The following is a 57,052-nucleotide window of genomic DNA, read 5'->3' on the forward strand; positions in this document are numbered from 1 at the left end:
GTACACGGACCCGGTCACGGAGGGGTCGAGGACCAGCCGGTACTGGTCGTCGATACAGGGGCGTTGGGAATTGTCGAGCCGCATGTACGGGTCGAGTCCGGCCACGAGTTGGCCGAGCGGGCGCTCGCGGTAGCCGGTGGCGAGGACGACGGCGTCGGTGATGAGGCGGGAGCGGCCGGACTGCTGGGTGTGTTCCAGGTGCAGTTCGAGCCGGGTGGCGCCGACCCGGCCGGCCGTGCGGACGAGGACGCCGGGGGCGAGGACGGCGTCGGGCCAGCCACTGTGCAGTGTTCGGCGGTACAGCTCGTCGTGGATGGCGGCGATGGTGTCGGAGTCGATGCCTTTGTGGAGCTGCCACTGGCGCGGGACGAGTTCGTCGCGCAGCTGTTCGGGCAGTGCGTGGAAGTAGTGGGTGTAGTCGGGGGTGAACTGCTCCAGGCCGAGCTTGGAGTACTCCATGGGCGCGAAGGCTTCGGTGCGGGCCAGCCAGTGGAGCTTCTCGGCGCCGGCGGGGCGGGCGCGCAACAGGTCGAGGAAGACCTCGGCGCCGGACTGTCCGGACCCGACGACGGTGATGTGCTCGGCGTCCAGGATCCGCTCACGGTGGGCGAGGTAGTCGGCCGAGTGGACCACCGGGACCGTGGGTGCCTCGGCGAGAAGCCTGAGCGGTTCGGGGACGTAGGGCTCGGTGCCGATACCGAGCACGACGTTGCGGGCGTGGGCGCGGCCGAGGGCCTCGATCTCGCCGTCCTGGTCGAGCTGGGTGAAGTCGACCTCGAACAAGGCGCGTTCGGTGTTCCAGCGGACTGCGTCGACCTGATGGCCGAAGTGGAGGCCGGGGAGTTGTTCGCTGACCCAGCGGCAGTAGGCGTCGTACTCGGCGCGCTGGATGTGGAAGCGCTCGGCGATGTAGAACGGGTACAGCCGCTCACACGCCCTGAGGTAGTTCAGGAAGGACCAGGGGCTCGCCGGGTCGACGAGGGTCACCAGGTCCGCCAGGAAGGGCACTTGGAGGGTGGCGCCGTCCAGGAGCAGGCCGGGGTGCCAGTGGAAGGCGGGGCGCTGTTCGAAGAAGGTGGTGGCGAGGCCCCCGTGAACGCCGTCGGCGAGCGCGGCGAGGGAGAGGTTGAACGGTCCGATGCCGATGCCGACCAGATCGTGCGGCCGGTCGTAATCGTCTGCTGACAGGTCGGTCATGGAAGGTCCTTCAGGGCGTGGGCCGGATGCACCTGGGCGCCCGGGGGTCGGGGCGGGTGAGCCCATGGTGCACAACGATCCGGACCCCGAAGAGGTATCGGGGTGTGCGGTGAAGGAGAGTGCGGGGTTCGTGTGTCTCCGTGCGGAGGACGGGTCGGGCGTGGTGTACGCGGTGCCCGACCCGTCCTCTGTAAGGAGGCGGCGGTAGGGGTCAGCCGGCGCGGACGCGCAACGCGCGGCGGAGGTCGTCCAGTTGGTCGACGAGTTTGCGGCGGAGGGCGGGCAGGAGGTCCGGGCCGGTCAGGCATTCTTCGCCCAGGCGCAGTGATTCCGCGTCCACGGCGTGCAGCGGGAAGGCGTGGCGTCCGGCGAAGTCGGCGATGGCGGGGCCGCGGCGGTTGGCGAGGTCGACGGCGTCGGTGTAGTAGCGCGGGACGTATTTGCGTACGAGGTCGGTCTGTTCGGGCTGCCAGAAGCCCTGGGCGGTGGCGGTGAAGAGGTGGTTGGACAGGTCGTCGGTGAGGAACAGCCGTTCCCAGGCGGCGGCTTTGGCGTCGCCGTCGGGGAGGGCGGCGCGGCAGCGGGCGGCGCCTTCCTGGCCGGTGGCGCTCGGGTCGCGGGCGAGTTCGTCGGCGATGGCGGTGTCGTCGGCGGCGCCGAGGACGGCGAGGCGGTAGAGGATGCGCCAGCGCAGTTCGGGGTCGAGTTCGGGGCCGCCGGGGACGCTGCCGGAGTTCAGCCAGTCCTGGATGCCGTCGGGCTGGGTGGCGGCGGAGATGAAGTGGCGTACGGCGGTGAGGCGCAGGCCGGGTGCGTTGCCGTCCTCGGTGCGGCGGATGAGGGCGCGGCAGATGCGGGTGAGGGTGGCGAGGGCGGCGGGCCGGTCGTCGGGGCCGAGGTAGCGGTCGGCGATCTGGGTGGCGGCGAAGCCGAGTACGCCTTGGACGACGGCGAGGTCGGTTTCGTGCGGGAGGTGGGTGCGGGCGGCGTCCAGGTAGGCGGTGGGGGGCAGTTCGCCGTCGCGGACCATGTCGCGGGCGGTGTTCCACACGACGGTGCGGGTCAGCGGGTCGGGGATGCCGGAGAGGCAGTCGAGGGCGGTGGCCCAGGAGCGGGCGTCGAGGCGGACCTTGGCGTAGGTGAGGTCGCCGTCGTTGAGCACGACCAGGTCGGGGCGGCGGCCGGGGCGGACGGTGGGGCCGTCCTGCTGCGGGATGTCGATCTCGAAGCGGTCGCGGGGGGTGAGGTGGCCGGGGTCGACGAGGTCGCGGTCGTAGGCGCCGACGGCGATACGGTGCGGGCGGTTGCCCTGCTGGGCGATGTCGAGGGTCCAGCCGGCTTCGGAGCCGTTGCCTCCGACGGTGGGGGTGAGGGTGTCGACGCCGGACGTGCGGAGCCACTTCTCGGCCCAGCGGTGGACGTCGCGGTCGGTGGAGGCGGCGAGGGAGTCGATGAAGTCGGCGAGGGTGGCGTTGCCGAACTTGTGCCGGGCGAAGTGGGTGTTGATGCCGGCGAGGAAGTCCTTCTCGCCGAGCCAGGCGACGAGTTGGCGCAGCGCGGAGGCGCCCTTGGCGTAGGAGATGCCGTCGAAGTTGAGCATCGCGGACGCGGTGTCGGGCACGGCGTCGGGGTCGGGCGCGACGGGGTGGGTGGAGGGCCGCTGGTCGGCGTCGTAGCCCCAGGACTTGCGGTCGATGCCGAAGGCGACCCAGGTGTCGGCGTAGCGGGTGGCCTCGGTGAGGGTCTGGTAGCCCATGTACTCGGCGAAGGACTCGTTCAGCCAGATGTCGTCCCACCAGGTGAGGGTGACGAGGTCGCCGAACCACATGTGGGCCATCTCGTGGGCGATGACCATGGCGCGGGTCTGCCGCTCGGTGTCGGTGACGGCGGAGCGGTAGACGAATTCGTCGCGGAAGGTGACGAGGCCGGGGTTCTCCATGGCGCCCGCGTTGAACTCGGGGACGAATGCCTGGTCGTAGGAGTCGAAGGGGTACGGCTCCTTGAACTTCTCGTGGTAGCGGTCGTAGCAGGCGCGGGTGATGGTGAGGATCTCGTCGGCGTCGATGTCGAGATGGGGTGCGAGGGAGCGGCGGCAGTGGATGCCGAAGGGCAGGCCCGCGTGTTCGGTGCGTACGGAGTGCCAGGGGCCGGCGGCGACGGCGACGAGGTAGGTGGAGATGGGCGGGGTCGGCGCGATGCTCCAGCGGCCGTCGCCCACGTCGGTGGCGATGCCGTTGCCGAGGACGGTCCAGCCTTCGGGGGCGGTGACGGAGAGTTCGAAGACGGCTTTGAGGTCGGGCTGGTCGAAGACGGCGAAGACCCGCTGGACGTCTTCGAGGAACATCTGGGTGTAGACGTAGGTCTCGCCGTCGGTGGGGTCGGTGAAGCGGTGCATGCCTTCGCCGGTGCGGGAGTAGCGCATGGTGGCGTCGACGCGCAGTTCGTGCTCGCCCGCGGCGAGGCCGGTGAGCGCGAGCCGGTTCTCGGTGAGGGCGTCGGGGTCCAGGGGCTGTCCGTCGAGGGTGACGGAGCGCAGCAGTGCGGGCTTCAGCTCGACGAAGGTGTCTCCGGCCGCGAGGGCGGTGAAGTGGATGGCGGCGCGGGATTCGAAGGTCTCGTCGCCGGTGGTGAGGTCGAGGGCGACCGTGTACCGGTGGACGTCGATGAGCTGGGCACGGGTCTGCGCTTCGTCGCGCGTCAGTACGGACATGCAGACATGCTGCCCGATGGGTGTCGGGGCGCGCAGCGGGTGGGGGTTGCGCTGTGAGCGCACGGGGCGGGTCACGGAAGCGTGGTGCCCGCGCGAGCTGCCGGGCGGGGGTGGCTCAGCTTTCTGTGCGCCCCGCGTTGTCGGCGTTGTCGGCGATCGTCTCGTGGTGGCGGATCACCTCGGCGATGACGAAGTTGAGGAGCTTCTCGGCGAACGCGGGGTCGAGCCGGGCGCTCTCGGCGAGTTGGCGGAGCCGGGTGATCTGCCGGGACTCGCGAGCCGGGTCGGCGGGCGGCAGGTGGTGGGCGGCCTTGAGGTGGCCGACCTGCTGGGTGCATTTGAACCGTTCGGCCAGCATGTGGACGACGGCAGCGTCGATGTTGTCGATACTGCCGCGGAGCCGGTCCAGCTCGGCCTGGACGGACGCGTCGCTGGCGCCGCTGTCGCCGCTGTCGCTGTTGCCGCTGTTGCCGCTGTTGCCGCTGTTGCCGCCGGAATTGTCGCCGTTGTCACTCGTGGTCATGCTGCGGAAGCTTAGGCCCTGCGCCCCGCCGTGGCGGAGGCGTCTCACGGAGAGGACGTGCTGATCGTCGGCGGGTGGTCGGGGTCCGGGACGCGGTTGCTCCAGCCGCCGGGGACGGTTCGGCCCTGGCGCTGTCTGAAGCGGATCGGCGCGGTGCCCACGCGGCGTGTGAACAGCCGGGAGAAGTACGCCGGATCGTCGTAGCCGACGCGGCGGGCGACGGCCGCGACAGGCAGTTCGGTGGCGGCGAGGAGTTCTTTGGCGTGGCCGAGTCTGATGCCCAGCAGATAGTCCTTGGGGCTGCAACCGGCGCCCCTGCGTACGGCGTTGCGCAGTTCGGCGGGCGTCATGCCGTGCCGGGCGGCGTGTTCGGCGACGGAGAGCGGCAGGAACGCGTCGCGGGCGAGCGATTCGAGGACCAGGTCGCCCTCGGCGTTGGTGTCGGCGCGGGCGCGGCGCAGCGCGACGAGGAGTTCGTGGACGGCGGCGCCGGTCTCGACCTCCAGGAGCGGGTTGCCGCGCCGCGCGGCGCGGACGATGCGGCCGACGGCGGTGCGTGCGGTGGCCGCGTCGGAGAGGGGGACGACGGGTCGGGTCGTCTCGATGTAGCCGAGGTCGGTGTAGGTGGCGGTGGCGGGGCCGGTGAAGTCGACGAAGCTCTCGTCCCAGCCGGTCTCGGAGTCGGCGCCGTAGTGGTGCGGTACGCCGGGGAGCAGCCAGAGCAGCGCGGGCGCGGTGACGGTGGTGCGGCGGCCGTCGGGGTCGCGGTACCAGCCACTGCCCGCGCCGATGACGACGGCGACGTGGTGGTCGAGGACGCGGGGGCCGACGGTCGGCAGCCGGCCGTGCTGGAGGCCGACGCCGAGGCAGACGAGGCCGAGGCGGTGGTGGACGGGGCTGGGGGTGAAGTACCGCATCCAGGTGTGGTACATCGGCTGCCGCTCCCTTCAGGCCGGTACCGCAAGTCCAACATCCTGCCGATCTTTGTCCATGGACCCGTTCCTGACCAGGGGGTGAGGGTGTCCCTGGGACATGATCGAACCGAAGGGCGGCGGCCGTGGCCGAGTTCACTGTAGGTGACAGGGATTTCCTGCTCGACGGCCGGCCGGTACGGCTCCTCTCCGGGGCGCTGCACTACTTCCGGGTCCACGAGGAGCTGTGGCCGCACCGGCTGCGGATGCTGCGCGCGATGGGCCTGAACTGTGTGGAGACGTACGTCCCGTGGAATCTGCACGAGCCCGCGCCCGGCCGCTTCGCGGACGTGGAGGCGCTGGGCCGGTTCCTGGACGCGGCCGGTGAGGCGGGGCTGTGGGCGATCGTGCGGCCGGGCCCGTACATCTGCGCGGAGTGGGACAACGGCGGGCTGCCGCACTGGCTGACGGTGGCGGTGGGCGCGCGCGTGCGGACCGGCGATCCGGAGTATCTGGCCGCGGTCCGGCGGTGGTTCCGCCGCCTCCTGCCGCAGGTCGTCTCCCGCCAGATCGACCGCGGCGGCCCGGTGATCATGGTGCAGGTCGAGAACGAGTACGGGAGTTACGGCTCCGACCTGCCGTACCTCTCCACTCTGGCCGCGCTGCTCCGTAACCGCGGGATCGACGTGCCGCTGTTCACCTCCGACGGGCCGGAGGACCACATGCTGACGGGTGGCTCGGTGCCGGGTGTCCTGGCGACGGTGAACTTCGGTTCGGGGGCGCGCGCGGCGTTCGCGGCGCTGCGCGAGCACCGGCCGGAGGGTCCGCTGATGTGCACGGAGTTCTGGTGCGGCTGGTTCGACCACTGGGGCGGCGGGCACGCGGTGCGTGATCCGGCGGACGCGGCGGGGGTGCTGCGGGAGATCCTTGAGTGCGGTGCCTCGGTCAACATCTACATGGCGCACGGCGGCACGAGCTTCGCGGGCCGGGCGGGCGCCAATCGCGCGGGCGCGCTGCACGAGGGCGCGCTGGAGCCGGACGTGACGTCGTACGACTACGACGCGCCGGTGGACGAGGCGGGGCGGCCCACGGAGAAGTTCCGGCTGTTCCGGGAGGTCCTGGCGGGTTACCAGGAGGGGCCGTTGCCCGACGTGCCGCCCGCTCCCTCGGTGCTGGGCGGCGGGCCGGTGCGCGCGGAGCTGGACGCGTGGGCGCCGCTGGACGAGGTGGTCGACGCGCTCGGCGGGCCGGAGACGCGGACGCCGATGCCGCCGTCCTTCGAGGAACTGGGCGTGGACCGGGGGCTGGTGCGCTACCGCGTGGCGGTGCCGGGTCCCCGTCGGCCGTATCCGCTCACGCTGTCCGGACTGCGTGATCTGGCGGTGGTGCACGTCGACGGGGTGCGGGCCGGGGTGCTGCGTGAGGAGGACCCGGTGCTGGCGGAGCCGGTGGCCGGTCCCGCGGTGGTGGAGGCGTGGGTGGAGTCCCTGGGGCGGGTCAACTACGGGCCGCGTACGGGGGAGCCGAAGGGCATCACGGGCGGTTTCCTGCATGAGCGGCAGTATCTGCACGGGGTGCGGGCGCGGGGGTTGCGGCTGGACGCCTTCGACGACGCGGCGGCGGTCGCGGCGCTGCCGTTCCGCGCCCCGTCCTGGCCGGGAGCGCGGGGCCTGTACCGGGGGTCGTTCGACGTCGCGTCCCCCGGTGACGCCCGGCTCGGGCTGCCGGGCTGGACGCGGGGCTTCGTCTGGGTCAACGGCTTCTGCCTGGGCAGGTACTGGGCGGTTGGCCCGCAGGAGTCGCTGTACGTGCCGGGGCCGGTGCTGCGCGCGGGGCACAACGAGGTGTGGGTGCTGGAGCTGGAGGGCGCGGGCGAGGGGCATGTACGGCTGGTGTGAGGCACCCCGCCACGACTCGCGTCAAGTGCCCCACCGGACGGGCCCACGCCTCCCCGTCGTCCGGGGCGGTGCCAGGGATGCCCGTTGTCCCAGGTGGTGCCGGGGGGTGACCCGGACGAGGGTGTCGCCGCTCCTGGCCTTGTCGATCTCGACGCGGGCGGCGAGCAGTGTCGCGCGCCGCTCTGGTCGATCCGTGTACGACACGACGGATTTGCGGCGGGAGCCTCGGTCGCTTGCGTCGGCGTACGCGTCGCTCCTCCTCGTCCACGGTGTTCCGTGCACGTCGGTCTGCGTCGCGAGGAGCGGGTGCGCCCATGGACAGGGGCGGGACAGGTCTTGGACCAACGCGCCGACGGCGTGTCCGTGACCTGTCCCGCCCCAGGGGACGTCCCCTAGTGGGTCACACGTTCACGTTCAGAGTGTGGCAGCGGCCGACGCGATGGCGGAGGCGAAGGTGGAGACCTCGGTGTAGACACCGGGGTAGTTGGGCCGGGCGCAGCCGTTGCCCCAGCTCACGATGCCGACCTGGATGAAGGCACCCGCGCTGTCCTTGCGGAACATCGGGCCGCCGGAGTCACCCTGGCAGGTGTCCACGCCGCCCGCGGCGTATCCCGCGCAGATCTCTTCGCTGGCGATGATCTGGCCGCCGTAGTTCGCGTTGCAGGTGGCGTCGGAGACGAACGGGACGGTGGCCTTGAGGAGGTAGCGCTGCTGGGCGCCGCCCTCGGTGGCCGCACCCCAGCCGGCGACGGTGAAGTTGCCGTTGTTGTACGCCGTGGTGGTGGCGATCTTCAGCGTCGGCAGGTTGATGGGCTGGGCGAGCTTGATCAGCGCCCAGTCCTTGCCCGTGCCGTTGTAGCCGGGGGCCTGGAGGACCTTGGTGGACCGGACCTTGATGGCGCTGGTGCTCTGGAGGTCGACGACGCCCGCGGTGGCGGTGATGCTGGTGTTGTTGCCCGATCCGCTCACACAGTGGGCCGCGGTCAGGACGACGGTGGACGAGTACAGCGAGCCACCACAGCCCATCGAGAGGCGGACCATGAAGGGGAACTCGCCCTGGGCGGCACGGGTGCCGCCGACGACGGGCGGGGCGAGGGGGGCCGCGGCCTGAGTCTTGGGCGCGTCCGACACGGGCGCGGCGGAGGCGGTAGCGGTCTGGAGGCTGATGGCGGCGAGCATGACAGCGCCGGCCGCGATGCATCTCTTGAGGACACCCTGAATGCTCAACGGTCTGCCTTTCGTGGGGGCTTGAGGGATTTGTTCCTGTAGGGCACACGAGTCGACGCGCGTTGCGCGACGTTGGCATGAGCCCGACAGGAACGCGATCCGGATTATCCGGAGGGCAGGAGCGGCCCCACAAGATACGAATCTCAGCCAACCGAACGGTCGGCCTCCGGTCGCCGTCCGGTTACCGAACACCGGAACACCCCCATACCCCCCGTCGCCGCGCGAGCGTCCTCGGACATGGCGCCCACACGGGCGTAAGTCGTGCGACCCCCGGCACGGAAACCCCGCACAGAAAACCGGTACGGAACCAGGCACGGAAAAGAGGGGCGGGCCCCGGACCAAACGGTCCGGAACCCACCCCTCCGTGTCATCTCACGCGCCCGGCGCGCCGCGCGTCGCCGCGCCGGGCACCGGCGGACTCTTCGTCAGAGCCCTGCCGCTGCCGACTGGATGTCGGCGGCGAAGGTGGACACCTCGGTGTAGACGCCCGGGAAGCCGGGCTGCGCGCAGCCCTGGCCCCAGCTGACGACGCCGACCTGGACCCAGCCGCCCGCTCCGTTGTCACGGAACATCGGGCCGCCGGAGTCGCCCTGGCAGGTGTCGACCCCGCCCTCGTCGATGAAGCCGGCGCAGATCTCCTCGGACGGGACGAGGCTGCTGCCGTACGCGCCCTCGCAGTCCGCGTCGGAGACGAACGGCACGTTCGCCTTGAGCATGTACCGCTCCTGGGCACCGCCCTCGGTGGCCGCGCCCCAGCCGGCGACGGTGAACTCGCCGTTGTTGAACGAGTCGTCGGTGGCTATGTCGAGCGTGGGCAGGTCGATCGGCTGGGCGAGCTTGATCAGCGCCCAGTCCTTGCCCGTGCCGTTGTAGCCGGGAGCCTGGAGGACCTCGGTGGAGTTGACCTCGATCGCGTCCGGGCTCTCCAGGTCCACGACACCCGCCGTGGCGGTGATGCCGGTGTTGGGGCCGGAGCCGTCCACGCAGTGGGCGGCCGTCAGGACGATGTCCTGCTCGTAGAGCGCGCCGCCGCAGCCCATGGAGAGCCGGACCATGAAGGGGAATTCACCCTGCGCGGCGGGGGTGCCGCCGACGACCCGCGGGTCCGGGGTGGGGGCGGCCGACGCGGTGGTGGGCTGGAGGCTCACACCGGCGAGGACGACCGCGCCGACGACGGCACATCTTTTGATGGCACGCAAAAAGCTCAACTGACTGCCTTTCGTGGGGGGAAACAGTGCATGTGCTGGTCTTGCGTGGGGCTGTCGTGCGTGAAGCTGTGACACATGACGCTCAGCACGTGGGGGTGCCGTACGCATGGCGAAGCCGACCGAACGACCAATGAAACGAAGCCTGCCCGTGTCCGCCCGCCACAGCGTGATCCGGATTATGCGGAAGAAATCAGCCGTGGCACAAGATGTAGGTTTCGGCCAACCGAACGGTCGAGCCTCGCCCCGCGTCCGGCGATTGGTGTACGGGAGCACGCCGGGCGGTCCGCGACGTGCCCTGCCACACCCCCGCCGACCGCGCCCGTGCGGAGCCGGCCCCCGTACAGTTGACAGCGGTCGACCGTCCTACGAAGGGGTAGTGGCGTGACGGACAGAGGCGCGACGAACGGCAGCCAGGTCGTACACGGCTACCCGCATCTCGACACCGTGCGGGCCGCCATCACGGCGCTGTACCGGCGGATGCCGGGCGACGGCATCCTGCGGTACGACTCCAGCGTCGCGCCCGCCGACGTCGCCTTCGCCGATCACGACGACCTCCATCTCGGGGTGCAGCGGGTGGCCCGCGCGCTGGTCCAGCAGCTGCATCTGCCGGACGCCCGGGTGATCGTCAGCTTCCACGAGATGGAACACGCGGCGAGCGTCGAGCTGACGGCGGGGCCGGAGTACTTCATCGAACTCAACGACCGGTTCCGGACGCATCGCAGGGACATCGGCGCCGCCCTCGCGCACGAGATCACCCATGTCCTGCTGCACCGGCTCGGGCTGAGCTTCCCCGGTACCCGCGACAACGAGATCCTGACCGACACCGTGACGACGTATCTGGGCGCGGGCTGGCTGCTGCTCGACGCGTTCCGGGAGGACCGGGACTCCAGCCAGAAGCTCGGCTATCTGACGCCGGAGGAGTTCGGCTATGTGCTGGCCAAGCGCGCCATGGTGTTCAACGAGGACCCCGGCATCTGGTTCACCAGCCCGCAGGGCTACACCGCGTACACGAAAGGCAAGGCCCAGGCCGTACGGGACGAGCAGCAGCCGCCGCTGACCACGGCGGGCTGGTCGGGCCGGCACCGGTATGCCAAGGACCGGCGTTACGCGCTCGACCACCCCGGCGAGTCGGGGGACGCGGGGCGCCCGTACGCCTTCGAGACGCTCGCCGACGGGCTGCGGGTGTCGTTCCCCTGCCCCACCTGCCATCAGCGCATCCGCGTGCCGGTCCGGGGCCGGGTGCGGGCGCGGTGCCAGCTCTGTCACACCGTGCTCGACTGCGACACCTGAACTGCCCCTCCCCGCAGGGGACTTCACCGTATGTGACGGATGGTCACCGATGTGTTGATTTGGTGAGGATGACCTTCCCGAGCGATGGTCGACCCATGACGAACGAGCGGACAGCGGGCGCCGACGGCACGCCGGACGAGCTGTTCTCGGCCGTGTACGGGGGCCGGAACGACGCTGTCGTCACTCTGCTCCGTTCCGGTGTCCCCGCCGAGGCGACCGATGAGGACGGCCAGAGCGCGCTGTACGCCGCCGCGGTGAGCGACGAACCCGGCGCGGTCCGGCTGCTGCTGGCGGCGGGCGCCGACCCCGAGCGCGCGAGCGGACCCGACGCCGGTGACCTGCCGCTGTGCGGGGCGGCGTGCGGCGGTCATACGGAGGCGGTCCTGGCGCTGCTGGCGGCGGGCGCGCGCCCCGACCGGCGGGAGGCGTACGGCTTCACGGCGCTGGCCTGGGCCGTCGGGCAGGGCCACACGGAGACGGTGGAGGCGCTGCTGGCGCACGGCGCGGACCCCGACCTCTCGGGGCCCGGCGGCGGAGCGCCGGACGGCGAGCCGCCCCTGGTGACGGCCGCCCGGCGCGGTTCGCCGTCGACCGTTCGGGCCCTGCTGCGGTTCGGCGCGGTCGCGCGGGAGGAGGCGCTGGCCGAGGCGCGGCGGTGGACCGCCCCCGAGGCGGTGGAGCACGAGTTGCACGCCGAGTTGCTGCCGATGGCGGGCGCGGGTGACGAGACGGTGGTGCGCCGGATCGACGAGGACGGCGGGGTGACGATCGTCGTGGAGACGCTGAAGGACGGCGTGCCGGTCGCGAGCCTGGAGCGGCAGACCGGGCACGGGGCGATCGTCACGCTCCTGGAGGAGTCCTTGGGCGTCCGGGCGCCGTTCGAGGAGTTGGCGGGGCGGGCGCTGCGGTGCGGGGTACCCGACCGGGACGGCTGGCGGGAGCAGGTGGCGGCGCTGTGGCGGCGCGGCGACGAGGAGTCGTTCGAGGCGGCGCTCGCCTGGTGTGCGAGTGACGATCCGCCGCGTCGGGCCTTCGCCGCCGACGTACTCGCGCGGCTGGGCGCGGCTGATGGGAGCAGGCCGTTCGCGGCCCGCGCGCTGGCGCCGCTGCGGGAGTTGTGCGCGGGCGCGGAGACGCCTGAGCTGATCGGCGCGTGTGTGACGGCGCTCGGGGAACAGGGCGACGGGGACGCCCTGCCGGAGATCCTGCGGCACACGGGGCATCCGGACGCCGGGATACGCCGCCGGGTGGCCGTGGCGCTGGCGGGGCTGGTGCCGGGCGACCACGAGGAGGGGGTCGCGGCGCTGACGGCGCTCGGGACGGACATCGACAACGAGGTGCGGGAGCGGGCGACGACGGCCCTGGCGGGGGTCGACGCGGACACGCCCACGATCCGCGAGGCGCTGGCGGCGCGGCTGACGGACCCGGTGGCGGTCACGGCGGCCGAGGCGGCGCGGGGGCTGGCGGTGCGCCGGGATCCGCGCGCGGTGGACGCCCTGGCCAGGATGCTCGCCGACGGGTCGGTGACCGGTGACGCGCGCGAGACGGCGGCCGACGGGGTGCGCCGGCTGCCGGACGCCGCGGTGCGGCGCAGGCTTCAGGGCCTGCTGCCGCGCGGTCGTTGACGGGCGCGGGGCACGTACGGCCGGGGACGGCGCCCGTGCGCCGAGGGCGCGTCGAGGGCGCGCGGAATCAGCGCAGCCGCAGTGCGCCCGGTGCGCGGTCCTCGATGATCTCCGTGAGCCAGTCGAAGACGGTAGGGCCACGGCCGGCTTCCGCGTCGGCCAACTGCCCTCGTACCAGCGCTCTGTTGGCCTCGGGAACGCGTGCGAGCCGGAGCCGGAGCCGGCGCGCAGTCTCCTCGTGGCCGAGCGCGCGGCGGGAGAGTTCGTGGTCGCGCCACTCGATGACGAAGTCCCGGTCGTCCGGCGTTCCGTAGCCGCCGCTGAGGCAGTCGGCGAACGCGTCGAGGTTGCGGCCGAAGTAGCCGTCCGGGCCGTTCACGGCCTCGCCGATCACCTGCCAGAACTGGTCCAGGCCGGTGACCTCCGCCCCGTGGATCACATAGGTCACAGTCATGGGGCGGAGGCTACCTGTCCGTTGTCGTACCGGAGGTGCGTGATCAGCAGCCGTGGTCGACGAGGTCGAAGGACGCGTAGTGGTCGGCGGTGTAGTAGTCCTGCTCCTCGTCGCCGGTCACGATGCGGCGGGCGCCGCGGTCGGGCGAGCCCGGCGTCTCGACGGTGTACTCGTGGTAGTAGCCGAGGGACTCCTGAGGAAGGAGGCCCTCGCGGTTCTGGAAGACCCCGCCGTCCTGCGGGTACGGGTAGGGCCCGCCCGCGTCGATCAGGTCAAGGGTGTCGTGCGCCTGGGACGGGAGGTCGGAGTAGCAGATGTCGCCGACCGCGAGCGGGGCGGCCGTGGCCGTGGTCGCGACCGTGCCGCCGACGAGGAGGGTGGACAGGAGGGCGGCTGCGCCGCCGATGAGGGCGATTCGTGGGGGGATTCGCATGTCTTCATGATGACGCGCGTAGACGTGTGCACGTCAATGCCAAGTCGGTGGAGTTTTCGGGAAGTTAACCGCGTGGCACGGGCACGACATCCGCCCGTTGTTGCCGGTTTGTCGCCAGTGGGTCGTGGGGGGGGGGGCGGCGGGGCCCCCCCCCCCCCCCCCCCCCCCCCCCCCCCCGACGCCTACGACTGCGTGAGCCGGCTACGCGGCGGTGCGGCGACCGCCCTCGGCGCCGCGCTCCGGCGGCCGGCCGCGACGTCCGCCGCGGCTGCCCCTGCTGCCGCGCCCGGAACCGCCGGCCCCGCCCAGCCGGGCCCCGCCGTCACCCGAACCGGCGCCGCCGCCCCGCCGCGCCGGACGCGACGCGCGCGCCTTCTGCGGCTTCCGCACGGTGGCCTGCTGGGGTACCTCGATGGTGATCGCGACCCCGGAGGGCTCGCGCGCACCGGTCAGCCGCGCCAGTTCCTCGTCGGTCGACTTGACGCTGGTGGTCCGGGGGGCGATGCCGGCGTCCGACATCAGCCGCGTCATGTCCCGCTTCTGCTCGGGCAGGACGAGCGTCACGACACTGCCGGACTCACCGGCCCGCGCGGTGCGTCCGCCACGGTGCAGATAGTCCTTGTGGTCGACGGGCGGATCGACGTTCACCACCAGGTCGAGGTCGTCCACGTGGATACCGCGGGCCGCGACGTTCGTCGCGACGAGCACCGTCACCAGCCCGGTCTTGAACTGGTCCAGCGTGCGGTTGCGCTGCGGCTGCGACCGTCCGCCGTGCAGGCCGGAGGCCCGTACACCGCTCGCCAGCAGCCGCTTGACCAGCCGGTCCACCGCCCGCTTGGTGTCCAGGAACAGCAGCACCCGGCCCTCGCGGGCCGCGATGCGCATCGTGACGGCCTTCTTGTCGGTGTCGTCCATGACGTAGAGGACGTGGTGCTCCATCGTCGTGACCGCGCCCTGCGAGGGGTCGACGGAGTGGACGACGGGATCGGTCAGATACTGCCGTACGAGCCGGTCGATGTTCTTGTCCAGCGTCGCGGAGAACAGCATCCGCTGTCCGTCCGGCCGCACCTGCTTGAGCAGCGCGGTGACCTGCGGCATGAAGCCCATGTCTGCCATCTGGTCGGCCTCGTCGAGGACGGTGATGGTGACCTGGTCCAGCCGGCAGTCGCCGCGCTCGATGAGGTCCTTGAGCCGTCCGGGCGTCGCCACGAGCACTTCGGCTCCACGGCGCAGCTGCCCGGCCTGCTTGCTGATCGACAGACCGCCGACGACGGTCGCCAGGCGCAGGTTCACGGCGGTGGCGTACGGGGTGAGGGCGTCGGTGACCTGCTGGGCCAGCTCGCGCGTGGGCACCAGCACCATCGCGTACGGCGCGCGCGGTTCGGCGCGACGCCCGGCGAGGCGGGCGAGCAGCGCGAGACCGAAGGCGAGGGTCTTGCCGGATCCGGTGCGGCCCCGGCCGAGGATGTCCCGGCCCGCGAGTGAGTTCGGAAGGGTGGCGCCCTGGATCGGGAAGGGCTCGGTCACCCCCAGCGAGGTGAGGGTCTTGAGCAGTCCCGCGGGCATGTCGAGCTCGTCGAACGCCTCAACGGCGGGCAGCGCGGGGGTGATGGTTTCCGGCAGCGTGAACTCCTGCGGGCGCGCGGCGCGGCGCACCGGCGCCTTCGCCGAGCCCTTCGCGGGGCTCTTGGCACGGGAGTTGACCGGGCGCCTGCCGGCCGGGCGGGGTGCGCGGGACGGGCGTTCGGAGCGAGTCATTTCGGTAAAGCCTTCCCTAAGCCTGGGGACAGCACAAGCCGGGGCCCGCACCGTGCAGGTGCGGGCCCCGGCTGCGAGGTACGCGTCCGGAAATCAGGCCGGGACGATGTTCTCCGCCTGCGGGCCCTTCTGGCCCTGCGTGACGTCGAACGAGACCTTCTGGCCCTCCTGGAGCTCACGGAAGCCCGAGGTGGCGATGTTCGAGTAGTGGGCGAAGACGTCGGCGCCGCCGCCGTCCTGCTCGATGAAGCCGAAGCCCTTTTCCGAGTTGAACCACTTCACGGTTCCAGTAGCCATGTCATTCTCCTAAAACAGGTGCAGAGACGAATCCGCACTTCACGGATTCCTCGTCGCCGCATTGAGCCCCATCCGGAGAAGCCGGCGAAAACAATAAAATGCGCCTGAGGAACATTCCCGTCAGGCGCACATAATGTTCATGGGTACCAAAACTGCAACGCAGTCAGCCTAGCACGCCCCCGAGACTTACGCGGATCCGACACGCACGGTGCAGGACGGACGCCGCCCGGACGGTGTCGTGGCTGGTCAGGACGGGTCAACCGGACACGATGCCGCGTGCGCGGGCCGCGCCGAGCCACTGCGGGAATTCCGCGACGAGCCGGTCGTACAGCACCTCGTCCGGCACGTCGCGCGGGTCGAGACCGGCGTGGAAGAAGCCCGCGTTGTCGACGCACCGCTTCTGCGGGACGGCCAACTCATCAAGTTTTTGAAGGAAGTTGAACTGCGAGCTGCGCTTGTTGCCGAAGCCGACGAACTGCCAGAACAGCGGAAGCTCCGCCGCCTTGCAGAGATAGCGCTCGGCGGCGAGTTTGCTGATCGGCCCGCCGTCGGTCTGGAAGACCACCAGCGCCGGCGCGGTGGACCCGCTGTCCAGATAGTGGTCGATCACCGCGTCCATCGCGAGGTGGTAGCTGGTCTTGCCCATGTGCCCGAGCCCGGCCACGATCCGGTCGATACGGCCGCGATGGTCCGCGAGCGTGATGTCCGTCTCGGCGTCGACGTCCGTGGAGAAGAACACGACGGGGACGACACCGTCGTCGTCCAGATTCGCCGAGAGGCCGAGCACCCGGTCGGCGAAGGCCTGGACGCTGCCGTCCCGGTAGTACTCGCGCATCGATCCCGAGTAGTCCAGGACCAGATATACGGCGGCGCGCTGACCGCTCATCCCGTGCTTGCGCAGTGATATGCCGGCCGCCCGGTAGTGCTCGACGAGCGCGGGCGCGGTCTCCTCGACCTTGCGGAGGCTGATCGCCGGGCCTGCCGCGAAGGGCGCTGTGGTCATGGGCGTTGCCGTTCGCTCGACGGGGCGGGGGGGGGTCGTCGAGGCTACACAGCGCCGCGCCCACATGCCACGGCGCCCGCCGTCGTCCGGTCGGGGACTGGCGGGCGCCGTGTCCTGCGGAGGGTCCGGGGCATCCCCGGGCCGTCACCGCCCGTACGCCGTTGTACGGGACGTATCTCGTGCCGTCAGACCGTGAGCGAGCGGTCCGTCGGGCGGATCGGAGCGTGCAGATCGCTCGCTCCGGTCAGATAGCGGTCGACGCCGCGCGCCGCCGAACGGCCCTCGGCGATGGCCCACACGATCAGGGACTGGCCGCGGCCCGCGTCCCCGGCAACGTACACGCCGTCGACATTGGTCGCGTAGTCGGCGTCCCGTGCGATGTTGCCGCGCGCGTCCAGTTCCAGGCCGAACTGCTCGACCAGGCCGTTCTCCTGGTCGGTGCCGGTGAATCCCATCGCGAGGGTGACCAGCTGGGCGGGGATGGTGCGCTCGGTGCCCGGCTTCGGCACCGGGCGGCCGTCGGTGAACTCGACCTCGGTGAGGTGCAGCGACCGCACGTTGCCGTCCTCGTCGCCCTCGAAGTGGGTGGTGGAGACGGAGTAGATCCGCTCGCCGCCCTCCTCGTGCGCGGAGGTCACCTTGTAGAGCATCGGGAAGGTCGGCCACGGCTGGTTCGGGGCCCGGTCCTCGCCCGGCCGGGGCATGATCTCCAGCTGGGTGACGGACGCCGCGCCCTGGCGGTGCGCCGTACCGACGCAGTCCGCGCCGGTGTCGCCGCCGCCGATGACCACGACGTGCTTGCCCTCGGCGGTGATCGGGGAGACCGTCAGGTCGCCCTCCTGCACCTTGTTGGCCAGCGGCAGGTACTCCATGGCGAAGTGGATGCCGTTCAGCTCGCGGCCGGGCACGGGCAGGTCGCGCGAGACGGTGGCGCCGGCCGCGATGACCACGGCGTCGTAGCGCCTGCGCAGCTTCGCCGCGTCGACGTCGCGGCCGATCTCCGTCTCCGTACGGAACTTGGTGCCCTCCGCGCGCATCTGCTCGATACGGCGGTTGATGTGGGACTTCTCCATCTTGAACTCGGGGATTCCGTAGCGCAGCAGCCCGCCGATGCGGTCGGCGCGCTCGTACACGGCGACCGTGTGTCCTGCGCGGGTGAGCTGCTGGGCCGCGGCGAGGCCCGCCGGGCCCGAGCCGATGACGGCGACGGTCTTGCCGGACAGCCGCTCCGGGGGGCGCGGCACGACGTCGCCGTTGTCCCACGCCTTGTCGATGATGGAGACCTCGACGTTCTTGATGGTGACGGCGGGCTGGTTGATGGCCAGCACGCACGCGGACTCGCAGGGCGCGGGGCAGAGCCGGCCCGTGAACTCCGGGAAGTTGTTGGTGGCGTGCAGGCGCTCGCTCGCCGCCGTCCAGTCCTCGCGGTACGCGTAGTCGTTCCACTCGGGGATGAGATTGCCGAGCGGGCAGCCGTTGTGACAGAAGGGGATGCCGCAGTCCATGCAGCGCCCGGCCTGCTTGCTGATGATCGGGAGCAGCGAGCCCGGAACGTAGACCTCGTTCCAGTCCTTCTTGCGCTCCTCCACGGGGCGGGACTCGGCGACTTCACGCCCGGTGGTCAGAAAGCCCTTGGGGTCAGCCATTGGTCGCCGCCTCCATCATCTTCTCGGTGGTCTCCTGCTCGGAGAGACCGGCGAGCTCAGCGGCGTCCTTGGCGGCGAGCACTGCCTTGTACGTGGAAGGAATGATCTTGCTGAAGCGGGCCACGGAGATGTCCCAGTCGGTCAGCAGTTTCTCGGCGACGGTGGAGCCGGTCTCCTCGTGGTGTCGGCGCACGACGTCGTGCAGCCACTCCTTGTCGGTGGCGGAGAGGTCGGTCTCCACGGCGCCGAGGTTGCCGGCGTTGACGTTGTCCGGGTCGAGGTCGATGACGTACGCGATACCGCCGGACATGCCGGCCGCGAAGTTGCGTCCCGTCTCGCCGAGGACGACGGCGTGGCCGCCGGTCATGTACTCGCAGCCGTGGTCGCCGACGCCCTCGGAGACCACCGTGGCACCGGAGTTGCGGACGCAGAAGCGCTCGCCGGTGCGCCCGCGCAGCAGCAGCTCACCGCCGGTGGCGCCGTACGCGATGGTGTTGCCCGCGATGGTCGAGTACTCGGCGAGGTGGTCGGCGCCCCGGTCGGGGCGGACGACGATCCGGCCGCCGGACAGGCCCTTGCCGACGTAGTCGTTGGCGTCGCCCTCCAGGCGCAGCGTGATGCCCCTGGGCAGGAAGGCACCGAAGGACTGGCCCGCCGAACCGGTGAAGGTGATGTCGACGGTGTCGTCGGGAAGGCCCGCGCCGCCGAACCTCTTGGTCACCTCGTGGCCGAGCATCGTACCGACGGTGCGGTTGATGTTGCGGATCGCGAGCTGCGCGCGGACCGGCTGGGCGGCCTCGGCGCTCTCGGCACCGAGCGCGTCGGCGGCGAGCTTGATCAGCTGGTTGTCGAGCGCCTTGGCCAGGCCGTGGTCCTGCTCGACGGTCCGGTGGCGTACGGCGCCGGCCCCGAGGATCGGTACGTGGAACAGCGGCTCCAGGTCCAGGCCCTGGGCCTTCCAGTGGTCGACCGCCCGCTCGGTGTTCAGGAACTCGGCGTGGCCGACGGCCTCTTCGAGCGTACGGAAGCCCAGCTCGGCCAGGATCTCGCGGACCTCCTCGGCGATGAACTGGAAGAAGTTGACGACGTATTCGGCCTTGCCGGAGAAGCGCTCGCGCAGCACCGGGTTCTGGGTGGCGATGCCGACCGGGCAGGTGTCGAGGTGGCAGACGCGCATCATGACGCAGCCGGAGACGACGAGCGGCGCGGTGGCGAAGCCGAACTCCTCGGCGCCCAGCAGCGCGGCGACGACGACGTCGCGGCCGGTCTTGAGCTGGCCGTCGGTCTGCACGACGATGCGGTCGCGCAGCCCGTTGAGCAGCAGGGTCTGCTGGGTCTCGGCGAGGCCCAGCTCCCAGGGGCCGCCCGCGTGCTTGAGCGAGGTCAGCGGGGAGGCGCCCGTACCGCCGTCGTGTCCGGAGATCAGGACCACATCGGCGTGGGCCTTGGAGACACCGGCCGCGACCGTACCGACGCCGACCTCGGAGACCAGCTTCACATGGATGCGGGCGGCCGGGTTGGCGTTCTTGAGGTCGTGGATCAGCTGGGCGAGGTCTTCGATGGAGTAGATGTCGTGGTGCGGCGGCGGCGAGATGAGGCCGACACCGGGGGTGGAGTGCCGGGTCTTGGCGACCCAGGGGTAGACCTTGTGGCCGGGCAGCTGGCCGCCCTCGCCGGGCTTGGCGCCCTGGGCCATCTTGATCTGGATGTCGTCGGCGTTGACGAGGTATTCGCTGGTGACGCCGAAGCGGCCGGAGGCGACCTGCTTGATGGAGGAGCGGCGGGTCGGGTCGTACAGCCGGTCCGCGTCCTCGCCGCCCTCGCCGGTGTTGGACTTGCCACCGAGCTGGTTCATCGCGATGGCAAGGGTCTCGTGCGCCTCCTTGGAGATGGAGCCGTACGACATGGCGCCGGTGGAGAAGCGCTTGACGATCTCGGAGGCGGGCTCGACCTCGTCGAGGGCGACCGGCTCGCGGCCGGAGTCGAAGGTGAAGAGTCCGCGCAGCGTCATCAGGCGCTCGGACTGCTCGTTCACCCGGTCCGTGTACTGCTTGAAGATGTCGAAGCGGCGGTTGCGGGTGGCGTGCTGGAGACGGAAGACGGTGTCGGGGTCGAAGAGGTGCGGCTCGCCCTCGCGGCGCCACTGGTACTCGCCGCCGATGTCCAGCGCGCGGTGCGAGGCGGAGATGCCGGAGGCCGGGTAGCCCTTGGCGTGGCGGGCGGCGACCTCCTGGGCGACGATGTCGAGCCCGGCGCCGCCGATCTTGGTCGCCGTACCGCTGAAGTACTTCTCCACGAAGGCCTCGTCGAGACCGACGGCCTCGAAGACCTGCGCGCCTCGGTAGGAGGCGACGGTGGAGATGCCCATCTTGGACATGACCTTCAGGACGCCCTTGCCGAGCGCGTGGATCAGGTTGCGGATGGCGTGCTCGGGCTCCAGGCCCTCGATGAAGGTGCCCGCGCGGACGAGGTCCTCGACGGACTCCATCGCGAGGTACGGGTTGACGGCCGCGGCGCCGTAGCCGATGAGCAGCGCGACGTGGTGCACCTCGCGTACGTCACCGGCCTCGACCAGCAGCCCCACCTGGGTGCGCTGCTTGGTGCGGATGAGGTGGTGGTGCACGGCCGCGGTGAGCAGCAGGGACGGGATGGGCGCGTGCTCCGCGTCGGAGTGCCGGTCGGAGAGCACGATGATCCGCGCGCCGCCCTCGATCGCGGCGTCGGTCTCGGCGCGGATCTCCTCGATACGGGCGGCCAGGGCCTCACCGCCGCCGCCGACCCGGTAGAGGCCGGAGAGGGTGGCGGTGGTCATGCCCGGCATGTCGCCGTCGGCGTTGACGTGTATGAGCTTGGCCAGCTCGTCGTTGTCGATCACCGGGAAGGGGAGGGTGACGCTGCGGCAGGCGGCGGCGGTCGGCATCAGGAGGTTGCCCGCGGGGCCGAGGGTGGAGCGCAGCGAGGTGACCAGTTCCTCGCGGATGGCGTCCAGCGGCGGGTTGGTGACCTGCGCGAACAGCTGGGTGAAGTAGTCGAACAGCAGCCGGGGGCGGGCGGAGAGCGCCGCGATGGGGCTGTCGGTGCCCATGGAGCCGAGCGGTTCGCCGCCGGTACGGGCCATCGGCGCGAGGATGATCCGCAGCTCCTCCTCGGTGTAGCCGAAGGTCTGCTGGCGGCGGGTGACGGAGGCGTGCGTGTGCACGATGTGCTCGCGCTCGGGGAGGTCTTCCAGCTCGATCTCGCCGGCTTCCAGCCACTCCTCGTACGGCTTCTCGGCGGCGAGCGTCGCCTTGATCTCGTCGTCCTCGATGATGCGGTGCTCGGCCGTGTCGACGAGGAACATCCGGCCGGGCTGGAGGCGGCCCTTGCGGACGACCTTCGCGGGGTCGATGTCGAGGACGCCGACCTCGGAGGAGAGGACGACGAGGCCGTCGTCGGTAACCCAGTAGCGGCCGGGGCGCAGTCCGTTGCGGTCCAGGACCGCGCCGACCTGGACGCCGTCGGTGAAGGTGACGCAGGCGGGGCCGTCCCAGGGCTCCATCATCGTGGCGTGGTACTGGTAGAAGGCCCGCCGGGCGGGGTCCATGGAGTCGTGGTTCTCCCACGCCTCGGGGACCATCATCAGCACGGAGTGCGGCAGCGACCGGCCGCCGAGGTGGAGCAGTTCCAGGACCTCGTCGAAGGACGCCGAGTCGGAGGCGTCGGGGGTGCAGACCGGGAAGGTCCGCTCCAGCGTGCGGGGGTCGTCACCGAACACGTCGGAGGCCAGCTGGGACTCGCGGGCCTTCATCCAGTTGCGGTTTCCCTTGACCGTGTTGATCTCGCCGTTGTGCGCGACGAAGCGGTACGGGTGGGCGAGCGGCCAGCTCGGGAAGGTGTTCGTGGAGAAGCGCGAGTGGACCACGGCGACGGCGGTCGCGAAGCGGCGGTCGGAGAGGTCGGGAAAGAAAGGCTCCAGCTGGCCGGTGGTCAGCATGCCCTTGTAGACGATCGTCCGGGCGGAGAGCGAGGGGAAGTAGATCCCGGCCTCGCGCTCGGCGCGCTTGCGCAGGACGAACGTCTTGCGGTCGAGGGCGATACCGGTGGTGCCGGTGCCGCCAGTGGTGCCGACGCCGCCGGTGGTGCCGTTTGCCGCGACGAAGAGCTGGCGGAAGACGGGCATCGTGGCGCGGGCGATGGCGCCGAGCATCTGCGGGGCGACGGGGACGTCGCGCCAGCCGAGGACGTCGATGCCTTCCTCGGCGGCGATCGTCTCGATCCGTGAGACGGCCTCGTTCGGGTTCTCGGCAGGCAGGAAGGCGATTCCGACGGCGTACGAACCGGCCTCGGGCAGCGCGAAGTCGGTGACCTCACGCAGGAAGGCGTCCGGGATCTGCAGCAGTATGCCGGCGCCGTCACCCGAGTCGGGCTCGGAGCCGGTGGCGCCGCGGTGTTCGAGATTGCGCAGTACGGTCAGCGCCTGCTCGACCATCTCGTGGCCGGGCACACCGGTCAGGGTGGCCACGAACCCGACGCCACACGCGTCGTGCTCGTTACGGGGGTCATACATGCCCTGCGCAGCGGGGCGGCCATCCATGGGCGACCAGGCGTCGAAACGCATCGGCTCTCCCGTCGTCGTCGTGGCATTTGCGATATGCGATACCGAGGGACGACGTTGGCCCAGGGCAAAATTTCGTGCAGGTTACATGATGGGTCGGCCGCTCAGGAAGCGGAAAGCTGATTCCAACATGTGGACGCCGTGCGTGGGCGCCGACGTGGCGGCGAAGGTAGGCCAGAGGTGATCAGAGGCGAACGGAACGCCGGACACCGGACCACGGCGGAGCGGGCTTCTTTGCCCGCAGCGCCTACGGCTCATGCCCGGAGTTCAAGCGTTCGAAACAACCGGGTAACGGCTAAATATGTGACGCCATGCATAGTGTCCCACCGGGGTGGGGCAACCGCCGAGGGGTGGTCGAGGGATGTTCGTCACCACAGTGACGGTAAGGCCCCGACCGCGCAATATGTCGGGCGCCCGGTAGCCCGTACGCGTCGTACGCGTCGTACGGGACTAGACGGCCGCGCCGAACAGCGACCCGAGCCCGTACGTGAGCGCCGCCGCCGTCCCACCGAGGAGCAACTGGCGCAGGCCGCTGTACCACCAGGTGCGCGCGGTCACCCGCGCCACCAGCGCGCCGCAGGCGAAGAGACCCGCCAGCGCCACCAGGACGGCGGGCCACAGCACGGTGGCGCCCAACAGATACGGCAGGACGGGCAGCAGCGCGCCCAGCGCGAAGGAGCCGAACGACGACACCGCGGCGACCATCGGCGACGGCAGGTCGTCCGGGTCGACCCCCAGCTCCTCGCGCGCGTGGATCTCCAGCGCCAGCTCGGGGTCCTTCGACAGCTGCTCGGCGACCTGGCGCGCCAGGTCGCGGTCGACACCGCGCGACTCGTACAGCGCGGCCAGCTCCGCCATCTCGTCCTCGGGGAACTTGCGCAGCTCCCGCCGTTCCACGTCCAGCTCGGCCTGGACCAGCTCGCGCTGGGACGCCACGGAGGTGTACTCCCCCGCCGCCATCGAGAAGGCGCCGGCCGCCAGCCCCGCGAGCCCGGTGATGATGATGGTCTGCCGGTCGACGGCGCCGCCCGCCACACCGGTCATCAGGGCGAGGTTCGAGACGAGTCCGTCCATCGCGCCGAACACCGCGGGACGCAGCCAGCCGCCGTTCACATCGCGGTGCGTGTGATTGCTGCGGTGCGCTCCGTGGAGCGACGCCTCGTTGTCCATGACGGACACAGCTGTCCCCTTCCCTGTTCCCTGCGGGTCATGCTCGGCGGGACACCCCGCCACGGGTTCGAAAGTACGCACGAAATTCGGCGCCCGCCAGCAAGGAAAGCCATGCTTACCAGGGCACCAGCCGGGTGACAGCGGCGCCGTTCGGACTCCTCCGGGGTGTGGCGTGGGAGGCATGGGAGGAAGAGGGGCCTCTCTGGGCCCGATGTGCGAAAGGCCCCGCGATGGAGTTGACGACCCTCGGTCCCGCCGCTCTTTCGGATCTTGCGGATCTCTCGGATCTTTCGGAGGTCGCCGCTCTGCGTGAGCGGGCACGCGGCGCGCTGCTCGGCCTCGCCGTCGGCGACGCGCTCGGCGCCCCCGCCGAGAACATGCGCCCCTCGGAGATCCGCCGCCGGTGGGGCCGTATCGAGGGCTTCGTCAGCGACAACCCGGCAGGCACCGACGACACCGAGTACGCGATCTTCTCCGGCCTCCTCCTGGCCAGACACGGCTCGGCCCTGACCGTCACGCACGTCGAGAACGCCTGGCACCACTGGCTGGCCGACCTCGACGAGGGGCCGTTCCGGGGAGCGGGGTTCAGCGAGCGCGGCACGCTGGAGAATCTGCGCCGGGGCCTCGCCGCCCCGATCACCGCCCAGCACCGGCACGCCTGGAGCGACGGCCTCGCGATGCGGGCCGCGCCGTTCGGCGTCTTCGCCGCGGGCCGCCCGGCCGAGGCGGCCCGCCTCGTCGCGGTCGACGGCACCGTCAGCCACGAGGGCGAGGGCATCTACGGCGGCCAGGCGGTGGCGGCCGGTGTCGCCGCCGCGATGACGGGCGCGGGCCCGGCCTCCGTGGTCGCAGCGGCGCTCTCCGTGATCCCGATGGACTCCTGGACGGCCCGCTCGCTACGCCGCGCGGTGGTCGCGGCGGGACGCGAGTACCCGGACACGCTGACCATGGAACGGGCGGTGCGATCGGCGGTCGTCATCGGCGGCTACCCGTGGACGGACCTGGCGCCGGAGGCGGTGGGCCTGGCGTTCGGCGCGTTCGCGGCGGCCCGCGGGGACTTCCGTACGTCGGTGCTGACGGCGGTCAACATGGGCCGCGACGCCGACACCACGGCGGCGGTCGCGGGCGCCCTGGCGGGCGCGGTGTCCGGAGCCGGAGCCGTACCGCAGGAATGGTCCTCAGCGATCGGCCCGGTCCGCGGCAGCTGCCTCCCCTCGATGCGCGGCTACCACGTCCTGGACATCGCGGACCTGCTGACACCGGACGAGGACGGGCAGGGGGCGGCGTGATGAGCGGGGGCGGAGACCGGGCCCGGCCAGGGGGTCCGGACGAACCGCCTCACGGAGGGCTTCCGGCCCGCCCGGCGAGGGAAGGCGAAGCCACGGCCCGCCGGAACCCGGCCCGCCTGACGAGCGGCGACGATACGGCTGCCGAGCACGTACCACCCCTGCCGGCGACCAGGGACGCACCGGCCGACGGAAGGCTCTCCGCCCCGCGGACAATCGACGACGAACCCACCGCCGACAAGATCTCAGCACGTCCGAGGAGTACGGACGGACCAGCCTTCGGGCGGCTCACAGCCCGACCGCCGGCGGCAGACAGAGCCACAACCGGACGAATCCCCGCCCACCACCCGACGACCGACGACCAACCGCCCGCCGGACAGAACCCTGCCCACCCAGCGGCGACGGACGGACCGAGCCGCGGACGGCTCGCAACCCGGCCTGCGGCCGAGGCGGAATCGGCCGTCGGGCACGGAGCCGCCGGGCGGCGGCAGACAGGTGGCGACCCGCCCCGGTGCGAGCATCTCGCCGGGGCGACTCCGCCGTCGCGGCGGCGCGTCGAGGGGATGCTTCTCGGGCTCGCCGCCGGTGATGCCGCCGGGTGGCCCGCCGCGCGGCACCGTGCCGCGCGGATGCCCGAGTGGACCCGCCGGCTCACCCGCGAACTCGACACCTTCGCCGAGCAGAACGCGACCACCACCCTCCCCGTCCCCATCGCCCTCAACCAGCCCCCGGAACCGCTGCGCCTCGGTCCGTCCGACGACGCCGAGTGGGCGGCGTTCGCCGCCGAGACCGTGCTCACCGCCTTCGGTGATCTCTTCGTCGGCCTTCCCACCGACCGCAGGACCCGCGCCGCCGTCGACCTCGCCTGGAACACCCTCGCCAGCGAGGTCGCCGCCGCGGCGGACCGGGCACCCGAGGTCGAGTCCGCCGTACTGCCGCTCCGCGCCCGGATCTCCGTACGCGCAGGGCTCGGCAATCTCGCCACCGGTCTGCGCCCGCCGGCGACCGGCCACGACAACCCGCACTACTTCGACGACGCGGCCTGCGTACGGGCCGTGGTGCTGGCGGTCGTCCATCCGGGACGGCCGCACGCCGCCGCCGAACTCGCCGAGTTCGACGCCCGCTACACGCAGGACGGCGACGGCGTGCACGGCGCCCGCGCGATGGCCGCCGCCGTCGCCGCCGCGCTCGGCGGCGCCGACACCGAGTCAGCCGTATCCGCCGCGCTCGAACAGCTCCCGGACAGCACGGAGATCGGCCGCAACGCGCAGCACGCGGTCAAGCTGGCACGGGACTTCGCGCACGAGCCGGCCGGCGCGTTCGCGCTCGTCCCGCTGCTGGAGCATCAGATCGTCGACCACGTCTACAGCTACGGCATCGCGGCTGCCGAGACCGTGCCGGTCGCGCTCGCCCTGACCGTCGCCTCCGGCGGGAGCGTCTCCACCGCCGTACCCGCCGCCGCGTGCCTCTCGCGCGTCGCGGACTCCGCGCCCGCGCTCGCCGGCGCGCTGGCCGGGGCGCTCGGCGGCGGCGAGGCCGTGCCCCCGACCTGGCGCGACGCCTGCCGCACCCTCGCCGGGTGCGCGCTGCCCCGCCTCGCGGGTACGGACCTCGTCGAACTCGCCGGTCTCCTCGCGCGCACCCTCGCCCCGGCGGACCACAACTCCCCGTAGACGGCGAGGTTCACCCCCAGGCGGTGCGCCTCGGTGGACAATTCCGGCATGACGACGCTCACACCATCCGCCACGCCCACACTCGAAGACCGGATCACCGGCAGTCTCGTCGGCGCGGCCGTCGGTGACGCGCTCGGCGGCCCCGTCGAGGGCTACACCCCCGAGCAGATCATGGACCGGCACGGCGGCCGGGTGTCCGGCGTCGTCGGCCCCTGGAACGAGGACTGGCGCACGGCACGGCCCATCGCCCCGTACCACAAGGGCGACGGCCACGTCACCGACGACACCTTGATGACGCACGCGCTGGTCCGGGTGTACAACACGGTGCGCGACCATCTCGACGCGTACGCCGTCGCCGACCATCTCGTCCCCGACCTGATCTCCACCCCGCGCTGGATCCCCGAGCTGGAGGCGGAGGCGCTGCCGCTCCAGCGGATCTTCCTCGCGGAGAAGTGGCTCGTGGCCCGTATCCACTACGGGCACGTCGACCCGCGCGAGGCGGGGACCGGGAACATCGTCAACTGCGGTGCGGCGATGTACATGGCGCCGGTCGGCCTCGTCAACGCGGCGAATCCGGCCGCGGCGTACGCGGAGGCCGTCGACATCGCCGCCGCGCACCAGTCCTCGTACGGCAGGGAGGCCGCCGGGGTCCTCGCGGCGGCGGTCGCGGCGGCATGCGCGCCGGGTGCGACGCCGACGAGCGTCGTCGACGCGTGCCTCGCGCTCGCCAAGGACGGGACGCGCACGGCGATCGAGGCGGTGTGCGAAGTGGCCGCCGGCCACCAGGACTTCGAGCCCGCGCTGCGCCCACTGCGGGAGGCCGTCGCGCCGTTCGACACCGTGGGCCGGGACTACCGCGCCCCGTCCCTCGGCGCGCGCCGGCCCTCGCGGCTGCACTCCATCGAGGAACTGCCCGTGGCGCTGGGCATGTTGCTCGTCGGCGACGGCGACTACCGCCGTACGGTGCTGGGTTCGGTCAACTACGGCCGCGACTGCGACTCGATCGCCACGATGAGCGGGGCGCTGGCCGGGGCGCTGGCCGGCGGGGCGACGATCCCGCCGGACTGGTCGAAGCACGTCTCGGAGGCGAGCCGCCTGGACCTGCACGGTCCGGGGCGGACGCTGACGGAGGTCGCGTACGAGATCTTCGAGCGGGACCTGGCACGCCGCCGCGCCCACGAGTCCGCCTTCGGCGCGCTGACGGTGGCGCGATGACGGAGCCGTTGCGGGTGACCTGGGTCCAGCCGGAGGACCTGGTGGGCCACGAACTCCGCCAGGCGACCGAGGACGGCCGCGACGCGACGCCCCCGGCCACCACCTGGCAGGCGGCGGGCGGCCCGGCGGCCCCGCCCCACGCGGGCGCGTCCACCCCACCGGCACCCCCGCACCTGCGCGCGCTGGCGCTGACGCTGCTGGCCGAACTGGCGGAACTGCCAACCCCGTTGGCGGCTCTGGAGCCGACGGCACTGCCGGAGATCGTACGAGCGTGCGGGGACGCGCTTCCGGGTCCGGCCCCGGAAGCGGATGGAACCGACGTTCACGCACCATCCACCACCGCGCCGCCAAGCGCGCCACGCGGCGTCACGGATGCGACGGCCGCCAGGGGGTCCGGGGGCCGGCCCCCGGTTTCGGGAAGGGGCGGGACAGGGGAGAAGCACGCCCGCCTCCGCACCCACCAGCTGCACGCCGCCTGGCTCGGCCGCGCCGTCGGGTGCCTCCTCGGGAAGCCCGTCGAGAAGCTCCCCCTCCCCGCCATCCGCGCACTCGCCCGCGCCACCGGCAACTGGCCCCTCACCACCTGGTTCACCGCCAGGGGCCTCCCCTCGGAACTCGCCGCCGCCCACCCCTGGAACCGCCGCTCCGCCGCCAACTCGCTCGCCGAGAACATCGACGGCATGCCCGAGGACGACGACCTCAACTACCCGCTCCTCAATGTGCTGTTGCTCCGGCGCTACGGCCGCGGCTTCCGCACCGCCGACGTCGCCCGGCTGTGGCTCGACGAGTTGCCCGCCGGGCGTACGTTCACCGCCGAGCGCGTCGCGTACCGCAATCTGCTCTCCGGGATCGAGCCGCCGGACACCGCCCGGCACCACAACCCGTTCCGGGAGTGGATCGGCGCGGCGATCCGCGCCGACGTGCACGGCTGGGCGCATCCCGGCGACCCCGCGTCGGCCGCCGCGCAGGCGCACCGGGACGCGGCGCTGACGCACACCGCCAACGGCGTGTACGGAGCGATGTTCGTCGCGGGCACGATCGCCGCGGCCGGCGGCGGCGCCGACGTGCACGTCTCCCTCCGGAGCGGCCTCACCGTCGTACCCCCGCGCTCCCGCCTCGCCGCAGCCGTCCGCGACGCGATCGCGACCGCCCGCGCGCACCAGGACTTCGACACCGTCGTCGACCGGCTGCACACCGCCCACGGTCACTACCACTGGGTCCACGCCATCCCCAACGCCGCGCTCCTCGCCGCCGCCCTGACCCACGCCGACGGCGACTTCACCGGCTCCATCTGCCGTGCCGTGTCCGGCGGTTGGGACACGGACTCGAACGGCGCGACGGCCGGTTCCGTCGCCGGTCTGCTCGCCGGGCACCCGGACCGGCTGCCCGAGCGGTGGACGGCGCCGCTCAAGAACCGGCTCGCCACCTCCGTCGTCGGATTCGACGGCATCGGTTTCGACGAACTCGCCCGACTCACCCAGGAGGCACTTCGCCCATGACCGGAATCGTGGTACTCGGCAGCACCAACATGGACCTCGTCGCGTACGTCGCGCGGGCGCCGAAGCACGGGGAGACCGTGACGGGGCGTGAATTCCGCACGGTCCCCGGCGGCAAGGGCGCCAACCAGGCCGTCGCCGCCGCCCGCGCCGGTGGCGACGTGGCGATGATCGGCGCGGTCGGCGCCGACGAGTTCGGCGTACGGCTCCGGCACACGCTCACCGCGTCCGGCGTGGACACCGACCTCCTGCACACCGCCGAAGGCCCCTCCGGAACCGCGCACATCGTCGTGGACGACGAGGGCGGCAACGCGATCGTCGTCGTCCCCGGCGCGAACGGCACCCTCACCGCCCTCGGCCCCGGCGAGGAGACCCTCATCGGCACCGCCACCTCCCTGCTCCTCCAGCTCGAACTCCCCCTGAGCGCCGTGCTCGACGGTGCGCGGGCCGCCAAGCTGCACGGGGTGCGGACGATCCTCACCCCGGCCCCCGTCCAGCCGCTGCCACCCGAACTCCTCGCCGCCACCGACCTGTTGGTGCCCAACGAGCACGAGGCCGCCGCCCTCGCGGGCGTCGCCGACCCGTACGCCGCGGCCGAGGTGCTGCTCCGGCAGGTCCCCGAGGTCGTGATCACCCTGGGCGCGGCGGGCAGTCTGTACGCGGCACGCGGCTCCCTGCCCGTCACCGTCCCGGCGCCCAAGGTCACGGCCGTGGACACGACGGGCGCCGGCGACACGTTCGTCGGCGCCCTCGCCGTGGCGATCGGCGAGGGCCGTCCGATGGCCGAGGCGACGCGGTGGGCGTCGGCCGCCGCCGCGCTGTGCGTGCAGCGCCACGGTGCCTCGACCTCCATGCCGTACCGCTCCGAGATCGACGAGGCCGCCTCATGACCACCGCTGCCCGCACCCCCGCTCCCCTTCCGCTGCACGGCCTGCGCGTTCTCGACCTCGCCACCCTCTTCGCCGGGCCCCTCGCCGCCACGATGCTGGGCGACTTCGGCGCCGAGGTCATCAAGGTCGAGCACCCCACCCGCCCCGACCCGTCGCGCGGGCACGGCCCCGCGAAGGACGGTGTCGGCCTCTGGTGGAAGATCCTGGGCCGCAACAAGCGCACCATCACGCTCCACCTCGGTACCCCGGCGGGCCGCGACGTCCTGCTGCGGCTGGCCGCCGACGCGGACGTGATCGTCGAGAACTTCCGCCCCGGCACACTGGAGAAGTGGGGCCTGGGGTGGGCCGAACTCTCGGCCGCCAACCCCCGGTTGGTCCTGGCCCGCGTCACCGGCTTCGGGCAGTTCGGCCCGTACTCCCGCCGCCCCGGCTTCGGCACCCTCGCCGAGGCGATGAGCGGGTTCGCCGCCATGACCGGTGAGCCCGACGGGCCGCCGACGCTGCCCCCGTTCGGTCTGGCCGACTCGATCGCGGCGCTGGCCACCGCGTACGCCGTGATGACCGCGCTCAACGGACGGGCGACGACGGGCCGGGGCCAGGTGGTGGACCTGGCGATCATCGAGCCGATCCTGACGGTCCTGGGGCCGCAGCCGCTCTGGTACGACCAGCTCGGCTACGTACAGCCCCGTACCGGCAACCGCTCCCGTAACAACGCCCCCCGCAACACCTACCGCACCGCCGACGGGTCCTGGCTCGCCGTCTCCACCTCCGCCCAGTCGATCGCCGAGCGCGTGATGCGTCTGGTGGGCAGGGAGGATCTGGTCGACGAGCCGTGGTTCGGCACCGGCAGCGGGCGGGCGGAGCACGCCGACGTGCTGGACGAGGCGGTCGGCGGCTGGATCGCCCGGCATACGCGCGAGGACGCGATGGCCGCGTTCGAGAAGGCGGAGGCCGCGATCGCGCCCGTGTACGACGTCCGCGACGTGCTGGGCGACCCGCAGTACCGGGCGCTGGACAGCATCACCGAGGTCCCGGACCCGGAGCTGGGCCCGATCCGTATGCAGAACGTCCTCTTCCGGCTCTCCGAGACCCCTGGCTCCATCCGCTGGGCGGGCCGACCGCACGGCGCCGACACGGACGCGGTCCTCACGGAGCTGGGCCTGTCCGCACCGGAGATCGCCGCCCTCCGTAAGGAAGGCGCGCTGTGACCGGCGTACCGGGGCCGGTGACCGGGCCGGGTCCTGGGGCGGTACACGCCCCGCTCACCTGGCTGTACGCCCCCGGGGACCGGCCCGACGTCGTACAGAAGGCGCTCGCCTCCGGCGCCGACGCGGTGATCGTCGACCTGGAGGACGCGGTGGCCGCCGACCGCAGGGAGTACGCGCGCGCCGCGACGGCCGAGCTGCTGGCGTCGGCCTCCCCCGGCCTCGCGCCCGTCCATGTCCGCGTCGCGGGCGAGGACGACATCCCCGCGCTGGCCGCACTTCCCGGACTGGCCGGGCTGCGACTGCCGAAGATCACCCACGCCTCGGACATCCACCGGGTCGCCGCCACGGCCCCGCACACCCCGCTGTACGCGCTGCTCGAATCCGCGCTCGGCATCGAGAACGCACACGCCATCGCCTCGGCCCACCCCGCCGTGCGCGGTATCGCACTCGGTGAGGCCGACCTCCGTGCCGATCTGGGGGTACGGAACGACGCAGGGCTCGACTGGCCGCGTAGCCGCGTCGTGGTGGCGGCGCGGGCCGCCGGTCTGCCGGCGCCCGTCCAGTCGGTCTTCCCCGACGTACGCGACCTGGAGGGGCTGGCGGCCTCCTGCGCGCACGGCCGCTCGCTCGGCTTCTTCGGGAGGTCGGCGATCCATCCGCGGCAGCTGCCGGTGATCGAGCGTGCGTATCTGCCCACGGCGCGGGAGGTCGAGTCGGCCACCGAGATCGTCGAGGCGGCGGCGAAGGGCGCGGGGGCGCTGGCGCTGCCGGACGGGCGGTTCGTGGACGCGGCGATCGTGGCGGCGGCGCACCGCACGCTCATCCTGGCCGAGCGCGGCTGAGGACGCGAAAGGGCCGCCGACCCCCTGAAGGAGGTCCGGCGGCCCTTTCGTGGCTCCGGTGGCTGTCAGACGTTCTTGGCCGCCGCCGGATCGGGGCTGTCCTCGGCGTCGGCCGCGTCGGCGTCCGCCGCGTCGGCGCTGTCGCCGTCCTTCTTGATCTCGACCTTGTCCTTGGCCTTGTCGTTGGCCTTGTCCTTGGCGAGAGCCTCCCGGTCCGGCTCCACGATCTCCTCGCGCCCCGGCCTGATCCGCGCCGAGATCACCATGTAGACGACGGCCAGCACGAAGACGACGATCGCGGTCCACACATTGAGGCGCAGCCCCAGCACATGGTGCGCCTCGTCGACGCGCATGTACTCGATCCAGGCCCGGCCCGTGCAGTACGCGGCGACGTACAGGGCGAACACCCGTCCGTGGCCGAGCTTGAAGCGGCGGTCGGCCCAGACCACGAGCAGCGCGACGCCGACGCACCACAGCGACTCGTAGAGGAACGTCGGGTGGTAGGTGCCGGCCTCGCGGTTCACACCCTCGCTGATCTCCACCGCCCACGGCACGTCGGTGGGCTTGCCGTACAGCTCCTGGTTGAACCAGTTGCCCCAGCGGCCGATGGCCTGGGCGAGCACGATGGCGGGTGCGATGGCGTCCGCGTACGCCGGCAGCGGGATGCCTCTGCGGCGGCAGCCGATCCAGGCGCCGACGGCGCCGAAGGCGATGGCGCCCCAGATCCCGAGGCCGCCCTCCCAGATCTTGAAGGCGTCGACCCAGTTCTTACCGTCGCTGAAGTACAGCTGGTAGTCGGTGATCACGTGGTAGAGCCGGCCGCCGACAAGTCCGAAGGGCACGGCCCAGACGGAGATGTCGGCCACGGTGCCGGCCTTGCCGCCGCGGGCGATCCAGCGCCTGTTGCCGTACCAGACGGCGACAAAGACACCGAGAATGATGCAGAACGCGTAGCCGCGCAGCGGGAGTGGTCCGAGATGGATCACACCGGTCGACGGACTGGGGATATAGGCAAGTTCCATGGCGGTTCCGACGCTACCGTGCCGGGCGGGGCCCACGGCAACCCGCCCGGCAACGTCTGGATAACGAGCCCACGCGATTCGGGCCCCGCGCGGGCCGTGGGATCAGGTGGGGCCAGGAGGGATCAGGAGGGGGAAGCCCCGGTCTCCGGCGGGGTCGCCGGTGCGGTGCCCGGCTGCTTGCCCTTGTTGGCCTCCGTGACCCACCGCTTGAAATTGGCCGGGGTGATGTTCTCGCCCTCCTTCTTCGGGAAGACGGATTCGCCGTTGAGCAGGACGGTCGGTGTGCCGCTGAAGCCGCCCTTCTGGAAGGCTGTGTTCGAATTCACCACCCATTTGTCGTGCTTGCCGTCCTCCACGCACTGACGGAAGCCGGGGGCCGACTCCAGGCCGTCGACCTTGCCCGCCAGCTCCAGCAGCCGGGCGTTGTCCGCGAAGGCGTCCTCGGGCTCCGGCGGCTGATTCTGGAAGAGCGTGTCGTGATACGGCGCGAACTTCCCCACGTCCTGGGCGCACGCCGCCGCGTTGGCCGCGCGCAGCGAGCCGGTGCCGCCCATGTTGCCGTCGATGATCGTGGCGAGGTGGTAGTCGACCTTGAGCTGGCCGGCGCTCTCCAACTCCTTGATCGTGTCCCGGAACGCGTTCTCGAACTGGCCGCAGGCCGGGCAGCGGAAGTCCTCCCACACGGTGAGGGTCGACGGCGCGTCCACCCTGCCCACGGGGATCGCCAGCTCGTCCTTGCCCTGCGCGCCGGACGGCGCGAGCACGGGGCCCGCGGCGCCGCTGCCGCCCTTGTCCTTGTTCGCGTTGGCGGCGACGAGTCCGACCGCCGCCGCGAGGCCCAGACCGCCCACCACCGCCGCCGAGACGATCAGGGAGCGCTTGCGCCGCTCTCGCCTCTTCTCCTGCTCACGCTGCTCCTGGAGCCGCTCTCGGGCGCTCCTCTTTGCCTCACGGTTCTTCTCGCTCACGCCTCAGCAACGAACCGGGGAGGCGCGTACGCACCTCCCCGGTCCCAGGTCCACCCGTACGAGCTACCTCGCCCGTCAGCGCTTACGAACGCCTTCGCCCAGGTCGGCGGCGAGCGCGCGGACCGCCGCCAGTCCCGCCTCGTGGTCGGCGGCGTCCAGCATCAGCTTGACGAAGGCCGAGCCGACGATGACCCCGTCGGCGAACGCGGCGACCTCGGCGGCCTGCGCCGCGTTGGACACCCCGAGCCCGACGCACACCGGCAGATCGGTCGTGGCGCGGGTCCGCGTCACCAGGTCCTGGGCCTGCGCGCCCACCGACTGGCGGGTTCCGGTGACGCCCATCAGGGATGCGGCGTAGACGAATCCGGAGCCCACGGCCGTGATCTTCGCGAGCCGGTCGTCCTTGCTGCTGGGCGCGACCACGAAGACGGTGGCGAGGCCCTGCTTGTCGGCGTGCTGCCGCCACACCTCGGACTCCTGTACGGGCAGGTCGGGCAGGATGCACCCGGCGCCGCCCGCCTCGGCCAGCTCCGTGGTGAACCGCTCGATGCCGTACCGGTCGATCGGGTTCCAGTACGTCATGACCAGCACCGGCTTTCCGGTGGCCTCGTACGCCTCACGCACCGTGCGCATCACGTCCGCGATCTTCACGCCGCCCTTGAGGGCGATGTCGTCGGCGGTCTGGATGACGGGCCCGTCGAGGACCGGGTCGCTGTGCGGCAGCCCGACCTCGACGACATCGGCGCCGCCGTCGAAGACGGCCTTCACGGCGTCGATGCCACCGTCGACCGTGGGGAATCCGGCGGGCAGATACGCGATGAGGGCGGCGCGCCCTTCGCCCCTCGCGGCGGCGAGGGTGTCGCTCAACAGCTGGATGTTCCCGCTCACTTGGCGCTCTCCCCGTCGTACAGCCCGAAGTAACGGGCGGCGGTGTCCATGTCCTTGTCGCCGCGCCCGGAGAGGTTGACGACGATCAGGCCGTCCTTCCCCAGCTCACGGCCGACCTCCAGCGCCCCGGCGAGCGCGTGCGCGCTCTCGATGGCGGGGATGATGCCCTCGCTGCGGGACAGCAGCAGCAGCGCCTGCATCGCGTCGTCGTCGGTCACGGCGCGGTACTCGCCGCGCCCGCTGTCCTTGAGATACGCGTGCTCGGGGCCGATGCCCGGATAGTCGAGCCCGGCGGAGATCGAGTACGGCTCGGTGATCTGGCCCTCCTCGTCCTGAAGGACGTAGGACCGCGAACCGTGCAGGATGCCGGGCTCGCCCGCGCTCAGCGTCGCCGCGTGCTCGCCGGTCTCGATGCCGTGGCCCGCGGGCTCGCAGCCCACCAGCCGTACGGCCTCGTCGGCGAGGAACGCGTGGAAGAGACCGATCGCGTTCGACCCGCCTCCTACACAGGCGACGGCCGCGTCGGGCAGCCGGCCCGCCCGCTCCAGGATCTGCCGCCGCGCCTCGATGCCGATGACACGGTGGAAGTCGCGCACCATCGCGGGGAAGGGGTGCGGTCCGGCGACGGTGCCGAACAGGTAGTGCGTACGGTCCACGTTGGCGACCCAGTCACGGAACGCCTCGTTGATGGCGTCCTTCAGGGTGCGGCTGCCGGAAGCGACCGGCACAACCTCGGCGCCGAGCATCCGCATACGGGCGACGTTGAGCGCCTGGCGCTCGGTGTCGATCTCGCCCATGTAGATGGTGCATTCGAGTCCGAACAGCGCGCAGGCGGTCGCGGTGGCGACGCCGTGCTGTCCGGCGCCGGTCTCGGCGATGACGCGGGTCTTGCCCATGCGCCGGGTGAGCAGCGCCTGGCCGAGCACGTTGTTGATCTTGTGGGAGCCGGTGTGGTTCAGGTCTTCCCGCTTGAGGAACACCCGAGCGCCGCCGGCCTCGGCGGCGAACCGCGGGACCTCGGTGAGGGCACTGGGGCGGCCGGTGTAGTTGACCATGAGGTCGTTCAGCTCAGCGGCGAAGGCGGGGTCGCCCTTGGCCTTCTCGTACTCGACGGCGACCTCGTCGACGGCGGCGACGAGCGCCTCGGGGATGAACTTGCCGCCGAAGGCACCGAAGTAGCCCTCGGCGTCGGGGCTCAGACCCAGGGGGTCGGGAATGAAAAACCCCGAAGAAGCAGAAGAAGCAGTGGAAGCGGACGTCACGGACGTTCTCCTCGTGAGGCAACGGATAGGGGTGCGCCGTGTGCGCCATGGGCGAGGTGGCCCCTTGCCTGTGAAACGGGCCGGGGCTGTCATGAGGAAACCGGACTTCCGGGCGTGCGTCGTCGCGGCTGCGCGACGACGTGTCACACCACTACGTCGGAAGGGCCTCGCCTGAGCGCGGCCCGACGCCATCGCATGCCATTGACCTGACCGGGTTCGTCACCGATCACGTACCGCACCCGCCGGCCGTGCACCCGCCTGGCCGGGGCCCGGCAGCCGCGCGGGCGGCACCCGCGCGCCAGCGGCGCGTGGGGCGCGCGCACGGCGGCGAGGGTTCCTCCGGGGGCGGTGACGGGCATCGGCGGGGTCAGCTCCGTCCGTGCCGCAGCGCCGGGTGGGCACCCGCGGCGACCAGATCGGCCACCGCCGACTTCGGGTCGCGCCCGGTGACCAGGGACTCGCCGACGAGCACCGAGTCGGCGCCCGCGTTGGCGTAGGCGATGAGGTCGTGCGGTCCGCGCACACCGGACTCGGCGATCTTGACGATGCCCTCCGGGATCTCGGGGGCGACCCGCTCGAACGTGCTCCGGTCGACCTTCAGCGTCTTCAGGTCACGCGCGTTGACCCCGATGATCTTCGCCCCGGCGTCGACGGCGCGCTCCACCTCGTCCTCGTCGTGCACCTCGACGATCGGGGTGAGACCGATGGACTCGGCACGCTCGATGAGCGAGACCAGCGCGGGCTGCTCCAGGGCGGAGACGATCAGCAGGGCGAGATCGGCGCCGTACGCGCGCGCCTCCCACAACTGGTACGCCGTGACGATGAAGTCCTTGCGCAGGACGGGGATGTCGACCTTGGCCCGGACGGCTTCGAGGTCGGCCAGCGAGCCGCCGAAGCGGCGCTGCTCGGTCAGTACGGAGATGACGGCCGCGCCGCCCGCCTCGTAGTCCGCGGCGAGTCCGGCGGGGTCGGCGATCGCGGCCAGGGCGCCCTTGGAGGGGCTGGAGCGCTTGACCTCGCAGATCACCGTGACACCCTCGCCGCTCAGTGCGGCGACGCCGTCCTTGGCCGGCCGCGCCTTGGCCGCGCGCTCCTTGAGCTCGTCGAGGCTGACGCGCGCCTGCCGCTCCGCGAGGTCCGCGCGTACGCCTTCGATGATCTCGTCGAGCACACTCACGCGAGCGGCCCCCTTCCGGGAACGGTGTCGGGTTCAGCCATGGATGACGAATGGATGAGGATCAGCCATGTCGATGGTATCCGGAGGAGGGCCCAGCGCCCGCATCCGCCGGTCGAGCCTCGCCATCACCTGGGACTTCATGGAGCGAGCGACGAGCCGAAGGGCAGGTTCCGTACCACCGTGAAGACCAGAATGACGGCGCCGACGGCCCATCCCAAGAAGGGTGGCACCGAGACATGGACCGGCCTTCCGCGAACGACACGAATCAGCCAGATAAACCAGACCACGGCGAAGACGCCGTAGCCGACGACGGCGAGCGCGTTGGCACCGAGGGCGGCGGCGAGGTCACCGTGCGCGACGGCGTGGGCGCTGCGGAGTCCGCCGCAGCCGGGGCAGTAGAGGCCGGTCATGCTGAGCAGCGGGCAGACGGGGTAGTGGCCGCTCTCGTTGGGGTCGACCAGGCCGACGTAGGTGAAGGCGGCGACGACGCCGGTGAGTGTGCCGAGCGGCGAGAGGAGCCGCCGGGCGAGCGGCGGCCGGGCGGCGGCCGGGGGCGGCGCGGCGGGTACAGGCATGGCGTCCACCGGGTGATTGTCCCCCGTGAGCGCGGGAAAGCGCAGCCCGGCCCCTTACGCGCGTCGTCGGCACGGATCGTGGCGACAGCGCGAGGCGCGGCCCGGCTGTGCCGGGCCGCGCCTCATGTCGCGGACGCGTCGGTTACGCGGTCTGGCTGGCCGGCTGGGGCTCCGCCGGGGCGTGCGGCTCGCCGGTGGGCCGGCCCCCACGCTCGGCGGCCTCGTGCTCGGCGCGGTCCAGGGACGCGCGCGCGGCCTCCACCCGAGCCTGCTTCGCCGCTTCGGACTCCTTGACGGCGCCGAGACCCGCGGCCCGCATGGCGAGGCCGACGACGACACCGAGGGGGACGACCGCCAGGCCGGCGACGACGCCGAGGGGATCGGCCGCCACCATGAAGACGCCTGCGATGCAGAAGCCGATGACAGTGATGGTGACACCGGTCCAGGCGGCCGGGGTGTGTCCGTGGCTGCTGCCCGCCATGAATTCGCTCCTCGTTTGCTGATGTGCTGCTGTGGCACTGGGGTCGCGCGCTGGGTGAGTCGGACGCTCACCGTTCATTGTCCCGCACCCGTCGGCGTTTCCCGCCAGGGGGTGGCGACCGCGGTCGGCGAGCTAGCTCGTCGGGTCCTCGCCCCGGTCCAGGGCCTTCCAGAGGTCTTCGGGGCGGTCGGGATCCGCTGCGGGCCCGGTGGCCTTGGCGGGCCTGGCGGCCGACCCCCGGACGCGGGCGGCGCGCGGGGTGCCGTCGCGTTCGTAGCGGCCCGACATGGTCGGCCAGTGTGATCCGTACCGCAGGGCCAGCAGCCCGGCGAGCAGGATGAGCAGGCCGCCGGCGGCTGTGACATAGGGCCAGGCGGTGTGCGTGAGGGCATCGACGGTGGCGGCGGTGTCGCCCGTCGTACGCGCGGCCTGGTCGTCGAGCGCCGCGCTGTCGGTCGCGCCGAGGAGCGCGGCGACGGTCGCGCCCGCACCGCTGAGGGCGAGCAGCCCGGAGACCAGCAGCCGCCCCGCCGTACGGACGGCGAAGACCGCGACGAGGGCGGCGAGACCGACGACGGCGAGCGCGGCGGGGACGCCGGTGACGTCACGGCCTCCGGCGTCGAGCGACACGCTGGCGCCCGCCACGGCGGCGCTGCCCTCGGCCCAGGTCTGGCCGGAGGCGATCAGCACCACGGCGGCGCCGACGGCGCCGAGCAGGAGGGCGACGCCGAGGCTTCGGCCGGCACGCCTTCTCGTGGCGTCGGCCGCGGACTCGGCGCGGGGCTGGGGAATGGGTAGGGCAGTCACCCGACCCACTATCCCCTACCGGTCCGGGCGTACCTCGGACGGGCTGCCGTCAGGAGCCGCCCAGCCGGTTCGCGGTGTGCACCGCCCGTAGCACCGCTGCCGCCTTGTTGCGGCACTCCGTGTCCTCGGCGACAGGGTCGGAGTCGGCGACGACACCCGCGCCCGCCTGGACGTACGCGGTGCCGTCGCGGAGCAGGGCCGTACGGATGGCGATGGCGGTGTCGGAGTCGCCGGCGAAGTCGAGGTAGCCGACGCAGCCTCCGTACAGACCCCGCCGCGAGGGCTCCAGTTCGTCGATGATCTGGAGGGCGCGCGGCTTCGGGGCGCCGGAGAGCGTGCCGGCGGGGAAGCAGGCGGTGAGGACGTCGAAGGCGGTACGGCCTTCGGCGACGCGGCCGGTGACGGTCGAGACGATATGCATGACGTGCGAGTAGCGCTCGACGGACATGAAGTCGACGACCTCGACGGTGCCGGGTTCGCAGACCCGCCCCAGGTCGTTGCGGCCGAGGTCGACCAGCATCAGATGCTCGGCGCGCTCCTTGGGGTCGGCGAGCAGTTCGTCGGCGAGGGCCTGGTCGTCCTGCGGGGTCGCGCCGCGCGGGCGGGTGCCGGCGATGGGGTGGACCATCGCGTGGCCGTCCTCGACCTTGACCAGGGCCTCGGGGCTGGAGCCGACGACGTCGAAACCGTCGAAGCGGAAGAGATACATGTACGGGCTCGGGTTGGTGGCCCGCAGCACCCGGTAGACGTCGAGCGCGCTCGCCTCGCAGGGGGTCTCGAAGCGCTGCGAGGGAACGACCTGGAAGGCCTCGCCCGCCCTGATGCGCTCCTTGATGTCCTCGACGGCCTCCTGGTAGGCGAGGCCGCCCCACAGCGCGGTGTACGGCGGGAGTTCGGACGGCGGCAGTGCGGTGGGCGCGCTGTCCAGGGGGCGTGCCAGGTCCCGTTCCATGGCGTCGAGCCGGTTGACGGCGTCCGCGTACGCCTCGTCGACGCCGGTGTCGGTGTCGTTGTGGTTGATGGCGTTGGCGATGAGCAGGACGGTGCCGGAGCGGTGGTCCAGGACGGCGAGGTCGGAGGTGAGCAGCATCGTCAGCTCGGGCAGGTGGAGGTCGTCGCGCGCGTGGTCGCCGATCTTCTTCTCCAGCCGGCGGACGACGTCGAAGCCGAGGTAGCCGACCATGCCGCCGGTGAAGGGCGGGGTGTCGGCCTCGTCGTCGTGGAGGTCGTGCGGGGTGTGCAGCGCCTCCACGGTGGCGCGCAGGGCGGCGAGCGGGTCGCCGTCGACCGGGACGCCGACGGGCGGGGTGCCGAGCCAGTGGGTGCGCCCGTCGCGCTCGGTGAGCGTGGCGGCGGACCGTACACCGATGAAGGAGTAGCGCGACCAGGAGCGGCCGTTCTCGGCGGATTCGAGGAGGAAGGTCCCCGGGCGTTCGGCGGCGAGCTTGCGGTAGAGACCGACCGGGGTGTCGCCGTCCGCGAGGAGCCTGCGGCCGACCGGGATGACACGGCGGTCGACCGCCAGCTTGCGGAAGGTGTCGAGATCCATGGCAGCGGAGCCTAGTCGGCGGCGGGGCCTGTCGACGGCGCCGACGGCAGGATGACGTCCGCGTCGAAGCAGGTCCGGTCTCCCGTGTGGCAGGCGGCGCCCATCTGGTCGACCTTGACGAGGACGGTGTCGGCGTCGCAGTCGAGCGAGACGGACCTGACGTGCTGGACATGGCCGGACGTGTCGCCCTTGACCCAGTACTCGCCGCGGCTGCGTGACCAGTAGGTGGCGCGTCCGGTGGTGAGGGTGCGGTGCAGGGCCTCGTCGTTCATCCAGCCGAGCATCAGCACCTCGCCCGTGTCGTACTGCTGGGCGACGGCGGGAATCAGCCCGTCGGCCCCCCGCTTGAGCCGGGCGGCGATGGCGGGGTCGAGGCCGCTGGTGGGGGCTGAGCCCTCGGTCGCGCTGGTCATGGTGCCATTGTGCCGCGCCGGCGCCGCCCGCCGGTGCGATGTCCACTGGGCGGACGGCGCGCGGCAGTCGTACGCTGGGGAACATGTCGACCTACGCGAAGCGTGAACGACTTCTGCTCGCCGACCTGTTGGAGGCGGAGGGACCCGACGCCCCGACCCTGTGCGACGGCTGGACCGCCCGTGATCTCGCGGCGCACGTGGTGGTGCGCGAGCGCCGCCCGGACGCGGCGGGCGGACAGCTCATCGGCGCGCTCAAGAACCGGCTGGAGCGGGTGCAGGCGGAGTATGTGGCGAAGCCTTACGAGGAGTTGATCCAGCTCATCCGTACGGGACCGCCCCGGATGTCCCCCTTCGGTATCAAGCAGTTCGACGAGGCGGCGAACACGGTCGAGTACTACGTGCACGCGGAGGACGTACGGCGGGCACAGCCCGACTGGACGCCCCGTGAGCTGGACAAGGTCTTCTCGAACGCGCTGTGGTCGCGGCTGGAGAAGGGCGCCCGGATGATGGGCCGCAAGTCGCCGGTGGGGCTGGTGCTGCGGCGTCCGGACGGTCAGACGGCGGTGGCGCACCGGGGCTCTCCCGTGGTGACGGTGACCGGCGAGCCGAGCGAGTTGCTGCTCTTCGTCTTCGGGCGGCAGGAGGCGGCCCGCGTCGAGGTGGAGGGCGACAAGGAAGCGGTCGACCAGGTCCAGCGGGCGAAGCTCGGGATGTAGCCCGGCTCGGGATGTGGTTCGGCTCGGCCTGCTCAGCCTGCCGGGGCCGGTCGGCCGCCGGGGAGTTCGGCACGGCGCAGGCCGGTGAAGGCCAGGCCCAGCGCGCCGCCCGCCGCACAGACGGCGGCACTGACGACGAAGACCGGGCCGGTGCCCCACAGTCCTACGGCGGCGCCGGTCACCGGGAAGCTCAGCGGTGCGATGCCGAGGGTGAAGAAGGTGGCCACCGATGTCACCCGGCCGAGGTACCCGGGCTCGGTGACCGTCTGGGTCAGCGCCCCGCAGAGCCCGCCGGCGAGACCTGCCAGCAGCCCGACGCAGAGGCCCGCCACGGCGGCGAGGGCGACAGTGGGTACGAAGGCGACGGCGCCGATCGCGAGGGAACCACCGATGGCGGAGAGGCACATGACGAGGCCCGCGCGCGGGAGGCGTCCGCGTACCGCCAGCAACAGGGAGGCGCCGCCGGCGCCGATGCCGAAGGCGGCGACGATCCAGCCCATGCCGCCGGCGCCCCAGCCCCGTTCCTGGGCGAGCAGGACCAGACCGAGGTTGAGCGGGCCGACGAAGCCGAGCTCGCTGAGCGCGATGACGAGCATCAGCGGGCCCAGGACCCGGTGGTGGCGGATGTAGCGCAGTCCGTCGGTGAGTTCGTGCCAGGGACCGGCTCCCGTGGCCTCTGTGGGGGCTTCGGTGGAGGCCCCGGCGGTCTCCCCGAGCGGCAGGGGCCCGATCCGTACGGCGACGAGGAGCGCCAGCGAGACGGCGAACAGCGCGCCCGCCGTGGCGAACGCCGCCGACGGCCCGCCGAACGCGACGAGCAGCCCGCCCAGCGGCCCCCCGGTCACATTGGCCACGCGCGCCGCCAGGCCGCGCAGCCCCTGCACCCTGGCGAGCTGGCCGGGAGTGGTAATGCGCGGCGGCAGGGCGCCGACGGCGGGCAGGAACAGGGCGTCCACGACGCCGAAGACCAGGGCCACGCCGATCAGCAGCCACAGACCGGGCGCGGTGAAGAGCAGGACCGCGGCGATGGCGAGGATCACCACGCAGCGCGCGGCGTCACTGCCGATGACGACGCGGCGCGGGCCCCACCGGTCGGCGAGCACTCCCCCGCCGAGCATCAGTACGGCCCGCGGCACGGCGCCCACGGCCAGCACGACACCGGCCTGGGTCGGGCTGCCGGAGCGGGCGGCGGCCCAGGCCAGCGCCATGTAGTAGACGCTGTCGCCGACCATCGACAGGGTGTACGCGGCGAGCCAGCGCAGGACGTTCGCGTCGCGGTGGGCGGGCCGCTCGGGCTCCGGCGTGACGGGGACGGAAAGGGTCGGGAGCGCGCTCATGAGGGCGTGAACCTCCGTCAGGACTGGCGGAAGGGGAATCCGTAGATGTGCAGGGCGACGTTCTCGCGGTCCTCGGTCCCGCCGGTCTCCTCCGCGGCCCGGCCGGCCTCCTCGTACCGCTTGATCAGCTTGTGCATCTCCTGGCTGAGCGCGGCCAGTTCGCCGGCGGTGAGCCGTGCCAGGTACTCACTGCTGAACGACGCGCCGCGCCACTCCGGCGCCCATGCCGACTGGCTGTCCATGTAGCCGCGGTACAGCTCGGAGCGCTGCTCGAACGACATCCGGCCGATGGCCGCGTGCGTCGCCACGGCCTCGGGGGCGTCGCGGAAGTCCTCGTCGCGGAAGCTCACCCCTTCGGACGCCGGCTGCCACCAGCGCTCGCGACCGTCCTTGCCCTGCCGCGGTGCCTCCTCGATCAGACCGTGGTCGGCGAGCTTGCGCAGGTGGTAGCTGACGAGCGAGACGGCCTCGTCCACCTGCTCGGCGAGCTGCGACGCGGTGGCCGTACGGGAGATGTAGAGCGCGCGGTAGAGCTTCATGCGCAAGGGGTGGCCGAAGGCCTTGAGGGTGGCCAGGTCGTCGATCCTGCGGTTGTCCTTGGCTGCCATGTCCACCACCGTAGATACAAAAGAAAAGTTGCGCAATATAAGTTGCGCAATATTTCCTGCGGATCCTGCGGTGCGCCCGCGCGGTGGCCCCCGCACCGTTTGTGGGCACGGTGCGGGGGTCTCAGGTACGCGGTACGGGTCAGCCGATCGGGCAACTCCCCCGGTACTCCTCGATGGTGGCGCTCGGCTGCGGAAGCGGGCACAGGAACTGTTCGAAGCGGGTGTCGTCGTCGATGAACCGCTTCAGCCACGAAATGCTGTATTTGGCGATCGTGGTGTTCGCCGTGGTGGGCGCGGAGTGGCCGGCCCCGTTCAGCTCCAGATACGCCTTGCCGAGCGAGCCGGGCAGCGACTCGTAGAACGGCTCGGAGTGCGTGGCGACGGGCGCGACCGTATCGCCGTCGGCCCCGACGACCAGGGTGGGTGTCCGAAGCTCCGGCCAGGTCTTGTCGGTGTTCCAGCCGGTCAGCGGGATCGCCGCCTTCAGCGACGTACGGCTCTTGGCGGCCTCCAGGCTGCCGCCGCCGCCCATCGAGTGGCCCATGACGCCGAGCCGGGCCGCGTCGATCCGGCCGCTGACCGTGCTGTTCTGCTTCAAGTGGTCGAGGGCGGCGAGGAGTTGACGGCCTCTGCTGGCCGGCTGGTCGAGGGTGGTGTTGGTGTTGATGGTGAAGACCACGAAGCCCTGCGAGGCGAGTCTGGGGCCGAACCAGGCGACGCTGGACTGTGTGGCGGTGAAGCCGGGGGCGATCGCAACCGCGCCGAAGGTGCCGTCGGCGGTGGACGTCGGGTAGTAGATGGTGCCCCCGCCGAACCCGTCGACGGCGCTCGCGGAGACGGCGGTCTGCGAGACGGCGTACGAGCCGAGCGGCGCCTCGATGCTGGAGACGGTCGGGTCGGGGCCGCGCTCGTACGGGTTGGCGGCGGCTGCTTCCGGGGCGGTGGCCTGGGCTCCGGGGACGAGTCCGCCGAACAGGGCGGCGGTCGCGGCGCCCGCGGTCAGGGCGGCGCGGGAGAGTTGTCGCACTGGGGGGGTCCTCTCGGTGGAGGCGGCGCCACATGCGAGGGACGGACCCGTCGTCCGGGGCCACGTGTCCCACCGGACGGCGACCGCCGTACTGGCTGACACCGAGAGCCTTCCCGCCACGAACCCCCTTCGCCCATCGGCGGGTTGGCAGGTTGACGGAGAACTGCCCCGGAACGGGTCGTTCCGGGGCGGCTTCCGTACGTAGGCGCGCGGCTGGGCGGGTACTCAGCGCACCGGGTGTCCCGCCTCCCGCAGCGCCTTCTTGACCTGGGAGATCCGCAGGTCACCGAAGTGGAAGACGGAGGCGGCAAGGACGGCGTCCGCGCCCGCTTCGACGGCCGGCGGGAAGTGCGCGAGACTGCCCGCGCCGCCCGAGGCGATGACCGGAACGGTGACGTGTTCACGTACCGCCGCGATCATCTCCGTGTCGTAGCCGTCCTTGGTGCCGTCCGCGTCCATCGAGTTGAGCAGGATCTCGCCGGCGCCCAGTTCGGCGGCGCGGTGCGCCCACTCGACGGCGTCGATGCCGGTGCCCCGGCGCCCGCCGTGCGTGGTGACCTCGAAGCTGCCCTCCGGCGTACGCCGGGCGTCGACCGACAGGACGAGCACCTGGCGGCCGAAGCGCTCGGCGATCTCCCGGATGAGGTCGGGGCGCGCGATGGCCGCCGTGTTGACGCCGACCTTGTCGGCGCCCGCCCGCAGCAGCTTGTCGACGTCCTCGGGGGTGCGGACGCCGCCGCCGACCGTGAGCGGGATGAAGACCTGCTCGGCGGTGCGGCGCACCACGTCGTACGTCGTCTCGCGGTCCCCCGACGAGGCGGTGATGTCGAGGAAGGTCAGCTCGTCGGCGCCCTCGGCGTCGTACAGCCTGGCCATCTCGACGGGGTCACCGGCGTCGCGCAGATTCTGGAAGTTGACGCCCTTGACGACCCGGCCGTTGTCCACGTCCAGGCAGGGGATGACTCGGACTGCGAGGCTCATGCCGGGCCTCCGGCTCCGGAGGGCGGGCGGAAGGCTTCCAGCTCGATCTCGACGACCAGGCTCGGGTCGATGAGACCGGCGACGACGACCATCGACGCGGCAGGCCGTACGGCGCCGAACAGCTCCTTGTGGGCACGCCCGACGTCGTCCGCGTCCCCGGCGTGCGTCACATACATCCGGGTGCGTACGACGTGCTCCGCGCCGAGGCCGAGGTCGCCCAGCGCCTTGATGCCGACGCCGAAGGCGGTGACGGCCTGTTCGTAGGGGCCGCCCTCGGCGATCCGCCCGTCGACGACCGAGGTGCAGCCGGAGACGAGGACGAGACCGCCGGGAAGTTCGACGGCGCGGGAGTAGCCGTAGGCGTCCTCCCAGGGACCGCCGGAGGAGATCCGGCGTACGCCCTCGTCGGTCGTGGGGATCTCGCTCATCGGGCCACCTCCACGAGCGCCTCTTCCAGGGTGAACGCCTTCGCGTACAGCGCCTTGCCGATGATCGCGCCCTCGACGCCCTCGGGCACCAGCGAGGCGATCGCGTTCAGGTCGGCGAGTGAGGAGACGCCGCCGGAGGCGACGACCGGCCGGTCGGTGGCCGCGCACACCCGCTTCAGCAGGTCCAGATTGGGCCCCTGGAGCGTGCCGTCCTTGGCGATGTCGGTGACGACGTACCGGGCGCAGCCGGCCGCGTCGAAGCGCGCCAGCGTCTCCCACAGGTCGCCGCCGTCGCTGGTCCAGCCGCGCCCGCGCAGCGTCGTACCCCGTACGTCGAGGCCGATCGCGATCCTGTCGCCGTACTCGGCGATGGCCCTGGCCGCCCACTCGGGGGTCTCCAGCGCCGCCGTACCGAGGTTGACGCGTGTGCAGCCGGTGGCGAGCGCGGCGGCGAGCGAGGCGTCGTCGCGGATACCGCCCGACAGTTCGACCTTGATGTCCATGGCGCCGGTGATCCCGGCGACGAGGTCCCTGTTGTCGCCGGTGCCGAACGCCGCGTCGAGGTCCACGAGATGCAGCCACTCGGCGCCCGCGCGCTGCCAGGCGAGCGCGGCCTCCAGCGGTGAGCCGTACGAGGTCTCGGAGCCCGACTCGCCGTGGACGAGCCGCACGGCCTGGCCGTCGCGCACGTCGACGGCGGGGAGGAGTTCGAGCCTCCGTACGGAGGACGGGGTGGTTGTGCCGGACATCAGAAGGTTCCGATCCAGTTGGACAGCAGCTGGGCTCCGGCGTCGCCGGACTTCTCGGGGTGGAACTGCGTGGCCCACAGTGCACCGTTCTCCACGGCGGCCACGAACGGCTCGCCGTGCCGGGACCAGGTGACCTTCGGGGCGCGGATCTTGGGGTTGGTGACTTCCAGGGACCAGTCGTGGACGGCGTACGAGTGCACGAAGTAGTAGCGCTCGCCCGCGTCGAGCCCGGCGAAGAGCAGGCTGTCCTCGGGCGCCTCGACGGTGTTCCAGCCCATGTGGGGGACGGTCGGGGCGGTGAGCGGCCCGACGGTGCCCGGCCACTCGTCGAGACCTTCGGTCTCCACGCCGTGCTCGATGCCGCGCTCGAAGAGGATCTGCATGCCGACGCAGATTCCGAGCACGGGGCGCCCGCCGGCCAGCCGGCGGCCGACGATCCAGTCGCCGCGTGCCGCGCGGAGCCCTTCCATGCAGGCGGAGAAGGCGCCGACACCGGGCACGATCAGACCGTCGGCGTTCATCGCCTTGTCGAAGTCACGGGTGATCTCGACCTCCGCCCCGGCGCGGGCCACGGCACGCTCGGCCGAACGGACGTTGCCGAAGCCGTAGTCGAGGACGACGACGTTCTTGGTCATTCCCAGAGTCCCTGGATACGGAGGATGCCCGCGACGAGGCAGAGCGCGGAGCAGATGCCGAGCAGGACGATGACGCCCGTGGGCTGTTTCTGTTTCGCGAAGGAGTAGACGCCGCCGGCCAGGAACAGGCCGAGGACGATGAGGATGGTGTTGAGACCGGTCATGGGGTTAGAGCGCGCCCTTCGTGGACGGGAGGATGCCGACGGCGCGCGGGTCGCGTTCGCTCGCGTACCGCAGGGCGCGGGCCAGGGCCTTGAACTGGCACTCGACGATGTGGTGCGCGTTGCGCCCGTACGGGACGTGGACGTGCAGCGCGATCTGTGCCTGGGCGACGAACGACTCCAGGATGTGCCGGGTCATCGTCGTGTCGTAGGCGCCGATCATCGGCGCCATGTTCTCGGGCTCGGTGTGCACCAGGTAGGGGCGGCCGGAGAGGTCGACGGTGACCTGGGCGAGCGATTCGTCCAGCGGGACGGTGCAGTTGCCGAAGCGGTAGATGCCGACCTTGTCGCCGAGCGCCTGCTTGAAGGCGGCGCCGAGGGCGAGGGCGGTGTCCTCGATGGTGTGGTGCGAGTCGATGTGCAGATCGCCCTCGGTCTTGACCGTCAGGTCGAACAGGCCGTGCCTGCCGAGCTGGTCGAGCATGTGGTCGTAGAAGCCGACGCCCGTCGACACCTCGACCTTGCCCGTGCCGTCGAGGTCAAGCTCGACAACGACCGAGGTCTCCTTGGTCGTTCGTTCCACGCGGCCGATCCGGCTCATGCGCTCTGCTCCTTCGTCAATTTACGTACCGCGTCGAGGAACGCGTCGTTCTCGGACGGGGTGCCCGCCGTGACCCGCAGCCGGCCGGGGACGCCGTTGTCGCGCACCAGCACGCCCTGGTCGAGGATCGTCAGCCACGCCTCGTGCGCGTCCTCGAAGCGGCCGAACTGGACGAAGTTGGCGTCCGATTCGGTGACCTCGAAGCCCATCGCCCGCAGTTCGGTGACCAGCCGGTCCCGCTCGGTCTTGAGCTGTTCGACATATCCGAGCAGCGTATCGGTGTGCTCCAGCGCGGCGAGCGCGGTGGCCTGGGTGACGGCGGACAGGTGGTACGGCAGGCGCACCAGCTGCACCGCGTCGACCACGGCGGGGTCGGCGGCGAGATAGCCGAGGCGCAGTCCGGCGGCGCCGAAGGCCTTGGACATCGTGCGGGACACGACGAGGTTCGGCCGGCCCGCGAGCAGCGGCAGCAGCGAGGGGTGGTGGCTGAACTCGACGTACGCCTCGTCCACGACCACCAGTGACGGCCTGGCGGCCTGCGCCGCGTCGTACAGCCGCACCACGGTCGCGGCGTCGACGGCGCTGCCGGTGGGGTTGTTGGGGGTGGTGATGAACACGACGTCGGGGCGGTGCTCGGTGACGGCCCGCTCGGCGGCGGCGACGTCGATGGTGAAGTCCTCGTGGCGGGGTCCGGAGATCCAGCCGGTGCCGGTGCCGCGCGCGATGAGGTGGTGCATCGAGTACGAGGGCTCGAAGCCGATCGCGGTGCGGCCGGGGCCGCCGAAGGTCTGGAGCAGTTGCTGGATGACCTCGTTGGAGCCGTTGGCCGCCCAGACGTTGGCGGCGGTCAGCGGGAGGTCGCCGGCGGTACGGCGCAGATAGGCGGCCAGTTCGGTGCGCAGTTCGACCGCGTCCCGGTCGGGGTAGCGGTTGAGCCCGCGCGCGGCGTCGCGGACCCGCTCGGTGATCCGCTCGACGAGCGGTTCGGGCAGCGGGTACGGGTTCTCGTTGGTGTTGAGGTGTACGGGGACGTCCAACTGGGGCGCCCCGTAGGGGGACTTGCCGCGCAGTTCGTCACGTACGGGAAGATCGTCGATGTTCGTCACGCGCCGCGCACCTCCCCCATGGGCAACTTCCAGCCGAAACGCGCCTTGACGGCCGCGCCGTGCGCGGGCAGGTCCTCGGCCTCGGCGAGCGTCACCACGTGGTGGGCGACGTCGGCGAGCGCGTCGCGCGTGTAGTCCACGATGTGGATGCCGCGCAGGAAGGACTGGACGGACAGGCCGGAGGAGTGACAGGCGCAACCGCCGGTCGGCAGTACGTGGTTGGAGCCGGCGCAGTAGTCGCCGAGCGAGACGGGGGCGTAGGGACCCACGAAGATCGCGCCCGCGTTGCGGACCCGGGCGGCGACGGCGGCGGCGTCGGCGGTCTGCACCTCCAGGTGCTCGGCGCCGTACGCGTCGACCACGCGCAGTCCCTCCTCGATCCCGTCGACCAGCACGATCGCGGACTGCTTGCCCGCCAGGGCGGGCGCGATGCGCTCCTCGACGTGCTTGGTGGCGGCGGTCTGCGGCACCAGTTCCTTCTCGACCGCGTCGGCCAGCTCGACGGAGTCGGTGACCAGGACGGCGGCGGCGAGCGGGTCGTGCTCGGCCTGGCTGATCAGGTCGGCGGCGACGTGCGCCGGGTCGGCGGTCGCGTCGGCGAGGACGGCGATCTCGGTGGGGCCGGCCTCGGTGTCGATGCCGATGCGGCCCGCGAAGTAGCGCTTGGCGGCGGTGACCCAGATGTTGCCGGGTCCGGTGACCATGTCGGCGGGCGGGCAGCCGTCGGGGCCGGTCGTGCCGTACGCGAACATCGCGACGGCCTGGGCGCCGCCGACCGCGTACACGTCGTCGACGCCGAGCAGGGCGCAGGCGGCCAGGATCGTCGGGTGCGGCAGGCCGTCGAACTCCTGCTGCGGGGGCGAGGCGAGGGCGATGGACGCGACGCCCGCTTCCTGCGCCGGGACCACGTTCATGATCACGGACGACGGGTAGACGGCGCGTCCGCCGGGCGCGTACAGCCCGACGCGGCCGACCGGCACCCACTTCTCGGTCACCGTGCCGCCGGGCACGACCTGGGTGGTGTGCTCCGCGCGCCGCTGGGCGCGGTGGACGATACGGGCCCGCCTGATGGACTCCTCCAGCGCGGCCCGTACGGCGGGGTCCAGGGCTTCCAGCGCCCGGCTGAGGGCTTCGGCGGGGACCCGTACGCGGTCCAGCGTCACGCCGTCGAATTTCTCCGCGTACTCGATCAGCGCCGCCGTGCCTCGATGGCGTACGTCCTCGCAGATGGGCCGCACCTTCGCCAGGGCGGCTTCCACGTCGAACTCGGCACGGGGCAGCAGGCCGCGCAGTGCGCCGCCCTCGGGGAGGGCGTCGCCGCGCAGATCGATTCGTGAGATCACGCGGTCAATTCTCGCAGACCGGATCTCGCCGACGGTCGCCCGTATCACTGGCTGATATGAGCCCTGAATGTCACTCACGGCTACTAACGTTGACGATTGGCGTTCATTCGGTCACTCAGAGGGAAGAACATTCGTACGGCCCACAACAGCAGCCCCGCCCGGCGACGGCTGCTCGGGAGTCACACAGCGACGGACAACGGCGGCGAACACACGACAGGCACGACGACGCACAGCGACAGGCACGGCAAACGGGGAAGCGAGGCGCGGCAGTGTCCGAGCCGCACAACGACGAAGCTCCGGACTGGCTCTCCGCCACAGAACTCGGCATGTGGCAGGCATTCCGGAACGGCAGCACCTACGACTTGAGCGTGCCGAGTCCACTGCTCAACGACCCGGCCGAGGCCGGCCCCTGGGGCGAGCACCGCAGCGTGCGCGCCCGCGTGGTCGCGCTGCTGCTGCTCAGCGGCCCCTCGGCGCGGCCCGGCCGGGTCGCCGCCCTCAAGCTGCGCGGGGCGTACATCAGCGGGTCGCTGGATCTCGCGGGCGGCAATGTCGAGCCGTACGTGGAGCTGACGTACTGCCGCTTCGAGCGTGAGGTGGTGCTTCCGGAGTGCCACTTCACCACCCTGCGGCTGGTGGGCTGCGTGCTCCCGCGCCTGGAGGCGGCCCGGCTGCGCACCGAGGGCGATCTGCATCTGCCGCGCTGCCAGGTCGCGCGCGGTATCCGGCTGACCGACGCGCAGATCGGCACGGACCTGCTGCTCAGCCAGATATCCGTCCGGCCCGACAGCAACAGCCGGTCGATAGCCGCCGACGGGATGTCGGTGGGGCAGGATCTGCAGGCCGAACAGATCGAGACGCACGGCGAGTTCAGCCTGCGCGGCTCGAAGGTCGGGGGCTCGCTCATGCTGCGCGGCAGCCGGCTGCGCGCGGCGGGCCAGCGCCGCGCGCTCAACGCGCCGCAGCTGACGGTGGAGCGCTCGCTCTATATGACGGGCGCCGTCGTGAGCATCGCGACGGGCAACGCCAACTCCACGCCGCCGTACGGCACCGTCTACACCGGAAACACCGCGACGCTGCCGCCGGGCACCGAGATCCAGCGCTTCGAGTGCTACGGCGGGGTCCGGCTGGACGACGGGCGGTTCGGCGACACGGTCGACTTCCACCAGGCGCGTTTCCTGATGGCGCCCGGCGAGGAACTGTCGCTGCGCCGGATCACCGCGACGGAGCTGCGCTTCCAGTGCGAGCGCCCGCTGGAGGGCCGGGTCGTGCTGAGCGGCGCGAAGATCACCACGCTGATGGATCTGTCCACGAGTTGGCCGGGCCCCGGCGGTCTGGCCATGGGCGGCTTCGGCTACGAGAACGTGGTGCCGTCCGGCCATTTCCCGCTCAACCGGCGGCTGGAGTGGCTGAGTTCGGCGACCCCGGAGTATTCGCCGGAGCCGTACGAACGTCTGGCGCAGGTGATGCGCAACAGCGGCGAGGACGCCGACGCCCGCGAGGTGCTGCTGGCCAAGCAGCGCCGACGGCGCGAGACGCTGCCGTTGGCGGCGAAGTTGTGGGGCTATGTCCAGGACTGGACGGTGGCGTACGGCTACCGGCCGGGCCGGGCCGCGCTGTGGATGGCGATGCTGTGGGCGGGCGGCACGGTCGCTTTCGCGCGGCATGCTCCGGAGCCGCTCAAGGGCGAGGAGCACCCGGCGTGGAATCCGTCCCTTTATGTGCTGGATCTGCTGGTGCCGGTGATCAATCTCGGCCAGGACGGGCACTGGCGGCCGGAGGGCGGCTGGCAGTGGTTGTCGGCAGCGATCGTCCTGCTGGGATGGATCCTCGCCACGACTGTCGCAGCGGGCGCCTCACGTCTCCTGCGTCGCGGCTGACCCGGCACCCACCCGCTTTCTTTGCCTTCCCTTGACCGACCCGGAGACAACCTTTCACCCACCACCAAAGCTTCACATATGCCCTCTGGCGCCCCTGCGACCTGCGGTTTTCAATGGTCCGCACCATGGCATTGATTCGCGCACTGATCAGTACCGCGCGCATGCTCCGGCACACCCCGCGGCTCGCCGACGGACTTCCCCCGGACGATGCGGTACTGCTCGACGCCCCCGACGACCGGCTCGCCCCGGCGCTCGTCTCGGCCGCCCTCGGCGAGTACGAGCAGGCGGCGAAGCTGCTGGCGACCACACGCGAATCAGCCGAATGGGAGAACCGCGACCGCTACGTCATACGGCTCGCCGCCTTCGCCCACCACCGCGACGCCTGGCTGGGCCACTGGCTCGCCGCGTCCCCGCACGATCCGGACGCACTGGTCGTCAAGGCCGAACTCGCCGTGCGCAGGGCCTGGGAGTCCCCGGCCCGCGCCGAACTGCTGCGCGACATGGGCCCGCTGATCGGCGCCGCGGCCGAGGGCGACCCGCGCGACCCGGTGCCGTGGCGGATCGCCCTGGACCACGCGCGCGGCACACACGCGGGCCACCAGGCCTTCGAGACGCTGTGGGGCGAGGCGGTGCGCCGCTCCTCGCACCACTACGGATGCCATGTCGCGGCCCTCCAGTACCTCTCCGCCCAGTGGCACGGCTCGCACCAGGAGTGCTTCGACTTCGCCGAACAGGCCGCCGGGGACGCGCTGCCGGGCTCGCTCGTGAAGGCGCTTCCGATGCGGGCCGCCTTCAGCAGGCTGGTGAGCGGCGACCTCGTCTCCGTGACGACGGACCGGATCGACGCGGCCTGCGACGAGGCGATCGCGCTCTCCTCCGTGTACGCGACGGGCGACCCCTGGCCGGCGGAGGTGCGGAATCTGCTGGCGTACGTGCTGGTCGTACGGCACCGGTGGGACGAGGCACTGGAACAGTTCCGGCTGATCGGCCCGTACGCGACGTCCTTTCCGTGGACGGCGCTGACCGACGATCCGCTGGGCCAGTTTCTGGAGACACGGGACGGCGTACGCCTCCAGGTGGCCTCCGGGATGCCCTTGTGGAACCGAACCGACAGAAGGCGCCCGCGCGGCCATTACGCTTGAGCGTTGTGACCACCGCACATCTCCCTCTCTTCCCGCTGAACGCGGTGTTGTTCCCGGGCCTCGTCATGCCCCTGAACATCTTCGAGGAGCTGTATCGCGCCATGATGCGCGACCTGCTCAAGACCGACGAGTCCGAACCGCGACGCTTCGTCGTGGTCGCCATCCGCGACGGACACGAGGTCGCGCCGACCGCCTCCGGCATGCCCGATCCCACGTCCCTGCCGGAGCGCGGACCCGCGGCGGGCTTCGGCACCGAGCCGCTCAACTCCTTCCACCAGGTGGGCTGCGTCGCCGACGCGACCACGATCCGCGAACGCCCGGACGGCAGCTTCGAGGCACTGGCCACCGGCACCAGCCGGGTCAGGCTGCTCTCCGTCGACCCGAGCGGGCCCTATCTGACCGCCGAGGTCGAGGACATCGCTGAGGACTCGGGCGAGGGCGCGGGAGCGCTCGCCGAAGGCGTACTGCGGGCGTTCCGCAGCTACCAGAAACGGCTGGCGGGCGCGCGTGAGCGGTCGCTGTCGACCGGCACCGAGCTGCCCGACGAGCCGTCCGTGGTCTCGTACTTGGTGGCCGCGGCGGCCGTCCTGGACACCCCGGCGAAGCAGCGGCTGCTCCAGGCACCGGACACCGTGACACGGCTGCGGGAGGAGCTGAAGCTCCTGCGGGCCGAGACGGCGGTGATCCGGCATCTGCCGTCGCTGCCGGCCGTGGATCTGACACGGGCCCCGACGAGCCCGAACTGACGCGAGGAACAGGTCCCTTGACCAAGCAGTCGAAGAAGCAGGCGAAGAAGGCCGCGGGCGGCACCCCGGCGACGGTCGCGCTGACGGCGGCCAAGGCCGCATTCACCCTGCACGCGTACGAGCACGACCCGGCGGCGCCCAGTTACGGCGAGGAGGCCGCCGAGGCGCTGGGGGTCCCAGCGGACCGGGTGTTCAAGACGCTGGTCGCCGACGTCGACGGCGAACTGACCGTGGCGGTCGTCCCGGTCTCCGGCTCGCTGGACCTCAAGGCGCTGGCCGCCTCGGTGGGCGGCAAGCGGGCGACGATGGCGGACCCGGCGGCGGCGGAGCGCACCACGGGCTACGTGCGCGGCGGCATCTCACCCCTGGGCCAGCGGAAGCGGCTGCGTACGGTGGTCGACGCCTCGGCGCGGGACCACGCGACGGTCTGCGTCTCGGCGGGCCGCCGCGGCCTGGAGGTGGAACTGTCCCCCTCGGACCTGGCCTCCCTGACGTCGGCGACGCTGGCCCCGATCGCCAGGACCTGACGGCGTCGGCCGGGCGCGCTCCGTCAGCGCCCGTCCTGCGGCCCGGTCTCCTGCGGCCCGGTCTCCCGCGGCGCGTCCGTCGGCGCGTTGTCGGGTCCTGCGGGAAGGTACGGCGCCCCGAACGGCACCCACTCCGGCTCAGGGTCGCGCGGGCCGAACAGCGCCGTCAGCGCCAGATGTACGAGCATCGCCGCCACCGGCCACGCCAGCAGCGCGCCCCGCGCGTTCAGCTCCAGCGGGGCGTCGAACGTCGCGCCCTGCCCCACCGCGCGCGCCTGCGCCACCACGTCGTCCGGGCCCAGCACCCATCCGACCAGCCACGCCAGCCCCGACGCGAGCAGCCCGCCCAGCGCCAGACCCACCACCAGCGGGACACCGCCGCGCCTGCGGAAGAAGAAGACCAGGGCGGCACTGACCACACCGAATCCCAGGGCCAGCAGCACGAACGTGCCGTCGGCGCCGATCGCCTCCTCGCCCTCCGTGTCCTTCAGGAAGACGGCCGAGTCACCCGCGATCAACGGCACCCTCGGCGACAGCCAGAGCCAGAGCAGTCCGAGCAGCACACCGGAGAGAGCCACGGCGAGGGTCACGCCGACGGCCTGCTTCAGCTCGGTCCTCGTGTCGGTCTCGTCCGCCGCCTCGGGGACGTACGCGGTGGCTCCCGCACCCTGCGGCTTCTGCCAGGGATCGTCGTTCGGCGGCTGGTGGGGAGGCGTCAGAGGTGCTGTCACCCCGCCATCGTGCCAGGCATGGCGCGGCTGTGCCTCATCGGACCGCCGCACGCCTGTACGCCCAGGTCGCCACAGCCAGCGACACCACGCCGACGGCCGCGCAGACCGCCAGATCGAGGGCGACGGTGGGCCAGTCCGGATGCCGGTCGAAGCTGCGGGCCAGAGCCTCCACGCCGTACGTGGACGGCAGCAGATCGCGGGCGTACGTGATCAGCCCCGGAAGCCGGTCGGCGGGCAGCACACCGAGCAGCAGCGCGGCGGACATGCCGAGCTGCCCAAGCAGCGTGGCCAGCTCCTGACGGGGCGCGAGCAGCCCCAGCGCGGCACCGAGACCGGCGAGGGCCGCGCCGGAGAGCGGGATGACGGCGACCAGCACCCAGAGGTGGGTGAGCGGCAGATCGAACAGCAGACTGCCGGTCACCGCGGTCACGGCGGTACCCGGCACCGTGAACGAGGCGTACGCGCCGGCCGCGCCCAGCACCACGGCCGCGGGCGGCACGGGCAGCGTCGCGTAGTGGTCGAGGCCGCCGGTCGCCCGCAGCTGCCCGAAGTACTGGGCGAGCAGATTGAGCGCCACGAAGGCCACGACGAGCACGCTCGACCCTGCCACCACGGCGCGCGCCTCGGCGCCGCCGTCG

Annotated in this window: 52 protein-coding genes and 1 pseudogene (2 of these 53 cut by a window edge); 15 read left to right on the forward strand and 38 right to left on the reverse strand. The window is 71.9% G+C overall.

Features of this window, described 5'->3' with window-relative positions; all coding sequences use genetic code 11:
• The 4 genes from ACIBLA_RS11465 to ACIBLA_RS11480 all read right to left on the reverse strand — a co-directional run.
• Positions 1-1,197, reverse strand: the 5' portion of a protein-coding gene (locus tag ACIBLA_RS11465) for a SidA/IucD/PvdA family monooxygenase (protein WP_363246517.1). It extends 216 nt beyond the left edge of the window; 1,197 of the gene's 1,413 nt are visible here — the first part of the coding sequence; the start codon lies at positions 1,195-1,197; its stop codon lies beyond the left edge, outside the window.
• A 211-nt stretch (positions 1,198-1,408) separates the two neighbouring features.
• Complete coding sequence (gene pepN / locus ACIBLA_RS11470) at positions 1,409-3,907, reverse strand: aminopeptidase N (RefSeq protein WP_399198447.1); 2,499 nt, start codon at positions 3,905-3,907, stop codon at positions 1,409-1,411.
• A 115-nt stretch (positions 3,908-4,022) separates the two neighbouring features.
• A complete protein-coding gene (locus tag ACIBLA_RS11475; protein WP_399198448.1) occupies positions 4,023-4,430 on the reverse strand; it encodes a chorismate mutase in 408 nt (135 codons plus the stop codon).
• Positions 4,431-4,474: 44 nt separating this feature from the next.
• Positions 4,475-5,362, reverse strand: coding sequence for an AraC family transcriptional regulator (locus tag ACIBLA_RS11480; protein WP_363246514.1), 888 nt, complete (start codon positions 5,360-5,362; stop codon positions 4,475-4,477).
• A gap of 125 nt (positions 5,363-5,487) precedes the next feature.
• Here ACIBLA_RS11480 and ACIBLA_RS11485 point away from each other — a divergent pair, with 125 nt between their 5' ends.
• Positions 5,488-7,239 carry a beta-galactosidase family protein gene (locus ACIBLA_RS11485; RefSeq protein WP_399198449.1) on the forward strand — a complete coding sequence of 584 codons (1,752 nt, stop codon included), beginning with the start codon at positions 5,488-5,490 and terminating at the stop codon, positions 7,237-7,239.
• 414 nt (positions 7,240-7,653) lie between these two features.
• Here the strand turns inward: ACIBLA_RS11485 and ACIBLA_RS11490 are convergent, their stop codons facing one another.
• Positions 7,654-8,418: a serine protease gene (locus tag ACIBLA_RS11490; protein WP_363246526.1), complete on the reverse strand. Its 765-nt coding sequence runs from the start codon at positions 8,416-8,418 to the stop codon at positions 7,654-7,656.
• Positions 8,419-8,891: 473 nt separating this feature from the next.
• Positions 8,892-9,674, reverse strand: a complete 783-nt coding sequence (locus tag ACIBLA_RS11495; protein WP_399198450.1) for a S1 family peptidase — start codon at positions 9,672-9,674, stop codon at positions 8,892-8,894.
• 381 nt (positions 9,675-10,055) lie between these two features.
• Between ACIBLA_RS11495 and ACIBLA_RS11500 the strand changes: the two genes are divergently transcribed.
• Positions 10,056-10,964, forward strand: coding sequence for a hypothetical protein (locus ACIBLA_RS11500; RefSeq protein WP_363246511.1), 909 nt, complete (start codon positions 10,056-10,058; stop codon positions 10,962-10,964).
• 95 nt (positions 10,965-11,059) lie between these two features.
• A complete protein-coding gene (locus ACIBLA_RS11505) occupies positions 11,060-12,589 on the forward strand; it encodes an ankyrin repeat domain-containing protein (protein ID WP_363246510.1) in 1,530 nt (509 codons plus the stop codon).
• 67 nt (positions 12,590-12,656) lie between these two features.
• Here ACIBLA_RS11505 and ACIBLA_RS11510 read toward each other — a convergent pair whose 3' ends face one another.
• The 8 genes from ACIBLA_RS11510 to ACIBLA_RS11545 all read right to left on the reverse strand — a co-directional run bounded on the left by ACIBLA_RS11510 (position 12,657) and on the right by ACIBLA_RS11545 (position 23,944).
• A complete protein-coding gene (locus ACIBLA_RS11510; RefSeq protein WP_363246509.1) occupies positions 12,657-13,043 on the reverse strand; it encodes a barstar family protein in 387 nt (128 codons plus the stop codon).
• Between the two features lie 43 nt (positions 13,044-13,086).
• Positions 13,087-13,476, reverse strand: coding sequence for a ribonuclease domain-containing protein (locus tag ACIBLA_RS11515; RefSeq protein WP_363246508.1), 390 nt, complete (start codon positions 13,474-13,476; stop codon positions 13,087-13,089).
• A 201-nt stretch (positions 13,477-13,677) separates the two neighbouring features.
• Complete coding sequence (locus ACIBLA_RS11520) at positions 13,678-15,234, reverse strand: DEAD/DEAH box helicase (protein WP_399198451.1); 1,557 nt, start codon at positions 15,232-15,234, stop codon at positions 13,678-13,680.
• A 93-nt stretch (positions 15,235-15,327) separates the two neighbouring features.
• Entirely contained in the window at positions 15,328-15,531 is a 204-nt protein-coding gene (locus ACIBLA_RS11525) for a cold-shock protein (protein ID WP_003969786.1), read from the reverse strand.
• Positions 15,532-15,787: 256 nt separating this feature from the next.
• A complete protein-coding gene (locus tag ACIBLA_RS11530; protein WP_363245859.1) occupies positions 15,788-16,534 on the reverse strand; it encodes a VWA domain-containing protein in 747 nt (248 codons plus the stop codon).
• A 185-nt stretch (positions 16,535-16,719) separates the two neighbouring features.
• The gene (locus tag ACIBLA_RS11535) at positions 16,720-18,180 is read right to left on the reverse strand and encodes a glutamate synthase subunit beta (RefSeq protein ID WP_363245860.1); all 1,461 of its coding nucleotides are present in this window, start codon (positions 18,178-18,180) and stop codon (positions 16,720-16,722) included.
• Complete coding sequence (gene gltB, locus ACIBLA_RS11540) at positions 18,173-22,777, reverse strand: glutamate synthase large subunit (protein ID WP_363245861.1); 4,605 nt, start codon at positions 22,775-22,777, stop codon at positions 18,173-18,175. The genes ACIBLA_RS11535 and gltB overlap by 8 nt, the downstream gene beginning before the upstream one ends.
• 447 nt (positions 22,778-23,224) lie before the next feature.
• On the reverse strand, positions 23,225-23,944 hold the full coding sequence (locus tag ACIBLA_RS11545) for a VIT1/CCC1 transporter family protein (protein ID WP_399198471.1): 720 nt from the start codon (positions 23,942-23,944) through the stop codon (positions 23,225-23,227).
• 230 nt (positions 23,945-24,174) lie between these two features.
• On the opposite strand from ACIBLA_RS11545, the gene ACIBLA_RS11550 reads away from it, so the two are divergent.
• From ACIBLA_RS11550 to ACIBLA_RS11580, 7 genes are all read left to right on the forward strand, one after another.
• Positions 24,175-25,233 carry an ADP-ribosylglycohydrolase family protein gene (locus ACIBLA_RS11550; protein ID WP_363245863.1) on the forward strand — a complete coding sequence of 353 codons (1,059 nt, stop codon included), beginning with the start codon at positions 24,175-24,177 and terminating at the stop codon, positions 25,231-25,233.
• Positions 25,234-25,562: 329 nt separating this feature from the next.
• Positions 25,563-26,903 (forward strand): ADP-ribosylglycohydrolase family protein, encoded by a 1,341-nt coding sequence (locus ACIBLA_RS11555; protein ID WP_399198472.1) that lies wholly within the window; start codon positions 25,563-25,565, stop codon positions 26,901-26,903.
• Positions 26,904-26,951: 48 nt separating this feature from the next.
• A complete protein-coding gene (locus ACIBLA_RS11560) occupies positions 26,952-28,118 on the forward strand; it encodes an ADP-ribosylglycohydrolase family protein (RefSeq protein ID WP_399198452.1) in 1,167 nt (388 codons plus the stop codon).
• Positions 28,115-29,617 (forward strand): ADP-ribosylglycohydrolase family protein, encoded by a 1,503-nt coding sequence (locus tag ACIBLA_RS11565; RefSeq protein WP_399198454.1) that lies wholly within the window; start codon positions 28,115-28,117, stop codon positions 29,615-29,617. Before ACIBLA_RS11560 ends, ACIBLA_RS11565 begins: the two co-directional genes overlap by 4 nt.
• Positions 29,614-30,504, forward strand: a complete 891-nt coding sequence (rbsK, locus tag ACIBLA_RS11570) for a ribokinase (RefSeq protein ID WP_399198455.1) — start codon at positions 29,614-29,616, stop codon at positions 30,502-30,504. The genes ACIBLA_RS11565 and rbsK overlap by 4 nt, the downstream gene beginning before the upstream one ends.
• Positions 30,501-31,712, forward strand: coding sequence for a CoA transferase (locus tag ACIBLA_RS11575; protein ID WP_363245868.1), 1,212 nt, complete (start codon positions 30,501-30,503; stop codon positions 31,710-31,712). Before rbsK ends, ACIBLA_RS11575 begins: the two co-directional genes overlap by 4 nt.
• Positions 31,709-32,554 carry a CoA ester lyase gene (locus tag ACIBLA_RS11580; protein ID WP_363245869.1) on the forward strand — a complete coding sequence of 282 codons (846 nt, stop codon included), beginning with the start codon at positions 31,709-31,711 and terminating at the stop codon, positions 32,552-32,554. Before ACIBLA_RS11575 ends, ACIBLA_RS11580 begins: the two co-directional genes overlap by 4 nt.
• A gap of 65 nt (positions 32,555-32,619) precedes the next feature.
• Here ACIBLA_RS11580 and lgt read toward each other — a convergent pair whose 3' ends face one another.
• The 11 genes and pseudogenes from lgt to hisI all read right to left on the reverse strand — a co-directional run bounded on the left by lgt (position 32,620) and on the right by hisI (position 41,696).
• Positions 32,620-33,576: a prolipoprotein diacylglyceryl transferase gene (gene lgt / locus ACIBLA_RS11585; protein ID WP_363245870.1), complete on the reverse strand. Its 957-nt coding sequence runs from the start codon at positions 33,574-33,576 to the stop codon at positions 32,620-32,622.
• Positions 33,577-33,698: 122 nt separating this feature from the next.
• Entirely contained in the window at positions 33,699-34,544 is an 846-nt protein-coding gene (locus ACIBLA_RS11590) for a thioredoxin domain-containing protein (RefSeq protein ID WP_363245871.1), read from the reverse strand.
• A 75-nt stretch (positions 34,545-34,619) separates the two neighbouring features.
• Positions 34,620-35,432 (reverse strand): tryptophan synthase subunit alpha, encoded by an 813-nt coding sequence (gene trpA / locus ACIBLA_RS11595; RefSeq protein ID WP_363245872.1) that lies wholly within the window; start codon positions 35,430-35,432, stop codon positions 34,620-34,622.
• On the reverse strand, positions 35,429-36,694 hold the full coding sequence (trpB, locus tag ACIBLA_RS11600; protein WP_363245873.1) for a tryptophan synthase subunit beta: 1,266 nt from the start codon (positions 36,692-36,694) through the stop codon (positions 35,429-35,431). The genes trpA and trpB overlap by 4 nt, the downstream gene beginning before the upstream one ends.
• Before the next feature lie 143 nt (positions 36,695-36,837).
• Complete coding sequence (gene trpM, locus ACIBLA_RS11605; RefSeq protein WP_363245874.1) at positions 36,838-37,053, reverse strand: tryptophan biosynthesis modulator TrpM; 216 nt, start codon at positions 37,051-37,053, stop codon at positions 36,838-36,840.
• 8 nt (positions 37,054-37,061) lie between these two features.
• On the reverse strand, positions 37,062-37,871 hold the full coding sequence (gene trpC, locus ACIBLA_RS11610; RefSeq protein ID WP_363245875.1) for an indole-3-glycerol phosphate synthase TrpC: 810 nt from the start codon (positions 37,869-37,871) through the stop codon (positions 37,062-37,064).
• A gap of 137 nt (positions 37,872-38,008) precedes the next feature.
• Positions 38,009-38,446: a DUF2752 domain-containing protein gene (locus tag ACIBLA_RS11615; RefSeq protein WP_399198473.1), complete on the reverse strand. Its 438-nt coding sequence runs from the start codon at positions 38,444-38,446 to the stop codon at positions 38,009-38,011.
• Positions 38,447-38,687: 241 nt separating this feature from the next.
• Positions 38,688-38,927: pseudogene (locus tag ACIBLA_RS11620) on the reverse strand (HGxxPAAW family protein); the annotation flags it as partial.
• Positions 38,928-39,059: 132 nt separating this feature from the next.
• A complete protein-coding gene (locus tag ACIBLA_RS11625) occupies positions 39,060-39,743 on the reverse strand; it encodes a TIGR02234 family membrane protein (protein ID WP_363245876.1) in 684 nt (227 codons plus the stop codon).
• Between the two features lie 40 nt (positions 39,744-39,783).
• Positions 39,784-41,283 carry an anthranilate synthase component I gene (locus ACIBLA_RS11630; protein WP_363245877.1) on the reverse strand — a complete coding sequence of 500 codons (1,500 nt, stop codon included), beginning with the start codon at positions 41,281-41,283 and terminating at the stop codon, positions 39,784-39,786.
• Between the two features lie 11 nt (positions 41,284-41,294).
• Positions 41,295-41,696: a phosphoribosyl-AMP cyclohydrolase gene (gene hisI / locus ACIBLA_RS11635; RefSeq protein ID WP_363245878.1), complete on the reverse strand. Its 402-nt coding sequence runs from the start codon at positions 41,694-41,696 to the stop codon at positions 41,295-41,297.
• Positions 41,697-41,779: 83 nt separating this feature from the next.
• Here hisI and ACIBLA_RS11640 point away from each other — a divergent pair, with 83 nt between their 5' ends.
• Positions 41,780-42,412 (forward strand): TIGR03085 family metal-binding protein, encoded by a 633-nt coding sequence (locus tag ACIBLA_RS11640; RefSeq protein ID WP_363245879.1) that lies wholly within the window; start codon positions 41,780-41,782, stop codon positions 42,410-42,412.
• A 32-nt stretch (positions 42,413-42,444) separates the two neighbouring features.
• On the opposite strand, the gene ACIBLA_RS11645 is transcribed toward ACIBLA_RS11640, so the two are convergent.
• From ACIBLA_RS11645 to hisD, 11 genes are all read right to left on the reverse strand, one after another.
• Positions 42,445-43,749 (reverse strand): MFS transporter, encoded by a 1,305-nt coding sequence (locus tag ACIBLA_RS11645; RefSeq protein WP_399198456.1) that lies wholly within the window; start codon positions 43,747-43,749, stop codon positions 42,445-42,447.
• A 17-nt stretch (positions 43,750-43,766) separates the two neighbouring features.
• The gene (locus ACIBLA_RS11650) at positions 43,767-44,357 is read right to left on the reverse strand and encodes an ArsR/SmtB family transcription factor (RefSeq protein ID WP_399198457.1); all 591 of its coding nucleotides are present in this window, start codon (positions 44,355-44,357) and stop codon (positions 43,767-43,769) included.
• A 139-nt stretch (positions 44,358-44,496) separates the two neighbouring features.
• A complete protein-coding gene (locus tag ACIBLA_RS11655) occupies positions 44,497-45,384 on the reverse strand; it encodes an alpha/beta hydrolase (protein WP_399198458.1) in 888 nt (295 codons plus the stop codon).
• 225 nt (positions 45,385-45,609) lie between these two features.
• The gene (hisF, locus tag ACIBLA_RS11660) at positions 45,610-46,365 is read right to left on the reverse strand and encodes an imidazole glycerol phosphate synthase subunit HisF (RefSeq protein ID WP_399198459.1); all 756 of its coding nucleotides are present in this window, start codon (positions 46,363-46,365) and stop codon (positions 45,610-45,612) included.
• Positions 46,362-46,793 carry a RidA family protein gene (locus tag ACIBLA_RS11665; protein WP_363245884.1) on the reverse strand — a complete coding sequence of 144 codons (432 nt, stop codon included), beginning with the start codon at positions 46,791-46,793 and terminating at the stop codon, positions 46,362-46,364. The genes hisF and ACIBLA_RS11665 overlap by 4 nt, the downstream gene beginning before the upstream one ends.
• Positions 46,790-47,542 carry a bifunctional 1-(5-phosphoribosyl)-5-((5-phosphoribosylamino)methylideneamino)imidazole-4-carboxamide isomerase/phosphoribosylanthranilate isomerase PriA gene (gene priA / locus ACIBLA_RS11670; RefSeq protein ID WP_363245885.1) on the reverse strand — a complete coding sequence of 251 codons (753 nt, stop codon included), beginning with the start codon at positions 47,540-47,542 and terminating at the stop codon, positions 46,790-46,792. Before priA ends, ACIBLA_RS11665 begins: the two co-directional genes overlap by 4 nt.
• Positions 47,542-48,177, reverse strand: a complete 636-nt coding sequence (hisH, locus tag ACIBLA_RS11675) for an imidazole glycerol phosphate synthase subunit HisH (protein ID WP_363245886.1) — start codon at positions 48,175-48,177, stop codon at positions 47,542-47,544. The genes priA and hisH overlap by 1 nt, the downstream gene beginning before the upstream one ends.
• Complete coding sequence (locus tag ACIBLA_RS11680; protein WP_023542407.1) at positions 48,174-48,341, reverse strand: hypothetical protein; 168 nt, start codon at positions 48,339-48,341, stop codon at positions 48,174-48,176. Before ACIBLA_RS11680 ends, hisH begins: the two co-directional genes overlap by 4 nt.
• A 4-nt stretch (positions 48,342-48,345) precedes the next feature.
• Entirely contained in the window at positions 48,346-48,939 is a 594-nt protein-coding gene (gene hisB / locus ACIBLA_RS11685; RefSeq protein ID WP_363245887.1) for an imidazoleglycerol-phosphate dehydratase HisB, read from the reverse strand.
• Positions 48,936-50,045, reverse strand: coding sequence for a histidinol-phosphate transaminase (locus tag ACIBLA_RS11690; protein ID WP_399198460.1), 1,110 nt, complete (start codon positions 50,043-50,045; stop codon positions 48,936-48,938). Before ACIBLA_RS11690 ends, hisB begins: the two co-directional genes overlap by 4 nt.
• Entirely contained in the window at positions 50,042-51,388 is a 1,347-nt protein-coding gene (gene hisD, locus ACIBLA_RS11695; RefSeq protein WP_363245889.1) for a histidinol dehydrogenase, read from the reverse strand. Before hisD ends, ACIBLA_RS11690 begins: the two co-directional genes overlap by 4 nt.
• Positions 51,389-51,657: 269 nt before the next feature.
• Here hisD and ACIBLA_RS11700 point away from each other — a divergent pair, with 269 nt between their 5' ends.
• The 4 genes from ACIBLA_RS11700 (at position 51,658) to ybaK (ending at position 55,683) form a co-directional block, all read left to right on the forward strand.
• A complete protein-coding gene (locus ACIBLA_RS11700; RefSeq protein ID WP_363245890.1) occupies positions 51,658-53,268 on the forward strand; it encodes an oxidoreductase in 1,611 nt (536 codons plus the stop codon).
• 113 nt (positions 53,269-53,381) lie between these two features.
• A complete protein-coding gene (locus ACIBLA_RS11705) occupies positions 53,382-54,410 on the forward strand; it encodes a hypothetical protein (RefSeq protein WP_399198461.1) in 1,029 nt (342 codons plus the stop codon).
• A 5-nt stretch (positions 54,411-54,415) separates the two neighbouring features.
• The gene (locus ACIBLA_RS11710) at positions 54,416-55,156 is read left to right on the forward strand and encodes an LON peptidase substrate-binding domain-containing protein (RefSeq protein WP_399198462.1); all 741 of its coding nucleotides are present in this window, start codon (positions 54,416-54,418) and stop codon (positions 55,154-55,156) included.
• 17 nt (positions 55,157-55,173) lie between these two features.
• Positions 55,174-55,683: a Cys-tRNA(Pro) deacylase gene (gene ybaK, locus ACIBLA_RS11715; protein ID WP_363245893.1), complete on the forward strand. Its 510-nt coding sequence runs from the start codon at positions 55,174-55,176 to the stop codon at positions 55,681-55,683.
• Positions 55,684-55,706: 23 nt separating this feature from the next.
• Here ybaK and ACIBLA_RS11720 read toward each other — a convergent pair whose 3' ends face one another.
• Both ACIBLA_RS11720 and ACIBLA_RS11725 read right to left on the reverse strand, forming a co-directional pair.
• Entirely contained in the window at positions 55,707-56,414 is a 708-nt protein-coding gene (locus ACIBLA_RS11720) for an ABC transporter permease (protein ID WP_399198463.1), read from the reverse strand.
• A 34-nt stretch (positions 56,415-56,448) separates the two neighbouring features.
• Positions 56,449-57,052 carry the 3' portion of an ABC transporter permease gene (locus ACIBLA_RS11725; RefSeq protein ID WP_399198464.1) on the reverse strand. 257 nt of this gene lie beyond the right edge of the window, so the window shows 604 of its 861 coding nt (coding positions 258-861); its start codon lies beyond the right edge, outside the window — the gene reads right to left on this strand; its stop codon occupies positions 56,449-56,451.

It is taken from the genome of Streptomyces sp. NPDC050433 (genome assembly GCF_044458565.1).
GTDB lineage: Bacteria > Actinomycetota > Actinomycetes > Streptomycetales > Streptomycetaceae > Streptomyces.

Excerpts from the sequence above, each read along its gene's own strand:
- hisH (WP_363245886.1), bottom strand. The coding sequence starts at position 48,177 with ATGACCAAGAACGTCGTCGTCCTCGACTACGGCTTCGGCAACGTCCGT.
- lgt (WP_363245870.1), bottom strand. The coding sequence starts at position 33,576 with ATGGAACTTGCCTATATCCCCAGTCCGTCGACCGGTGTGATCCATCTC.
- ACIBLA_RS11505 (WP_363246510.1), top strand. The coding sequence starts at position 11,060 with ATGACGAACGAGCGGACAGCGGGCGCCGACGGCACGCCGGACGAGCTG.
- ACIBLA_RS11640 (WP_363245879.1), top strand. The coding sequence starts at position 41,780 with ATGTCGACCTACGCGAAGCGTGAACGACTTCTGCTCGCCGACCTGTTG.
- ACIBLA_RS11475 (WP_399198448.1), bottom strand. The coding sequence starts at position 4,430 with ATGACCACGAGTGACAACGGCGACAATTCCGGCGGCAACAGCGGCAAC.
- ACIBLA_RS11535 (WP_363245860.1), bottom strand. The coding sequence starts at position 18,180 with ATGGCTGACCCCAAGGGCTTTCTGACCACCGGGCGTGAAGTCGCCGAG.
- ACIBLA_RS11545 (WP_399198471.1), bottom strand. The coding sequence starts at position 23,944 with ATGGACAACGAGGCGTCGCTCCACGGAGCGCACCGCAGCAATCACACG.
- ACIBLA_RS11615 (WP_399198473.1), bottom strand. The coding sequence starts at position 38,446 with ATGCCTGTACCCGCCGCGCCGCCCCCGGCCGCCGCCCGGCCGCCGCTC.
- priA (WP_363245885.1), bottom strand. The coding sequence starts at position 47,542 with ATGTCCGGCACAACCACCCCGTCCTCCGTACGGAGGCTCGAACTCCTC.
- ACIBLA_RS11665 (WP_363245884.1), bottom strand. The coding sequence starts at position 46,793 with ATGAGCGAGATCCCCACGACCGACGAGGGCGTACGCCGGATCTCCTCC.
- ACIBLA_RS11525 (WP_003969786.1), bottom strand. The coding sequence starts at position 15,531 with ATGGCTACTGGAACCGTGAAGTGGTTCAACTCGGAAAAGGGCTTCGGC.
- ACIBLA_RS11530 (WP_363245859.1), bottom strand. The coding sequence starts at position 16,534 with ATGACCACAGCGCCCTTCGCGGCAGGCCCGGCGATCAGCCTCCGCAAG.
- hisI (WP_363245878.1), bottom strand. The coding sequence starts at position 41,696 with ATGACCAGCGCGACCGAGGGCTCAGCCCCCACCAGCGGCCTCGACCCC.
- ACIBLA_RS11550 (WP_363245863.1), top strand. The coding sequence starts at position 24,175 with ATGGAGTTGACGACCCTCGGTCCCGCCGCTCTTTCGGATCTTGCGGAT.
- hisB (WP_363245887.1), bottom strand. The coding sequence starts at position 48,939 with ATGAGCCGGATCGGCCGCGTGGAACGAACGACCAAGGAGACCTCGGTC.
- ACIBLA_RS11650 (WP_399198457.1), bottom strand. The coding sequence starts at position 44,357 with ATGGCAGCCAAGGACAACCGCAGGATCGACGACCTGGCCACCCTCAAG.
- ACIBLA_RS11575 (WP_363245868.1), top strand. The coding sequence starts at position 30,501 with ATGACCACCGCTGCCCGCACCCCCGCTCCCCTTCCGCTGCACGGCCTG.
- ACIBLA_RS11565 (WP_399198454.1), top strand. The coding sequence starts at position 28,115 with ATGACGGAGCCGTTGCGGGTGACCTGGGTCCAGCCGGAGGACCTGGTG.
- trpM (WP_363245874.1), bottom strand. The coding sequence starts at position 37,053 with ATGCCCGTCACCGCCCCCGGAGGAACCCTCGCCGCCGTGCGCGCGCCC.
- ACIBLA_RS11560 (WP_399198452.1), top strand. The coding sequence starts at position 26,952 with ATGACGACGCTCACACCATCCGCCACGCCCACACTCGAAGACCGGATC.
- pepN (WP_399198447.1), bottom strand. The coding sequence starts at position 3,907 with ATGTCCGTACTGACGCGCGACGAAGCGCAGACCCGTGCCCAGCTCATC.
- ACIBLA_RS11480 (WP_363246514.1), bottom strand. The coding sequence starts at position 5,362 with ATGTACCACACCTGGATGCGGTACTTCACCCCCAGCCCCGTCCACCAC.
- ACIBLA_RS11705 (WP_399198461.1), top strand. The coding sequence starts at position 53,382 with ATGGTCCGCACCATGGCATTGATTCGCGCACTGATCAGTACCGCGCGC.
- ACIBLA_RS11630 (WP_363245877.1), bottom strand. The coding sequence starts at position 41,283 with ATGGATCTCGACACCTTCCGCAAGCTGGCGGTCGACCGCCGTGTCATC.
- ACIBLA_RS11510 (WP_363246509.1), bottom strand. The coding sequence starts at position 13,043 with ATGACTGTGACCTATGTGATCCACGGGGCGGAGGTCACCGGCCTGGAC.
- gltB (WP_363245861.1), bottom strand. The coding sequence starts at position 22,777 with ATGCGTTTCGACGCCTGGTCGCCCATGGATGGCCGCCCCGCTGCGCAG.
- ACIBLA_RS11680 (WP_023542407.1), bottom strand. The coding sequence starts at position 48,341 with ATGACCGGTCTCAACACCATCCTCATCGTCCTCGGCCTGTTCCTGGCC.
- hisF (WP_399198459.1), bottom strand. The coding sequence starts at position 46,365 with ATGAGCCTCGCAGTCCGAGTCATCCCCTGCCTGGACGTGGACAACGGC.
- ACIBLA_RS11520 (WP_399198451.1), bottom strand. The coding sequence starts at position 15,234 with ATGACTCGCTCCGAACGCCCGTCCCGCGCACCCCGCCCGGCCGGCAGG.
- rbsK (WP_399198455.1), top strand. The coding sequence starts at position 29,614 with ATGACCGGAATCGTGGTACTCGGCAGCACCAACATGGACCTCGTCGCG.
- ACIBLA_RS11515 (WP_363246508.1), bottom strand. The coding sequence starts at position 13,476 with ATGCGAATCCCCCCACGAATCGCCCTCATCGGCGGCGCAGCCGCCCTC.
- ACIBLA_RS11490 (WP_363246526.1), bottom strand. The coding sequence starts at position 8,418 with ATGCTCGCCGCCATCAGCCTCCAGACCGCTACCGCCTCCGCCGCGCCC.
- ACIBLA_RS11645 (WP_399198456.1), bottom strand. The coding sequence starts at position 43,749 with ATGAGCGCGCTCCCGACCCTTTCCGTCCCCGTCACGCCGGAGCCCGAG.